Genomic DNA, 55,658 nt, shown 5'->3' on the forward strand with positions numbered 1-55,658 from the left:
GAATATTTTTGTCTTAATTACAAAACTAAGTAAACCTATAGAAACTAGAGCCAAGAGTGTACCTCCTGCGATCATTACATTGGATCGTTCAGAAGCTTGTCTGGGGTTGCTTTTTTTAGAGACAATAGCTTTTTTGGTTTCCATGGTTTGGGAACTTAAATTCTGACTAAAGAGATACCAATTCTTAGTTATGTATTAATGATTACCAGATAGCAACTCTATTTTACCCATATTTGTATTTGTAATGGCTGCGTTTCTAGAAAATCAGCCGATATGACTCTTTCTATCTTTTTATGACCACTGCTTTGCAATCGCCGCCAAGGCGTCGCATTGCCCGCCTTCAAGAAGTCAGTCTTCTTGAAGGGCCAATGCTTCTCCTCCGTAGCATTCGTGGATTTCGATCCAATCAATCCTTGATTTGGTTGGCAACAGTTCCATTGGCACTTTTAGGCTTAGGGGTTTTTGGGTTTGCTGCTCGTGCAGGCGTAGGACTATCTGATTTATCAGGCGCTCAAGCTGCGAGCTTCTTGGCAGATAACCTATGGCTTTTTATAGCAACGATCCTTGTAATTTTTATGAATGCTGGCTTCGCAATGGTTGAAGCTGGGATGTGTCGTCAAAAGAATGCAGTGAACATTTTGGCCAAAAACCTTTTTGTTTTTGCTCTTGCTGTAACTGCTTATTGGTTCATTGGTTATTCCATAATGTATGGAGGAACTCCAATTATTGGTGGAGTAATTTTTTCTAATGGCTTTTTCTTCAACCCTGATCCGTCAGATGCACTTAGTTGTGCCGCTGGATTAGGAGCTGATGGATGTAGTCAATTAGTCCCTGCAGTAGACTTCCTCTTTCAGGCTGCTTTTGCAGGTACAGCAGCAACTATTGTTTCTGGTCTTGTAGCAGAGAGAGTGAAGTTTGGAGAATTTGTTGTTTTCTCGCTAGTCCTTACTGCTTTCATATATCCAATTGCTGGTAGTTGGCAGTGGAATGGCGCAGGTTGGTTATCGCAGTTAGGTTTCATTGATTTTGCGGGCTCTTCAATTGTCCACTCAGTTGGGGGATGGGCTGGTCTTGTAGGAGCAATGCTTCTTGGACCAAGAATTGGCAAATTTGTTGATGGGAAGCCCCAAGCAATGCCAGGGCACAACATGGCAATCGCAACTCTTGGTGCTCTGATCCTTTGGATTGGTTGGTATGGCTTTAACCCAGGTTCAGAGTTGGCTATGGATGAATATGTAGCTTACGTTGCAGTTACAACAACTCTTGCAGCAGCTGGTGGAGCTATTGCAGCTACATTGCTTTCTACTCTTACTTCCGGCAAGCCAGATCTAACAATGATCATTAATGGAATATTGGCTGGTCTTGTAAGCATTACTGCTGGCTGTGGAAACATGACACTTTCTGGATCTTGGCTTGCAGGATTTGTTGGAGGCTTAATAGTTGTTTTCGCAGTTTCTGCTTTGGATTCAGCTGGAATAGATGACCCAGTTGGAGCTTTCTCAGTTCACGGTGTATGCGGCGTTTGGGGAACAGTTGTTATTGGTCTCTGGGGCGTTGATGGAATGGATCCAGGAGCAGCTGGGATTGGCTTGTTTAATGGGGGAGGACTAAACACTTTGCTTATTCAGGCACTTGGAGCAGGTGCTTATGCAATATGGACAGTAGTAACCTGTTGGCTAGCTTGGACTGTTATTGGTGGTTTCTTCGGTGGCATTCGTGTTAGTGAGGAGGAAGAGATTCAAGGTCTTGATATAGGTGAACATGGTATGGAGGCATATCCAGACTTCGCTTCATCTAATTAAGAAAAACCTTTTCTTTACAAAAAGCTTGGCGTTAAGCCAAGCTTTTTTTGCTTTTTGGGTCTTTTCTAATAGAGTCTTGTTATTAATGGCAGCTTTAATGGATACTCAAGCTTTTAAGCGATCGCTGCATCATTCTGATCGTTATAACCGTAGAGGGTTTGAATCACCTGCAAAACGTGCTCAGGCTCTTGAAAAGGCTTATCAAAGTAATTTGATAGCCTCTATTCGTGATAATGGATATTTGTTAGAGCACGGAAGGTTAAGAGTAAAGCTTGCAGAGGCATTTGGTTTTTGTTGGGGAGTAGAACGTGCGGTCGCAATGGCCTATGAAACTAGACGACATTATCCAACAGAAAGTATTTGGATTACCAATGAAATTATTCATAACCCCTCTGTTAATGATCATTTGAGGAATATGAATGTTCGTTTTATTTCGGCTGAGAAAGGTATTAAGGATTTTTCGTCAGTAGAAGAAGGGGATGTTGTGATACTGCCAGCATTTGGGGCAACAGTTCATGAGATGAAATTACTTCATGAAAGAGGGTGCCATATCATAGACACAACTTGTCCTTGGGTTTCAAAGGTTTGGCATACAGTAGAGAAACATAAGAAGCATGAATTCAGTTCAATTATTCATGGGAAAGTGAAGCATGAGGAAACATTAGCAACTAGTTCTTTCGCTGGAACATATCTTGTAGTACTAGATTTGAAGGAAGCTCAGTATGTTTCTGATTATATTCTTGGCAAGGGGAATCGAGATGATTTTCTAAGGAGATTTTCCAGGGCTTCTTCTCAAGGATTTGATCCAGATAGAGATTTAAAGAGGTTAGGAGTTGCAAATCAAACAACAATGCTTAAGAGCGAGACCGAGGAGATAGGCAGGCTTTTTGAAAAGACCATGCTTAGAAAATATGGTCCTGCTGAATTAAATGAACATTTCTTAGCTTTTAATACTATTTGCGATGCTACAGAAGAAAGACAAGATGCAATGTTTTCCTTAGTTGATGAACCTTTGGACTTGTTAGTTGTTATTGGTGGTTTTAATTCTTCTAATACAACTCATCTTCAAGAAATTGCTCTTGCTAAGGGGATACGCTCTTTTCATATAGACACCCCTGAAAGAATCGGAGAGATAGAAAATACTATTACTCATAAACCTTTAGGTGATGACTTGAGGGTAGAGTCTAATTTTTTACCAGAAGGAAAGATTAATGTAGGTATTACTTCTGGTGCTTCTACACCAGATAGAATTGTTGAACATGTAATTCAAAAACTTATAAACCTTAGTGAGAGAAAGCTAATGACTGAGAATTGATTCTTATATATCCCTCACAATATTATTAATTTTATAGATAGTTTTTAGCATCCAATACGTTGCAAAATAAGCGCAACTAACGGATTTGCAGATAAACAACTAATATATAAATCTAATGCTTATAAATGATGGCTAACTCAGGCAGGCGAAATTCTGAAGATTTGGGCGCTTCTAACAGTAATCTGCCGCAGCAGAAAGTTGAAGTGGTAGTTGCAAATCCATCAGCAGGAGAGGTGAATATTTTAGGTGAGCTTTCTATTTTTGTTCTTAGAGTTGTTTTTAGTCTCTTTATGATCCATCATGGCCTTGAAAAATTGCAGGATCCACAAGGCTTTGCAGAATTTGTCGTCGGTAAATATTTCACCTTCCTGCCTGGAGATCCCATCATATGGACCTTTGCTGCTGGTTTAACACAAATTATCTGTCCTATTGGCCTTGCTTTGGGAGTGTTGACAAGGCTTGCTGCTCTTGGCCTTCTTAATACAATGCTATTTGCTCTTTATTTTCACTTTGTTGATACAGGTTTAGAAGGCTTCCCTTTAGCAGTTGTAGAAGGCCATAACTATATATTTGAATTGTCTGCAATTTATGCTGCTATATCTTTATATTTTTTGTGTGCAGGGCCTGGAAGGTTGTCAGTTCTTAGAAAAGCAAATAAAGTCACTTATTATCCTCAAGGTAAAGAAAGCTAGGCTTTAGAATTAATCTAATTTCATATAGTAAATGAACTTCTTAGTGTAGAAAGTGTCGGCGACCTGTAAAAATCATAGATATATTTAACTCATTACAAGCTTCTATTGACAAGTTATCTTTTATGCTGCCTCCAGGTTGAATAATTGCAGTAATACCATGACTTGCTGCCATCCTAACTGTGTCATCAAAAGGGAAAAATCCATCACTTGCTAGAACAGCTTTCTTTGCTTTATCGCCAGCAGTTTCTAAAGCTATTTTTGCAGCACCAATTCTATTCATTTGACCAGCACCTATTCCAATTGTTTGGCCTGAAGATGCAATTGCAATTGCATTAGAGCGGATATGCTTAACAACTTTCCAAGCAAAAGTTAAATCTTTTTTTTCTATAGAGCTTGGCTGTTTCTTGGTAACTACTTCCCAAGACTTTTCATCTATTAATTCATCATCACTTTCTTGTATTAATAATCCTCCAAGGATACTTCTTATATTATTTCTTTCTGATTGATCTATATAGTATTTATTCATTTCTAAAAGTCTTAGATTTTTCTTCTCTGAAAGAAGTAACTTTGCATCATTCTCAAAATTAGGTGCAATAACGCATTCTAAAAATAGATTTTTTAATTCAGAGGCTGTTGCTAGATCTATAGAAGAATTTACTGCCACGATTCCACCAAATGCACTTGTTCTATCTGCATCAAGAGCTTTTTTTAGGGCCAATGAAACAGAATTTGCTGTTGCAACACCACAAGGATTTGTATGCTTAATTACTACAGCCGCCTTTTGAGAAGTTGTGGCCAGTAAATTTTCGTCATATCCAAATTCTCGAATTGTTGATAGAGCTGCCTCTAGATCTAATAGATTGTTCATGCTAAGTTCCTTCCCTTGTATTTGTTTTGCTCCTCCCCATCCTTGATCTTGGTGGCTATACCAAGAAGCTGATTGATGAGGGTTCTCTCCATATCTCAAGGTTTGTTTTAGAGGTATGGATTCAATCCATTGAGAGGATTTCTTTTCTGCATTAAGTTTCATCCAGCGACTAATAGCATTGTCATAATTAGCTGTGTGCTCAAACGCTTCTTTCGCTAGTTCTCTTCGCATCTCGTTAGATAATGTCCCTTTCTTTAAAGCCTGTAAAAAAGGTTGATATTGCTCTGGTCTAGTTAAGACAGATACTGACTCATGGTTTTTAGCTGCTGCACGAACCATTGCTGGACCCCCAATGTCTATATTTTCAATAGCTTCTTCCCAACTGATATTTGGCTTTTTAATGGTTTCTTGAAATGGATATAAATTAACAACTACTAAATCAATAGCTTTAATCTTTTGATCTTTGAGATCTTTTTGATGGAATAGATCTCCTTTCTTTGCAAGGATTCCTCCATGAACTTTAGGATGAAGAGTTTTTACTCTGCCTCCTAAGATTTCTGGAGCACCTGTGTATTCTGCTACTGGAGTAACAAGGATTCCAGCTTGCTGCAATGTTTTGGCAGTACCTCCGCTGGAAATAATTTCAAATCCATATTCGATGCTTAGTTCTTTCGCTAAAGGGATTAGCCCTTCTTTGTTTGAAACGCTTAATAATGCAATAGGTGGCATAAGAAAAAAATAATGGCATCCCAACAGCTAACTTACGCATCAGAGATGCAATTTGGTTAATGGGAAAAGAACTTTTTTCTTTTAATTCTGAAATTGCTAGTCATAGATTGATTTTGCTTCATGGCTGGGGTGCTGATGCAGAGGATTTAATCCCTTTAGGACAAATCTTGTTGAAAGAAATGGAAAAGAATATTGAATTAATTTCTCTGCGAGCGCCTTGTTTACATCCCCAAGGTGCTGGCAGGCAGTGGTATGGGCTGTTCCCTTCAAATTGGGTTGAAGCTGAACAAGCAACTCAGGATCTTCGTATCCGTTTGAATAAATTAGCTTCATCTAAAATTCCATTAGAAAAAACTGTACTTCTTGGCTTTTCGCAAGGGGGTGCAATGGCTCTAGCTGCAGGAGCGAGTTTGCCATTGGCAGGATTAGTGGGATGTAGTGCTTACCCTCATCCAGGTTTAAGAGCTAATAACAATTCACCACCTGTATTTTTAAGTCATGGAAAATTAGATGAAGTTGTTCCAGTTAATCAATCTAAGCAATTATTTAATTTATTTAATCAAAAAACAGATTTAGTAGAGCTTCATCTTTTTGATGGTGCTCATGAAATTCCAAATGAACTAATAAAAAATATTCAAATATTCTTAGATAAATGTATTAAATAACAACTCTTTATTCTAAACAAAAGCATATTCATATTCTTCAATTTCTTCCCAGTCATCAGCAGTTAATTCTAGCCCTTCAAACATATTGTGTTCGCCTACTGCCTCAACTATATGGCGTAAAGAAGGAAATAGGAAATGATTTTCTTCCGCATATTGAGCACTAAATAAACCTTTCTCACCCCAGAAAAACCTGTCGGTAGTATGCTCATTCCTGCGAACATTGACAATCGCAGGAGCATTAATAGTTGTTTCTGCGATATAGCGTCTAGCAGCCGTTACTGGCTTATAAGAACCAGTCTCGAGATGAAAAGTTGGGACATGAGCCATGACTCTTTGACCAGCTAAGCGTCTACGGCTAATCCTCTTGCGCTTTTTTGACATGAGATAATGGCCTTGGAGGAAAAAAGTGAATTAAGAGTGACCAGCAAGCACTAAATTAATAAATTCGCTGGCTAAAAAGAATTTACGAAAATTAATTGAGAATTTCTAATGAATTCTTTTGGACAACGAAAGTTGCAAAAAACTCAACTTAAATTAGCAAGACTTGACTCAGGGGACCCATCAACCTCTGATATAGCCTTATAAGCAAATTCTAGTGCGACTTTGCTTGATAGACCATGCAAGAGTCTCTTGTAAAGTCTCTAAATTGGTCTTTTGATATCTTAATACTTTTTTTTGATTTTTCAAGCAATTGACCTTTCCATTTTGTTGCAGAGGAGTGAAAATTAGATGTTATGAAGTTCTCTGATAGGTTCCTAAGTCTTGTCGATCAGCAATTGAGCAGTTTCGAGTTTGACTCTGAATTGGAAACGGTTGTTGCTTATGTGGCTCAAACAAATGTAGGCAATTCGCCGACATTAGAGGTCATAGGCCAAAGGCCAAAGCAGATTAGAAAAGTTTTAAGCCCTATAGAAAATGATCCAGACCTTAGGATCCCTTCCTTCAATCGGAGGTGGTATCCATTGCAAGAAGGATCAGTATTGTTAGGAGTAATTAGAGCAGAAAGGTTCCCTACAGAAAAACAATGGCCTGATTCTCTTGATAAGCGTTTGCAAATTAGTGCATCTGCATTGGCTAATTGTTTGAGCCTTGAACTTGATCGTGAAAAACTCCTAAATGAACTTAGTCAGCAAAAAGAGCAAATTGGAATATTGGTTCATCAGTTGAGGAACCCCTTAGCAGCTTTAAGGACATATGCTCAACTGCTTTTGAGGAAATTAGGCCCTGATAGCTCTCAGATAGATTTAGTTGAAGGATTGCTTAGCGAGCAAAAGCAAGTAGATAAATATCTTTTAGCTTTAGATGAAATTGCTCAGCCAACTCAATCAAATAAGACAATTGCTCCTGCTAGATTGCTTTTGCCTCCTTTGTTGCCATCCGAGGAACCAATAGATTTAATTGAATTATTGAAACCTCTAATTGATCGTGCTGAAGCTACTGCAAAATTGCAAGGACGTAAATGGATTGGACCTATTAATGTTCCACAGTGGATTAAAGAACCTAGGCCTGTCTCGGAGGGCTTTGTACCTGAGATAGTGGCTAATCTTTTAGAAAATGCATTTAGATATACATCTCCTGCTGCTTCAATAGGTATTTGTTTTAATGAGAATGGAATTTGTGTTTGGGATAGTGGAAAACCTATTCCTTTCTCTGAAAGGGAAAAGATATTTGAAAGTGGTTTTAGAAGCTCAGAAAGCTCATCTTATCAAGGGTCAGGACTTGGTTTGAGTCTAGGAAGGAAGTTGGCTAAACAGTTTTATGGTGAATTAAATCTAATTACAGATCCTTCAATTTTTGATAGCTCCCTCCCTATAGAAGGAAATGCATTTGTTATTAGCTTGCCGGTAAAATGATTGAAAAAATTATTAGCATACATGTTTCTACTAATACAACAGATGCTCCATAAGAATCGCCAGAATGTCCTCCAAGACGCCTTGCTAGTAAATGTGGAATAATTAGAGCAGGTAGAAAACCTACAATTATTCCAATTATTAGATTAGGTGTCGAGATGATAGAAATATCTATATTGATTAATATGAAAATTAAAAAAGACAGAAAAGCATAAGAAGGTATTGATTCTATAAGGAAACCGCGCCAATTCTTTTTGTGTAGGAATTTAGAAGATCCTTCTTTGTTCAAATATGGATAATGACTTATAGCCCATATCTGAGAATATCTACCCCAGAATGAAGCTATTGGTATTGCAAATAAAATAAGTAATCTAAGTTTAAATAAGGCTGCTATTTGTAATAAAAGATTAATAGTTAAAGCAATAATTCCACTTGCACCAATTCTACTATCTTTCATTGCTTCGATACACCTAGAAGGACCTGCAGCGATTCCATCAGCTGTATCCATAAGTCCATCTACATGTATCCCGCCGGTAATCCATAAGCCAAGAGCTATTGCAATGAAAGGCATTGATTCATTAGGCCATTGCAATTGTAAGAGCAGAATTAGAACACTTACTTGCAAAACTCCTATTAATACTCCAATAAGAGGAGAGAAACGAGCAATGCGTTCAAATCTCGGATTGATTCGAGTTAATTTGGGAAAGACTGTATAAAAAAGCCAAGCCCCAGTAAGATCTTTTAACCAGTTTGGCGAGCTCAGAATAAAACCCTTTGAGAATTTGTTAAATAACAACGTAGGTTGGAAGAGAGGTAAATGCTTAAAAAGCATTTCTTTATTTTTAATAGATCTGCAGATGTTTGATTTCAAGGTTCTTTCAAGAAGTACAAATACTGCTGGAAGAGTTGGTCGTTTATCTACGCCACATGGCATTTTATCAACCCCTCAGTTTATGCCAGTTGGAACATTAGGGACTGTTAAAGGTATTACTGCAACTCAGTTAAAAGACACTAATGCTCAAATGATTCTTGCCAATACCTTTCATTTACATTTGCAACCTGGCGAAGCAATTATAAAAGAATCAGGCGGTTTGCATTCTTTTATGAGTTGGGACCAGCCAATCCTTACTGATTCAGGGGGATATCAAGTATTTAGTTTGGGGAAGTTAAATAAAATAGATGACTTTGGTGTTTCCTTTAAAAGTCCTCGGGATGGAAGTCATATTGAATTAACACCGGAAAAGGCAATTCAAATACAAATGGACTTAGGAGCTGATGTAGTAATGGCCTTTGATCAATGTCCGCCTTATCCAGCAAGCAAAGTTGAGGTAGAAGAAGCTTGTAAACGAACTCATTTGTGGCTTGAGAGATGTGTAGCTACTCATTCAAAGGAAGATCAGGCACTCTTTGGAATTGTTCAAGGAGGATGCTTTTTAGATCTTCGTGAAGAAAGTGCTCGAAGGGTGGCAAGTTTTCATCTGCCTGGCATAGCAATTGGTGGAGTAAGCGTTGGTGAGCCAAGTGATCAAATTCATAAGATAGTTCGTCATGTAGCTCCTTTGTTGCCGAATGAAGTTCCCAGGTATTTGATGGGGATAGGAACAATTAGAGAAATGGCTGTAGCCGTAGCTAACGGAGTTGATTTTTTTGATTGTGTTTTACCTACAAGATTGGGCAGGCATGGAACTGCCTTGGTTCGAGATGAACGCTGGAATTTGAGGAATGCATGTTTTAGAAATGATTATCAGCCTTTAGACACAACTTGTGTTTGTGAAACCTGCACTAATTACAACAGAGCGTATCTTCATCACTTAATTCGAAATGATGAATTACTTGGCCTTACTTTGTTGAGCTTGCATAATCTCAGTCATTTAATCCGTTTTTCGCGTGCAATGGCAGTTGCAATTGAGGATGATTGTTTTTCAGAGGATTTCGCTCCGTGGCAGAAAAGCTCTATTGCGCATTACACGTGGTAGCGTCTCTTGCAGACGTCCATTGATTATTTAGGGATGGCCCCGCTTACCCTCGATTTGCTTGCTCAGTTACCTGAGGCTTACCAGCTTTATGCTCCAACGGTTGATGTCCTTCCGTTGATTCCACTACTATTTTTCTTGCTTGTTTTTGTATGGCAGGCTGCGGTGGGTTTTCGTTAGATTTATTCTTTAGTTGATTGAAGCAACTAAAGAATATCCTCTTTCTGACTGGTAATCAGCCTGTTGGAACTATTGCCCTATCCGTTTTCTAAGAGCCTTTTTTTAGATTGGTTTTTCTAGGGATATCTCTTTAGCTGGTTTTTCTACAGCTTTTTCAATTAAGTCTGCAAGAACTAATGCCCTAGATGCTTGCAGTCCATCAACTGCTGGCGTCTCAAGCCCTCGAACGCATTGTAAGAAATGTTCTAGTTCTGCATAAAGAGGTTCTATTGAAGTAGTGCTTACTTCTTCAACGAATCCGTCAGTTCTATAAAGCAATTCGCCATGATCAGCCGAATACCATTCATGTGCTCTTCGATGAATATGAAGTGTGTGATTTAAAAAATCTGTTTCTACAAGACTTTTTTTACAATGAGCACTGAGAGTGCGAATTTTTCTGTGGCTCATTTTGCTGGCAGTAAGACTTGCAATTACACCATTACTAAAACCAAGTGTTGCATTTACATAATCAATTGGACCATTGAAACTGCATCCTCCAACAGCGGCAAGTCTTGTTACAGGAGCATTAGCTAATTCAAGAACTAGATCCAGATCATGGATCATAAGATCTAAAACAACAGATACATCATTGGCACGATCTGGATGAGGGCTATGACGCCTAGCTTCTAGAACAACTACTTCTTCATCAGTAACAACTTTTGTAAGCTCTTTAAAGGCTGGATTGAACCGTTCAATATGGCCTACTTGCAATAACCTTTTGGCAGCGTTAGAAGCCTCGATAAGTTCAGAGGCTTCTTGCTGACTTGCTGCTATTGGTTTTTCTATTAAGACATGTTTTCCAGCTTTTAAACAATTAATGCCCACCTCGTGATGAAACAAGGTAGGAACAGCAATGCATACTGCCTCAACTTCTTCAAGCAAATCTTGGTAGTTTGCAAACCATGAACAATTGAATTGTTCTTTTGCTAGTTGCCCACGCTTGGAGTCAAGATCAGCAACCCCAATTAATTCAGCATCTTTTAGCAGACTTAGCACTCTTGCATGGTGCCAACCCATGTTACCTATACCTATTACCCCAACCTTCACCGGAATCATGGCGGGGGTCATTTGTAAAACATCGAATGATTCAATGAGGATATCCTTTATAGATCTTCTTTTGGAGCTTTTTGAGGCAAGATTACTTTTACTGTCTCAATTCTAGGACCTTTCATTGAGTTGATTTCAAAGTGAATCCCATTTTCTAAAAGAGCATCACCCTTAGAAGGAACTTGTTGGAATTTCTCTAGAAGAAAGCCTGCAAGAGTATGGTAATTATTTGCTTCAGGCAAAGCTACATTTAATTGGCGGTTGATTTCAATGATTTCAAGATCGCCTGCAGATAGCCATTTCTCAGGGTTTGATTCGATTTTTCTTAGAAAAGGTTCTTTTCTTGATTCAATTTCATCACCAACAATTTCTCCAGTTAGATCTGCCAAAGTAATCAAACCTTCTGTCCCTCCATGTTCATCTACTACTAGTAAAAAAGGGTTTCCACTTTTGATTAAAGGTAGAATCTTATCCAATGTGCAAGTTTCAAGCACTTTTGGAATAGGTTGAATATATTTCATTAAAGGAGAATTTAATTGCATTGTGCCTTTAGAGATTGGATCTGCTAATTGACGGAGATCCAATACACCAAGTACATCATCAAGAGACTTTCCAGTTACTAAAAATCGTGCATGACGACTAAGATGTACTTCTTTCATTAACTGAGAAAATTCAACATTACTTGGGAGAGTTACCATCCCTGAACGAGGGACCATTATTTCTCTAACTTGTGTATCTCTTAAGGCAAAAACACCTTCTAAAATATTTTTTTCATCAGGACGAAGGCCAGTAACTCTTCCTCTTTCTATAAGCGTTTCCAGCTCTCCTGCTGATAAGGCTGATACTAATGAATCCCAGCGAGTGTTTAATCCGACAAACTTAAGAAGAGCAGATGAAATTTTTTCTAATAAAAAAAGAAGTGGTGCAATTATTGTCATAATTGCTTCAAGAAATGGGGATAAGTTAAGAGCTGCTCGTTCTGTCCTATTTAGAACTAAAGCTTTTGGAATCAGTCCTCCAATAAGGGTTGCAAGAATTCCAAAAAAGAGAAATAAAGCTATGTTCAAAAAAGGTCTTGTTCCTTCTTGAGCAGTCCCCCAACTATTATTGGCAAAATTATTTATCAACCAACCTAACGCTACTAATGAAAGAGTTACTCCTAGTTGGGTAACAATTAGAACTCTGCGGAGCTTTCTTTGTAATCTTTGAGCAGATGATGCTCCAGATTGATTTTCTTCGATAAGAGTTTCTACTCGACTTGGACGAATTCGCAGAATAGCAAGCTCTCCTGCAGCAAAAATAGCTGGTAAGGCAATTAGTATGCCTAGTAGAAGAAATTGCATCAATGAATTTGAAATGGGGGTGGCGAGGATCGAACTCGCCTAAGGCGAATTATGAGTTCGCTGCATTCACCAGATTGCTACACCCCCTTAGGAATGGATACTTAAAATTGCCTTTGGTGAATTTGAAGGCAATTAGAGGAATAATAATTAAAAGGTATGCCAATGATGTAAGTCAATGATCCAAAGATGAAATTTTCCTAATGAATTTACCTATTAAATCTAATGCAGCTTCCAAAGAAAAGCTTTTAACTCTTCTTGCTCTTAAGGCCTATAAGAATGGCAATTTTACTCTTTCATCTGGGAACAAGAGTAATCATTACGTTAATTGCAAGCCAGTTAGCCTTAGCGGTAATGGACTTCTGTTATTAAGCAATATGATGCTTGAAAATGTTGAGCCGGATTCCCTTGCAGTAGCAGGATTGACTTTAGGAGCTGATCCATTGGTATGTGGAGTGGCTTTGGCTGCAACGTATGCGGGGAGAAAACTGGATGCATTGATTGTACGGAAAGAGCCAAAAGGATATGGGACAGCCTCTTGGCTCGAGGGCCCCCTGCCTCCAGCAGGATCTGTGATAACAGTTTTAGAAGATGTTGTTACAACAGGGAGATCATCTTTGAAGGCAGTTAATCAACTTCAGAATGCAGGGTATCGAGTTAATCGAATTATTTCGATTGTTGATAGACAAGAAGGAGGAGCATTTGAAATTAAGAAAGCAGGTTTGGACTTGGTAAGTCTTTTTGTGTTGGATGAAGTCTATGAAAAGTTTAAAAACACTTGATGTGAATTTGTTCTACAACTATTTCTGGGATGCCTCATTCCCTTTATTTTTGTTAGAGGGGGCAGATAATAAGAAATTCCTTCAAGGACAAACAACTGCTGATATTCTTGGTGTTCGAGATGGGGGATTGCTCCGTACTTGCTGGTTATCGCCAGTAGGGAGATTAAAAGCTTTATTGGAAATAAGATTAGTTGGCGAAACAATATCTTTTATTGTTCTAGGAGGAAATATTGATGAGGTTATTGATGGTTTTGATAAGGTAATATTTCCTGCCGATAAAGTTAATATTAGAGCGAGTAAAGAGATTAGAAGACTGCAGAAGATTAATTATAATGAATCTTGGAAAGTAACACCTGTTGAATGGTTGCTGCCAAGCGCTGAGTTGCCTAATGACTTTGAAAAATTAAAACCAGCTAGTAAAGAAATGACTCAGGAATGGTCTTTAATTCAGGGCCTTCCATATGATTTGTTTGAAATAGATGGAAATTCCAACCCCTTAGAATTAGGCCTTTCAGATTTAATAGACTTTGACAAAGGTTGTTACTTAGGTCAAGAAACATTAGCTAAAATAAAAAATATAGGGCGCTTAAAATGTCAATTAAGATATTTTAAATCCCAGAGAATATTGCGAAAAGGTGATTCTTTAAATATTTCTTCTATCGATATAAATGAGAAGCAAAATGTTGGAATCGTTGTTGCTTCTAAAACATTTGGATCTTCTTCAAGTATAGGACTTGCTTTAATTAAAAGAAAATATTGTATATGTGAGGAAATAGATCTTAATGATGAATTAGGTGTCTTAAAGTTAAATAAACCAATTGGATATAATGATTTAATTATATAGATAAGAAGCTAATTTATTTACTTCTTATCTATAATCCATTCGGCAATTTTCCATGTTGCAATGCAATCATCTTGGTTGTATCGCATTATCAATTCTAGCTGTTTTGGTTTTATGTTATTTTGAGAAATTGCTTTTTGGCATTGTCGCCACCAAAGTAATGCTTTTGCTCCACTAGATCCTTTTTGACTCCATTCAAATTTTAGCCACTTTGCTACTTCTTTTAAACTATAACTATTTACTGGTAAAACCCAACTACCTTTTAATCTGGAATGAATATCAATAAACTTATTTCTAATAATATTTATTTCTTTATCTTCCTCACCTTGTCTTTTAGCCATTCTACAAATTGAGAGTGATTCTGTTTCTCCATAATGAAGGACTGGCCAATTTGGATGAGACTTTAATTTCCTTTTAATATTTCCCCATGCTATTTCTTCTGTGTGGTTGCTCAAATTTAGTATTGGTTGGTATTTAACATCATCTAATAGCCATGTTCCATCTTTTCTTTTTGCTAAAGAAACAAACCCATGAAGGAAGTCATGATGTGCATCGGGATCAGATTCAATGTCATATATAAAAACACCTTCTGCAGAATTAAGCTCAGGCAAAGCCATGCTTGAACTTAATCTTTCTGGCGATAATTTTTTTTGGACTTTTGCTTGTCTAATAAGTTGCCCTGCAATCTTTTTATGAGATTCTCCATAAGGGCTTAATTTATTTGTTAGATCATCTTTATCAATTAATGCAAGCTGGCTAAGATTTTTAATTCCTATCTCTTGAAGAATAATTTTTCTTTTTGCACCAATTCCACTGATTTCACTTAAATCCTCTTCTTCATTAGCCTTTTCATCACATAGCTTCTTCCATGAGCAAAGTGTGCATTTTTTTCGATCTGCAATCAAGCCAGGAGATACATCTTTTCTGATGTCTTTATATAATCTTTTTAATGAATCAAATAATTCATTGGTTAATTTTTTTGTAATGGCAATTTCTTGGATGTCTAAACTTCCTGCATTCCTTATTGAAACTGCTAGTCCATATTTTACTTCTATTTGTTGAACTTGTTCTAATAAATAGCTCCATAGCGCAAGAGATAATCGATGCTCTCTGGTTAATCTTCGACCTTGTTGAGCCACTACTGGTATGTAAGAGAAATCTCCCCAAGGACTTCCAAGATTGATTTTTTTCAGTAATGGGGGATGAGCTTCTATTTTCAAGCCTTGAGGGCCAATACCTTTTAGGCGTAACCCAACTACTCCATTCGACCCTCTTTTTAATGCTTCTATTCCTCTATTTGGTGCTTCGGAAAGTAATGCAGAAAAACTTTTGTATTGATGATCTAGTTGAAGAGCGCGATGGGCAGACCAATCTTTGTGTTTATTCTCTTCGTACAAATCTAACCAAGCTTTTCTTCTACAGCGGATCCAGCTGATAAGGAGCCTATCCGTTATTGTTTTTTTTTCTAGTATTGTGGGAGTCATGTCCCTAGGTTAATTTGGCTGGATCAACAATTTACTTAATCAATTTTTTGGATTTTTTTAAGTTATGAAATTCCAAGCAGCTCCAATTAAATTTGGCACTGATGGGTGGAGAGGTGTTTTAGGTGTTGATATTACTATTGAAAGACTTATTAGAGTGGCAGTTGCCTCTGCTCAGGAGATGGCTTATAGGGCTAAAAATGATTCCACGAATAAGGTGGTCATTGGTTATGACCGTAGATTTTTAGCCTCTGAATTTGCTGAAGCAATTGCCGATGCAGTTCGAGGCTGTAGCTTGTATCCATTGTTAGCAGATGTTTCAGTCACTACTCCTTCATGTAGCTGGGCAGTAGTTGAAAATAATGCTCTAGGTGCATTAGTTATTACAGCTAGTCATAATCCGCCTGAATGGCTGGGATTAAAAATAAAAGGCCCTTTAGGTAGATCTGTTGAAGAGGACTTTACAAAAGCTGTTGAAGAGAGACTGCTTACAGGAGGCATCACTGCCCCAATCCTTGGCGAAACGGAAAAGTTTTCTTGTCGTCAAAATCATTTAATTGGTTTAAAAAGAAAAATGGATATTCCAGCTCTTTTAATTGGCATTCGAGCAATGGGATTAAAGGTGATTGTTGATTCAATGCATGGTTCTGCTGCAGGATGCATGACAGAGATTCTGGGAAATGAATCACACGATTTTTTAAAAGAAATAAGGACAAAACGAGATCCTTTATTTGGTGGGAATGCCCCTGAGCCTTTAGCTAAAAATCTTGATCAACTTATTGTAAATACTCAAGAATTAGCTTTGGAAGGTCATCCTGTTCTTGGGTTAGCTTTTGATGGAGATGGGGATCGAATAGCAGCTATAGATGAAACAGGAAGGTTTTGCAGTACCCAGCTATTAATACCTCTCTTCATTGAGCATATGGCGGGAGTTAGAAATTTACCTGGTTGTGTTATTAAAACTGTTAGTGGATCTGACTGTATTCGCTTAATAGCAAAAGACTTTGATAGAGAAGTTATTGAACGTCCAGTAGGCTTTAAATATATTGCTCAAGAGATGCTTTCTAGAAAAGTTTTACTTGGCGGGGAAGAGTCTGGTGGTATAGGTTTTGGAGATCATTTGCCAGAAAGAGATGCTTTGTATGCTGCATTGCTTTTACTGGAGTCAATTGTTTATAGAAGAAAGCCATTAGGAAGTCTTTTAGATAATTTACAAAAACGATTAGGTACAAGTTTTTATGATCGTTTTGACCTTCTTCTTTCTGATAATGATTCAAGACAAAGACTGGAAAAGTCTTTGAAAATAAACCCTCCTTTATTAGTTGAGGGTAAGAAAGTCAAAGAAGTAATTGAATTGGATGGATGCAAGTTAAGATTTGATGAAAGACATTGGTTAATGTTTCGTTTCTCAGGGACTGAACCTTTGCTGCGAATTTATTGCGAGGCTCCAACTTATAAAGAGGTTGAAGAAACTCTTGCTTGGGCTAAGAACTTCGCCTCTCAGATATGAGCTTTAATCTTGGGAAATCTCTTACGAAGCTTATAATTGCTAGTAACAATGATGGAAAGATTGAAGAGTTTATTCAACTTTTGTCTGGAATCCCATTAGTTGTAATGGGCCAACCAAAGCATTTAGAGGTTGAGGAAACAGGGGTTAGTTTTGCTGAAAATGCACGCATCAAGGCTATTGCTGTGGCAAAAGCTACTGGTGAAATGGCTCTTGCAGATGATTCGGGATTAAGTGTTGGATCTTTAGGAGGAGCTCCAGGGGTTTTTTCTGCAAGATATGCAAATACTGATTTGGAAAGGGTTTCTAGATTATTAAAAGAATTAGAGATGGTTGATGATAGGAGTGCTTTTTTTTCTGCAGCACTTTGCCTAGCTTCTTCAAAAGGGGAAGTATTGCTTGAGCTAGATGGCAGATGTGATGGAATTATTACTACTACGCCTAGAGGAAAATTTGGATTTGGATATGATCCAATTTTTGAAGTGAAAGGAACTGGACTAACATTTTCAGAAATGGATTCCAAGCAAAAAAGAGAACTCAGCCATCGCGGACTTGCTGTTAAAAAATTAATTCCTAGCTTAAAAAAGATATTGGACTCCTAATTTTTTAAATTAAAATAGTGGTTAAAGATTTAATGGCTTTAAGAATCTGACCAGCTTCCATGTAAGCCATAAGGAATTTTTATTGGAACTTCTAATGTTGCTTGATGACTTAAGTTATTGGCATTTAAAATAACTAATTCATTAGTTTGAAATTTTCCGTTCCATGTCATAACTAAAATCCATCCATCATCTTCATTGCCTGTGGAATCTTCAGGGACCATAAGTGGTTCACTTACAAAGCCTCTTGGTGAGCTACTCCATTCGCATGATCCTTTGTTAATTAGATTTAGTTTCTTTATTGCTTGAAGTGGACCATTGCCTATATTTTTTGCTGCAGTAGCCATCCAGCAGTATTTAGCAGAAAGGCCTTGAAAATAAGGGTTGACCATAGCAAATTCACAACATTGAGTACTTAATGTTTCTTGCTCAGTTTCATTAGTTAATAGATTAATTCGACATCTTTTTAAAATTCCTGCAGGTAGTTGATTGAAGTCAATATTTCTAAAATCTTCATTTGGACCAATAGTAGGAAAATCTTTATAAAAAATGCTTTCAATAATTACTGATTGATTTTCTTCCCAGGCATTTAGATGATGAAAAACAAAACCATCTGGTGCATCAATTATCTTTGCAGGTTGGTTCGAAAATGATCCAGAGTGTCTTGGAATCAGCCAGAACTTTCCTTTCCCATCAGATTTTGAACTCAAGCATTGGGCTGCTCCTTTCTGACCAATTATGAAAGGTAAAGGGTTGAAATCCATGGCATTTTGCAAAAAAATTGCCCAATTGGGAGTAATAGCAAAGTCGTGGAGAAATGCGAACCCATTAAAACTGTCTTTTCTATCACTAATAAGATTTCCAGCATTGCTTCCTTTGGTGGCAAATTCCATCAAACGGATTGTGCTTTTAGGACCGGTTGAAACTCCAAAAGTTACCATTCGGGGATCTTTGTGATGTCCTGGATCAAATCGTGGATGGGCGCTAAATGCTTCTTTAGGTGAAAGTGCTCCATTTAAAGAAGAAAGACCATGAGTTTCAAGTGTTTCTGGATCTAGAGCATGCGGACCAGCGGCTTCCCACAAGGCAAGAAGTTTATTCCCAAGTTTTACTACATGAGTATTGGCAATATTTTTGAGACGAACATCTCCAAAATTAGATATTGCTAAACCTGTTTTTTTTGTACCAAATACTCCTCGATAAAGAAATTTGTCTGCTTTTTCTTCTTCCTCCCAAGCTTGTGTTTTTACAAAACGATTACTAAAGGTCACTTCACCGTTATTGAATCGCATTAGGGTAATCATTCCATCTCCATCAAATGGATGATGGACCCACTGTCCATTGCGCTCTAATTTCCCCGGGCCATTTCTATAAAAACTACCCTTTAGTCTTGGAGGCACCTGTCCAGAAATCAATTTTAATTTTATGTTTGTGCATTCTTTTTCAACATTGCAGTAAGCACTAGACCAATCGGTTTGATCAAATTGTCCAGAATATCTTTCTATCTCAGGAGTTTTTTTAGAGTTGTCCACCACAATTGATTGATTAGATCAGTTAATCCTCGCGTAATTGCTTTAAAAACGCGAGAGAAGGTTATTTAGATTTTTCTGTATTATTATCTCCTGCTTGTTCCAGAACACCTTTGCTGCTAGGGATGGAACCTCCTCTTCGTGGATCAGCTTCGATAGCCATTCTTAGTGATTTTGCAAAGGCCTTAAAGCATGCTTCAACTATGTGATGCGAATTGCTTCCATTGAGTTGCCTTATATGTAGTGTTAAGCCACTGTTGTTTGCTAAGGCTACAAAAAACTCTCTAACTAATTCAGTGTCATATGTACCGATTTTTTGAGTTGGTATTTCTAATTCATAATTGATGTGAGGGCGGCCAGAACAATCAAGAATGACTTGCACAAGCGCTTCATCTAAAGGAGCAGTAAATTGACCAAATCGGTAAATACCTTTGCGATTTCCTAAAGCTTTAGAAAGAGCTTGTCCTAAAGCAATGCCAACATCTTCATTAGTGTGGTGATCATCAATGTGAGTATCACCTTTGGCGACCAGCTCTAGATCTAATAACCCATGGCTAGATAGTTGATGAAGCATGTGATCTAAAAAAGCAATCCCCGAGGAAACTTTGCATCTCCCAGATCCATCAAGGCCTAATCGAACTGATACCTCAGTTTCGTTAGTGACTCGATGAATTTCAGCTTGTCTTTGTAAATTCATATCTCTGGTTCAACTAAAGCTATGGTGACACTTAAATTACATTCCGTTAATGCAATATCCAGCATCCACGTAAATAGTTTGCCCTGATATGCCGCTTGAGAGGTCACTGAGAAGGAATGCAGCAGTATTACCTACTTCAGTTTGAGTGACTGTTCGGCGTAATGGAGCCTTCTCCTCAACATTGTGAATCATATCAAGAATTCCACCAATCGCTGAACTTGCCAAAGTTCTTATGGGACCAGCGCTTATGGCATTTACTCTTACTTGTTTACTAGGACCTAACTCTGATGAAAGATAACGTACAGATGCCTCTAATGCAGCTTTTGCTACTCCCATCACGTTGTAATTTGGGATAGCTCTTTCTGCGCCTAGATAAGTAAGTGTAACCACCCCTGCATTTTGGCTAAAGAGTGGTTTGGCATATTTACATAACGGTGCAAGAGAATATGCACTTATATCTAATGCTCGTGAAAAGCCTTCTGAAGAGGTAGCACTGTAGTCTCCGATGAGCTCTTCTTTCCCCGCAAAAGCTAAGCAATGTACAAGTCCATCTATTACACCCCATTTATCTTTTATTTCATTGAATACCTCCTCGATTTGAGAGTTATTTTGTACATTGAGTGGTAAGAAAAGGCTTGGTTCTAGTGGTGCTGTGAGTTCTCGAACTTTGGATTCAAATCTACCTTTATCATCAGGTAAGTATGTAATCCCAAGTTCAGCTCCACCTGCATGAAGCTGTTGCGCAATCCCCCAAGCAATCGAACGATTGTTAGCTATTCCTGTTACAAGAATTTTCTTGCCGCTTAGATCTAGAAGCATCTTCTGGAGTTTGAATTTAATGGTTTTAATAATTCTCTCTTACTAAGGGTGCATTCAGGGATATAAATAAGAAACTATTTTGATGTTATTGGAAGTCTATTTTAAAAACTATGGTAAAAACTTCATCCACGATGCTGCCCTTAGGCTATGCAATGCCATCTTTTGATTTGCCTTTACTACAGATTAACGACAATACTCTCTTTTCAAGTAGCAATACCGCAGCCAGATTCACTAGCAATATGCTATTGAATAAGCCAGTATTAATAATGATTCTTTGCGCACATTGCCCTTTTGTAAAAAATATAGAATCGGAATTATCTAAGTTAGATCAAGACTTTGGGGATGATATTCAATTTCTTGCTGTGGCAAGCAATTCTGTGGAAAGTCATCCTGAAGATGGCCCTGAATTTTTAGTTCAACAAATCATCAAAAATGGATGGAATTTCCCTTATCTTCTTGATCTAGAGCAAACATTTGCAAAATCTTTGAAAGCTGCATGCACGCCAGATTTCTTTCTCTTTTCATATCCAAACAAAGGATCACATCACTTGATTTACCGTGGACAATTGGATGAAAGTCGTCCAGGAAACAATATTGATCCAAATGGATTTGATTTGAGACGTGCGTTAAATGCAGTTTTAAATTCTTGTGAGGTACCTATTGATCAAAAGCCTTCAATTGGATGCAATATTAAATGGAGGGAAGGATTTGAACCTTCTTGGTTTGGTTGAATTCCTAACCAAGGGATCGAAAAGGTGGCTGGGTAAGTACAAAAAGCCTTAAGGTGCAATTTATGCAAGTCCCCCCTTTTACTCTTGAAAAACAACTGTCTGAAATAGGGCAGGATCTGGATGAAGCTGTTTCGAGGGTTGTTAAGAGTGGAATTTATATAGGAGGTTCAGAAGTACTTAAATTTGAACAATCTTTCGCAGATGCTGTTGGGGTTAGCTTTGCCATTGGTTGCAATAGTGGAACAGATGCATTGGTGCTTGCTTTACGAGCATTGAATATTGGACCAATGGATGAAGTAATTACTCCCTCTTTTAGTTTTTTTGCTACAGCTGAGGCAATAAGTAATGTTGGTGCTACACCTGTGTTTGTGGATGTTGATCCAACTAATTATTTATTAGATATTGAATTAATTGAAGCAGCTATAACCCCTTTGACAAAAGCCATTTTGCCTGTGCATCTTTTTGGCTGTCCTGTAAATATGACGAAAATAGTCTCTTTGGCTAAGAAAAATGGGATAAAAGTGATTGAAGATTGCGCACAAGCTGTTGGGACTCAATGGGATGGGAAGCCAGTGGGAAGTATTGGCGATATAGGCTGTTTTAGCTTTTTCCCTACAAAGAACTTAGGGGCAGCTGGAGACGCTGGTGCTGTAACTACTAATGATCCTGAGTTGGCAGAACGTATTAGAGAACTTGCTATACATGGAATGCCGCGTAGATATTTTCATACTGAACTGGGATATAACAGTCGATTGGATGCAGTTCAAGCAGCCATTCTAAATGTGAAGTTGCCGATACTTGATAAATGGATAACCCAAAGGAAAGAAATTGCTAAACGTTATATAAACTTATTAAAGGGGTTGTCTGACTTAGCTTTGCCAAGCTTTTGCGAAAAAAATAATGACATTCATTCATGGAATCAATTTGTAATTAGAGTTAAAGACTGCTCTAAAGAAGAAAAAGTTAAGGGAATAAAAAAAATAGAAAATATCTGCAAAGACTTACCTGAAAGTGATGCTAGAGATACCCTGAAGGATCGACTTCTACATGATGGCGTTAATACAATAATCTATTATCCAATCCCTATACATTTGCAACCTGCATATAAAAAACTTGGTTACAAAGTAAATAATTTGCCAAATACAGAAAGCCTTTGTAGCCAAGTTCTTAGTCTTCCTATTTTCCCTGAGTTGACATTAGAAGAGCAAGAATATGTCGTAAATTCAATTAAGAAGTCTTTGAAAGATTGATAATTATAGATAATATATTGGGCCTTTTATATACATCTTAAGGCTTGAGTACCTGACAGGCTCTGTGCCAAGCAGTCACACTTTTCCCGTCAAGTGCTTCATTCCCGCTTGCAATGCAATCTTCAAGCTCAGAGGTGGTCATTTCTAAGACCTCAATGTCTTCATCTTCATCTCCACTTGGTTGTTTAAGCAAAGGTTCTATTTCACGAGCTAAATAAAGATGAATAATTTCATCAGAATAACCAGGGCATGGCATAACTACTCCTAGTGAATCCCATTTAGAGGCTTTGTAACCAGATTCTTCTTGCAATTCTCTTTGGATTGTTTTTAATGGTGCCTCGTTTGGTTCAAGCGTCCCTGCAGGAAATTCAAGTATTCTTCTCGAGATTGCAAATCTATACTGTCGCAAGACTATTACGTTCCCATTCTCTTTAATTGGGACTGCTAAAGCTGCTCCGGGATGCTTTATAACTCCAAAAGTTCCTTCTACGCCAATTGGCAACTCAAACCTGTTGATTTCAAACCGGATTTTTTTTGAATCAAGCGCTTGAATATTCTCTAAAATTTTGGATGGCTCTTGTTGCGACAATGGACTCATGATTGGTTACGCCGAAAATACTTTTTATTTTAAGGATATATGTTTTGTTTTTTCTAATGCCTTTATTCTCTTTACTCGGGCCAGCCTTTTTGTGAAGGTATTTGTATCGGAGAACTTGATTTTTTTACAAGTGCTTGAGCTAAAGGGATTATTACGAAATCCCTTTCGATTAGATAAGGGTGCGGAAGGATTAAATCTGAATCATTGATTTGTAAATCTCCCCAAGCGAGAATATCAAGATCTAGTGATCTAGGTCCCCAATGTATTTTTGAGATTTCTCTATCTCTGCCGAAATGCTTTTCTAACAATAATAAATTGTTTAAAAGGTCTCTTGCTGCCTCTACTGAAGGAATTAATTGATTTAACCCCCCTTCACGAATTACTAATGCAGCATTTATAAAAGAAGGTTGAGTTTTAGGTCCTCCAAGTGGAGCTGTTCTATATAAAGGTGACCAACTAAAATCAATCGTTGAATCTTCTATAGAATTTTTTGAAGCATTTTTTAAAGATTTTTTTATCCAAGAAGTGATTGTGTTTTCTAGTAAAGGCCTTGCAGTTATGAGAGTTTTTGCTGGAGAGCCAGCTGGGCTTTCAATATTTGCTCCTAATCCGATAGCAAGAGTTTTCGATATTAAATAGTTAATAGAAGACATTGTGCTATTTAGGTAAACTGATGCGAAAATGATATGGATTTAGAGATTTGATGGTTCCCTCAGAAAAAGAGCCACAGAGTATTAGTTCAGTGCTTCCATCTTTGGAAGAAGCGAATACATCTTTCCCTCTTGCTGCTGTAACAGGCCATGGGACATTGAAATTAGCTTTAATGCTTGCAGCAGTTGATCCTGGATTAGGTGGAGTCATTATTGCAGGTGGACGTGGAACTGGAAAATCTGTTTTAGCAAGAGGTTTGCATGCACTTTTGCCTCCTATAGAAGTTCTTGACCTTCGTTTCGCAGGAGATTTGCAAGGACCTCGACCTTTTGGAAGAAACCTAGATCCAAACTTTCCTGAAGAATGGGATGATGCAACAAATGAATTAATTAAACAAAGAGAATCAAATAATTCAGCTAATGGAAAACAAGACCTACAAACAAGAGTTGTTCAAGCGCCTTTTGTTCAAGTTCCTCTAGGAATTACAGAAGATCGACTTGTAGGAGCAGTCGATGTAGCTTCGTCTTTGGATAGTGGAAGTGCTGTTTTTCAGCCAGGCCTATTAGCAGAAGCTCATAGGGGCGTCTTGTATATAGATGAACTGAATCTGCTTGATGATGGAATTGTCAACCTAATGCTTGCGGCAGTAGGTTCAGGGGAAAACCAAGTTGAACGAGAAGGGTTAAGTCTTAGTCATCCATGTCGACCTCTTTTAATAGCTACTTACAACCCTGAAGAAGGTGCTGTGCGGGATCATTTGTTGGATCGTTTTGCAATTGTTTTGTCGGCTGATCAGATTATTTCTAATGAACAGAGAGTAGAGATTACAGAGTCAGCCCTTGCTTTTGGTTTCAGCACCAAGGAGTTTTCTAAGAAGTGGGATGAAGCAACACAAGCTTTGGCTACTCAGTTGCTGTTAGCTCGACAATGGCTTTCAGATATAGCTCTTAGTCAAGAGCAAATTGAATATCTCGTTAAGGAAGCAATTCGTGGTGGCGTAGAAGGGCATAGATCAGAGCTTTATGCTGCGCGAGTAGCTAAGGCCCATGCTGCTCTTTGTGGTCGTGACAAGGTTGAGGCTGAGGATTTAAAAGTAGCAGTCCGTCTTGTGATAGCTCCTAGATCATTGCAAATTCCACCAGAGGAAGAACAAATGGAGCCCCCGCCACCTGATGAGCAACAACCACCCCCTCCTAAAGACGAATCTTTAGATGAAGATACTGAAGATGAAGATACTGAAGATGATGATATGCCAGAAGATCAATCAGCTCCGCCTATTCCAGAAGAGTTCATGCTTGATCCTGAAGCGTGTGCCATAGATCCAGATTTATTACTTTTTTCTGCTGCAAAATCAAAAAGCGGAAGTAGTGGTAGTAGATCAGCAGTATTTAGCGATAGTCGCGGTAGATATGTAAAGCCCATTCTTCCTAAAGGACCAGTGACAAGAATTGCGGTTGATGCGACTTTAAGAGCAGCAGCCCCTTATCAGAAGGCAAGAAGGGAAAGAGAGCCTGGAAGAAAAGTGATAGTACAAGAAGGAGACTTGCGAGCGAAGTTGCTTCAAAAAAAGGCAGGCTCTCTAGTAATTTTCTTGGTTGATGCAAGTGGATCAATGGCACTTAATAGAATGCAGAGCGCTAAAGGAGCTTTGATTCGCTTGTTGACCGAGGCTTATGAAAGTAGAGATGAAGTCTCTTTGATCCCATTTAGAGGAGAACAAGCTGAAGTTTTGCTCCCCCCAACCAGATCGATTACAGCAGCAAAGCGTAGGTTAGAAACTATGCCTTGTGGAGGGGGGTCACCATTGGCGCATGGTTTAACACAAGCAGCTCGAGTAGGGGCTAATGCTCTTTCTACTGGGGACTTAGGACAAGTTGTAGTTGTTGCAATTACTGATGGACGCGGGAATATCCCACTAGGAAAATCTTTAGGCCAACCAGAATTGGATGGGGATGATTCAGTTGATTTAAAGCAAGAAGTATTAGATATTGCTACTCGTTACCGTACTTTAGGGATTAAATTATTGGTAATAGATACTGAAAGAAAGTTTATTGCAAGTGGTATTGGTAAAGATTTGGCTGATGCTGCGGGAGGCAAGTATGTTCAACTCCCTAAAGCAACAGATCAGGCACTTGCTTCTATTGCAATGGATGCAATTAATACAGTTAAATAAAAAAGAGTTTATTCATATATATCGTTGAATAGTTTCCCTATACCAATAGCGGCTTCTTTGATACCATTGGTTAACTCTTCATCATTTATTATTTCATCAACTTTTCCACTTATTTTGTCGAGCTTAGCCGTGAATGATTTGATAGAACTGGAACTTGACTTTATATCACTAAGTATTTCTGGGTCATCAATAGAGCCTAATATATTATTTATATGAGCCACTGTTTTTTTTAATTCGTCGATAATTGGCCTAGCTTTAAATAATTCTAATTTTGATAATCTTATTAACTCATCTAGGTTTTCTTGAGTGCTATCAAATTGCTCTATAGAATTAACTATTTTTGAAATAATTTCTTCATTCTCAGCTTCGTTAAGGAATTTGTTGATTTCCCCAGTTAATTTAGAGAGGTTCTCAAGATCATTCCCTTTAATTGAATCTCCTGCACAAAGTATTAAATCTTTTGGGCAATTTTCTTGCTTTGGATTAGAGGATATCCCTTCAATAGGATCGCCTTGACTAATCATTGATACTTCTGCATCCCCTCCTAATAAAGAACTGGTCTCAATTTTTGCATAAACTGGCTTAAACAAAATTACATTGTTGCTATTAATTCTAATTTTTGCTCTTACATCTTTTGAGGTGAAAATTATTTTTTTAACAGATCCTATTTGAATACCTCTAAAAGTAACTGGAGTGCCCTCAGACAAACCACTTGCATCTGCAAAATTCGCAAAAACAGTCCATGTATTGGAGCTAATTTTTAATCCTTTCAGCCAAAGAGTTAGTCCTGAAAAAATTACGACCCCTCCTATAAGGGAAAATCCGACAATGGCATCACGGAAGCTGCGCCGCATGGGGTTTAAATCTCTTTAGGTTGCATTGGCCCTTCAAGGCTACCTGTTCGGAACTGTTTAATGAAAGGGTTTTGAGTGTTTTTGAAATCATCTATAGAACCATCCCATTGAAATTCTCCTCCATAAAGCATTACAACCCTTTCCGCAGAACGTTCAATTGTGCTCATGACATGACTAACTACTATTGAACAACCCATTGCAAGAGTAGTTGTTTTAACTATTAAATCTTCAATTCTTGTGCAAGCAACAGGATCTAATCCAGCAGTAGGTTCATCAAATAATAACAGTGGCATAGAGTCTGATTCTTTGTTTGGATCATTGATTAAGGCTCTTGCAAAACTTACTCGCTTTTGCATCCCGCCGCTTAGTTGCCCAGGGAATTTATCTGCAATGTTGTAAAGCCCTACTTCTTCTAAGCATGAAATAACGATTTCTCTAGCTCTTTTATCAGTAATGCTTGAGTTTTTTCTTAGAAGAAAACCTACATTTTCTTCAACTGTTAGTGAACCTATTAGAGCTGGATTTTGAAATACTAAACGAACATCAGGAGGAAAAGTTTGGTCTAATCTCAAGTAGTTTTGCATGAGTCCGAATAACTTTAAATCTCCACTAGAAGGGAGCAATAAACCCGCTAACAATCTTAAAACTGTTGATTTGCCGCATCCTGAAGGTCCAATAATGGCGATTCTTTCCCCTGGCTTCATCTTTAAACTAACTTTATTAAGAACAGAATTATCGGCCCACTTCATTGATAAACTATCCATTTCAACTACAGGATAGTTTTTTGACTCTATAGGCTTAGATGGCAGATCTTTCATTTCAACATTTACTTTCTTGGACTATAAAGTAGTTTCACTTAGAGTTATTTTAAATTCAATACAATAGATTTATTAAAATTGTTTTTTTTAATAAGCCATTGAAAGAGAAAAGTTCTCGAGGACGCAAATCTTCAAGATGGCGCAAGAATAATGCTAAGAGGACTTCTAAGTTTGATTTGCTTGGGCGAATTCAACGCGCCCTAGGTTGGCTTTTGCCTGGATTGGTAGTCAAAAGATGGATGCTTACTTCCGGCCTTGGTTTAATAGTTGCTCTTTTCGGGGCTTCGATATGGGCTGATTTGAGACCTATTTATTGGGTTATTGAAGGAATATTTTTATTAATAGGAACGATTACTAAGTTTTTGCCTAGAAGTATTACTGGACCAATTGTGTTTCTTGTTGGCATTTCCCTCTTAATTTGGGGTCAAAGTAGAAGCTTTAAATCAATTCAGAATGCCATTGCTCCTGAAAAGGATGATGTTTTAATAGATGCTTTGCGAGCTAAAAGTAAGCTTAATAGGGGGCCGAATATTGTTGCTATTGGAGGCGGTACAGGCCTCTCCGCATTGCTTCAAGGGTTGAAAAGGTATAGCAGTCGAATAACCGCTATTGTTACTGTTGCAGATGATGGCGGTAGTAGTGGCATTTTAAGAAGAGAATTAGGTGTTCAACCTCCTGGTGACATTAGAAATTGTTTAGCAGCTTTATCTACAGAAGAATCACTTTTAACTAGGCTTTTCCAATATCGATTTTCATCAGGAACAGGTCTGGTTGGGCATAGCTTCGGCAACCTTTTCTTGTCAGCTTTGACTTCCATCACAGGGAATTTAGAAACTGCAATTACTGCTTCTAGTCGTGTTCTTGCTGTACAAGGCCAAGTTGTTCCAGCTACAAATGCTGATGTTCGTTTATGGGCTGAACTTGAAAATGGTGAACGAATTGAAGGGGAGTCAGCTATAGGTAATGTAAGGTCACCAATTATTAGAATTGGCTGTTATCCAGAGCAGCCTCCAGCATTGCCAAGCGCAATAGAAGCAATCGAAAATGCCGAGTTAATTGTTCTTGGGCCTGGGAGTTTGTATACATCTCTTTTACCTAATTTACTTGTACCTGAGATTGTTGAAGCAATTCAAAGGAGTAAGGCTCCAAAGCTATATATATGTAATCTAATGACGCAACCTGGTGAGACTGATGGACTCGACTTGGCAGGGCATATCAGAGCAATTGAGGCTCAGTTAGCAAGTTTTGGTGTTACAAGGAGAATCTTTAATTCGATTCTTGCACAAAAAGAATTACCACCATCTGCTTTGCTTGAATATTATCTTTCTAGAGGAGCTGAGCCTGTTATATGTGATTGGAATAGGCTTAGATCTCAAGGTTATAGATTATTCAAAGCATCATTACAGGAATCAAAAATAATATCTAAGTCTGTTTTAAGGCATGATCCTAGGAAACTATCTTTAGCAGTGATGCGCTTTTATAAAAAGTATAAAAGAGATGCGTAATTAATATGCATCTTGCATTTCATAAAAGTCTGGTTGTATATAGTCTTTCCTTAATGGCCACCCTTTCCAATCTTCTGGCATCAATAACCTTTTAGGATGAGGATGATCAACAAAATTTACTCCAAACATGTCATAAGTTTCTCTCTCTTGCCAATCAGAACCTCGGAATATCTTATAAAGTGAAGGGACTTTTAGATCCCCATCTCTATTTAAAAATACTTTCACCCTAACCTCTCTTGGCTTATCACTATCCTTATAATTTTCTATTGCAATTAAATGGTAAAAACAGACAATGTTTAAACCTGGGCCCTCATCATATCCACCTTGACATTCTAGATAATTAAAGCCATTATTTTTTAAACTCACAATAATATCTAAAAGAAATTCGGGCTTTACACTAATGATTTCAATCCCTATATGGTCAACTTCGTTGACAGTATGTTCCAACCCTTCTTTGCACAATAATTCACTGATTGGTCCTCTTTGAGGCTCTAAGACTTCCTGATTAGTTTCTTCTGTTATTTTTTTATCTAATTCTTCATTCATAATTAATTCAACTCTTTAGTTGTGGTTTCAATTGATTCAGACTTTGTGGGAAGTGATATATCATCCCCTGCTTTTAAAGCTGCTTTTTGAGTCTTTGCATTTAAGTAAGATCCATTTACTAATGGATTAATCCTTTTCATTTTATGAGTGATTGTGAAATAACGGTGTGTTTGAGTTATTTTTTTTCTTTCAAGAAAAGATTCATTTCCTACTTTTTTACGGAGTTTGATAACTGCATCAAAAATTGCTTCTGGCCTAGGTGGACATCCAGGTAAATAAAGGTCTACTGGAATTAATTTATCAACTCCTCTAACAGCAGTAGTTGAGTCAGCACTAAACATTCCCCCTGTAATAGTGCAAGCGCCCATTGCAATAACATATTTAGGATCTGGCATTTGCTCGTAAAGCCTTACTAATGCAGGTGCCATTTTCATAGTTACAGTCCCAGCCACAATTAAAAGATCAGCTTGTCTTGGGGAACTTCTAGGGACTAATCCGAATCGATCAAAATCAAATCTAGAACCAATTAGAGCAGCAAATTCAATGAAACAACATGCAGTTCCATATAACAGAGGCCATAGGCTGCTTAACCTTGCCCAATTATGGAGATCATCCAAGCTAGTGAGAATAATATTTTCACTTAAATCGGATGTAACCGCTGGAGCAGCAACAGGACCACATGTTCCTGAACGAATGTCTTTTACAGCTTCTATTGAAGGAATGTTATTCAATGAATCAGCTCCATTCAAGTGCTCCTTTTCTCCAAGCATATGCTAGTGCAACTATCAAAATTGAAATAAAAATGAGTGCTTCTATAAATGCTAATAAGCCAAGTTTATGAAATGCAACTGCCCATGGATAAAGAAATACTGTTTCAACATCAAAAATAACGAAAACTAGGGCAAACATGTAATAGCGAATATTAAATTGAATCCAAGCCCCTCCAATGGGTTCCATCCCAGATTCATAGGTAAGTTCTCTTTCACCAGGCTGACTTTTTGGAGAAATTAGCTTGTTTGTTACTAACGCTAGAGCAGGAACAGCTGCTGATATTAAAAGGAAACCAAGAAATGCATCGTAGCCTGGGAGAGTAAACATTGGGCATTAAATACTTGATTATTAGTTTGGCACTCACTTAAGGTCACTTTCCTCGATAGAGTTGGGTTGTGTGAGACTGCAAACGGTGAGCGATGAACTAAAACCTGCATTAGATCAGACAGAAGCCAATAAAATTGGCCAAAGTCCTATTAATGCAGAGAAAACCTCAGATCATGAAGTTACTGATCTCAAAGAGGATCTTAGCCTCAATCGATTTGAATGCACAGATTGTGGGTATGTTTATGATCCTAAGGAAGGGCTGAAGAAATATAAAATTTCACCAGGCACCTCTTTCTTGGACATTGATCAGACAAAGTTTCGATGCCCAGTTTGTAGATCAAAATATTCTGCTTACAAAGATATAGGCGCTAAATTTAAACCTAGTGATGGTTTCGAAGAGAACGTTGTTTATGGCTTTGGCTTTAACACTCTTCCTCCAGGTCAAAAGAATGTCCTTATTTTTGGTGGTTTAGCTTTTGCTGCTGCTTGTTTCTTATCCCTTTATTCACTGCATTAAGGCTCCTATGAATCGTTTAATTAAATTTTCCTTTAACTTGATTCTGATTTTCGTACTTGGGCTAGGCCTAAGTGGTTGCGTAACAACAACAAGAATCCCCGTCCAATCAAGTAGTCCTTGGGAAGAGATTGAATTAGCCAATGATGACAATCCTCTTGATATTGCATTCGTGGATGACAATCATGGCTTCTTAGTTGGAGCAAACAGACTAATTCTTGAAACAACTGATGGAGGATCTACTTGGGAAGAAAGAGATTTGGATATTCCTGCTGAAGAAAATTTTAGATTGATGAGCATTGATTTTAAAGAAGATGAAGGCTGGATCGTGGGACAACCTAATTTGGTTTTACATAGTGAAGATGCTGGGAAAAATTGGACAAGGCTATCTCTAGGAAGTCAGTTGCCTGGAAATCCTTATTTGATTACTACCCTTGATACATCTTCTGCTGAATTAGCTACCACTGCTGGGGCTGTATATCGGACGACTGATGGAGGCAAGAATTGGGAAGGAAGGGTTGCCGAAGCTTCCGGAGGAGTACGTGATTTACGCCGAAAAGAAGATGGAACTTATGTCAGCGTTAGTAGCTTGGGAAATTTCTTTGTCACTTTAGATAAAACAGATCAAGCTTGGCAGTCTCATCAAAGAGCTAGTAGTAAAAGAGTTCAAACTTTAGGGTTTAAACCTGATGGTCAATTGTGGATGCTTTCTCGTGGAGCTGAGATTCGACTAAATGATGCTTCCGGAGACTATGAAAGTTGGTCTAAGCCGATTATTCCTTTAGTTAATGGGTATAACTATATGGATATGGCTTGGGATCCTGAAGGAAATATTTGGGCAGGAGGAGGAAATGGGACACTTTTAGTGAGCAAAGATGATGGAAATAGTTGGGAAAAAGATCCAATTGGTTACGCAACACCAACAAACTTTATTCGCATATTTTTCCTCAAGAATCCTAATGGCAATCCTCCTAAAGGCTTTGTATTAGGGGAAAGAGGGCATGTTTTGCGATGGGTTGGATATTCATAATTAGGTGCCCAATGCACAACGCTCTGTAACCATGCTGATACACCTGCCCTAACTTTAGATACACCCTTGTTAGTATCTAGCAGCTAATACCGCGTGAGGCTATGGCTGCCGGCTCTACCGGGGAACGCCCGTTTTTTGAGATCATCACCAGTGTTCGTTATTGGATCATCCATGCCGTAACACTGCCCGCGATTTTTATCGCTGGATTTTTATTTGTGTCTACAGGCCTTGCCTATGACGCATTTGGAACTCCTAGACCAGACACCTATTTTCAGGCTTCTGAAACTAAGGCTCCAGTAGTGTCACAACGCTTTGAATCCAAGGCTCAACTTGACCTGCGCCTGAAATAACCAATGACAAACTCTTCTTCTCCCTTACAGGCTGTCGAAGTCCGCACCTACCCCATTTTTACGGTGCGTTGGCTTGCAGTACATGCATTGGCAATCCCAACAGTATTTTTCTTGGGTGCTATTGCAGCAATGCAGTTCATCCGTCGTTGATTTACGACTTATCCATCTAGCTATGCAAGTTAATCCAAATCCAAACAAGCTTTCGGTTGAGCTGAACCGAACAAGCCTTTATTTAGGGCTTTTGCTTGTTTTTGTCCTCGGGATTTTGTTCTCAAGCTATTTCTTTAATTAAATTCTTCTTCAATCATGAGCTCTAAATTAAAGGGACCTGATGGCCGTCTCCCAGATAGACTCCCAGATGGTCGACCAGCTGTTTCGTGGGAACGTCGTTGGACTGAAGGGCAGTTACCTTTGTGGTTAGTCGCAACTGCAGGAGGTATTGCAGTTATTTTTGTTCTAGGGATCTTCTTTTATGGTTCTTATACAGGTGTAGGATCTGCCTGATCTGTTGATTCGAATCTAATTCTCTTTTATTTATTGAATTTACCCCAGTAGTTTTCAGTAAATAAGTTTATTTTTTCCCTAGTTGTCTCTGAGACTTTATCTTTAGAAGTCATAAGGCTATTTTTTAAAGCTGTATGAGCTTCACTTGGAGGCAATAATTTTGATATTCGTTTAGCAGTAGCCTCTACTATTTTGCTGGCCAATTTTGCATTGGCCGCGAGGTTTTCAATTACTAGATCTACGCTGACATTCCCAAAACCTTCATGCCAGCAGTCATAATCGGTAACCATAGATAAAGATGTATATGCAATTTCCGCTTCTCTAGCAAGTCTTGCTTCTGTGTGGTTTGTCATGCCAATAACCTTGCAACCCCAGCTTCTATAGAGTTGAGATTCAGCTCGAGTTGAAAATGCAGGACCTTCCATTGCAAGGTAAGTACCACCTTTATGGACTTGACGAGCTTCGGGCATTAGTAGTTCGCCTTCCTCTGCTAGCAATCTTGAAAGAGTTGGGCAAAAGGGGTCTGCCATCGTCACATGCGCAACTGCACCATCGCAAAAGAAGGTAAGAGGTCTTTGATGAGTTCTGTCAATAAATTGATCGGGTACAACCATATCTAGAGGTCTTACTTGTTCTTGAAGTGATCCAACTGCTGATGGTGAAAGGATCCAACGAACATTTAATGAGCGTAATGCCCATATATTTGCTCTGTAAGGAATTTCTGTAGGAGTATATATATGATGTCTTCCATGCCTAGCAAGAAAAACTACCTCCATACCTCCTAGATTGCCTATGCGCAAACTATCGGAAGGTTTACCATAGGGGGTCTCTATATCAAGCTCTTTTATATTTTCAATGCTGTCGATTGAATAAAGACCGCTTCCCCCTAAGACCCCAAGTCTTGCATTTTTTAACAAACAAGATTTGCCATCTTGTTCAATCTCTTCTGAAGAAAAATGTTTGTTGATCATCTTTTGCTTGCAGGTGGTGGTCATACTCATGCCCTTGTTTTAAAACGTTGGGCAATGAAGCCTCATTTAAAACCAAAGTGTTTAATTACTTTGGTTAATCGAGATAGCTCAACGATTTATTCAGGGATGTTTCCTGGGCTTATCTCTGGTGATTATCAATTAGATGAAGTTTCCATTGATTTGAGGCGACTTACAGATAAAGCAGGAGTTTCATTAGTTGTTGGAGAAATTCATTCACTAGACATATATGAGAATAGATTATTTCTCCATAACCGTGCTTCTATAGGCTTTTCAAGATTAAGCCTTGATGTTGGCTCAGAAACACTTGTTGATGAAGATACCTCTTATCTCAAAGATAGAAGTGATGTTTTTCCAATTAGACCATTCGAGAAATCCTTGGAATGTATTAAAGAACTTGATGTTGAGTCACAGAATGAATCGACTAAGCCTTTTACAGTAATTGGTTCTGGCCTTGCTGCATTAGAGATTGTTTTTGCTTTGAGAAAAAGATGGCCTGCTCGAGAATTGAGATTGCAAGCTTTTAGTAGAAAATTGAATTGGAGATTTAAGAAAGCTATTAATTTAGCGAAAATCGATATAATTAGTCCTAAGAGTTTAGTTGATGGCCCTGCAGTTATTTGTACAGGGAATGAAGCCCCAAAATGGCTTAAAAACAGTGGTTTGAAGGTCAATAATGCCGGTAGAATTATTACTCTTCCAACTCTTGAGATTCCAGGTCGGCCAGATATATTTGCTGTTGGTGATTGTGGAGTACTCGCAAAAAATAGTCGTCCTCCTTCAGGGGTCTGGGCGGTTCGTGCAGCTAAACCGTTAGCTAAAAATCTTGAAAGATCTTTATCGGGAAAGAGCCTTTTAGCTTGGAGACCTCAGTCAATAGCGTTGAAATTAGTTGGTGGTATATCTAAATCCAATATGTCAATAGCGTGGTCTCTTTGGGGCTTTGTGGTGATTGGTCCTAATCGTTTGATTTGGAAACTTAAGCAAAGCATTGATAGAGGTTTTGTAAAAGGTTTCGAGGAGCTTTCAATGGTTGAGTATGAGGAAAAAATAATTGCTTGTAGAGGCTGTGCTTCAAAAGTTGCGGCGCAGCCTCTCAAATCAGCTTTGAAATCAGCTGAACTTGACAACTTAATTAATTATCCAGAAGATGCTGCATTGGTTGCTTCTTCTTTAGATAAAGGCCTTTGGCTGCAAAGTGTTGATGGCTTTCCTGCTCTTTCAAATGATCCTTGGCTTAATGCTCGCCTAACTACTTTGCATGCATGCTCAGATTTATGGGCAAGAGGAGCTTCTGTTACTTCTGCACAAGCTGTAATAACTCTCCCAACCATTCATCAGAAATTACAGCAAGAGCTTTTGATTCAATGCCTTTCAGGAATTAAATCAGCATTAATGCCTCAAGGTGCCGAGCTAATTGGTGGACATACTTATGAATCTAGGACTGAATTGTCAGGAAATATTTCTATGGATATAGAAATTTCTCTTTCTATTAATGGATTGGTTGTCCCAAATATTCGTCCTTGGAGTAAAGGAGGCCTTCAGATTGGAGATGAAATCCTCATAAGCAGAGGAATTGGTACTGGAGTGATCTTCTCTGCAGCAATGAAGGGAGCAGTACCTGCTAAACATGTTGATGCCGCATTATTTCAGTTATCTCAAAGTCAACATGTTTTTGTGGAAGGTCTTAGAAAACAATCTTTAGAAACTAATGATTCATTTTTGATTCATGCTTGTACTGATATCACCGGATTTGGATTGCTTGGACATTTAGGCGAAATGATTCAAGCTACTAATATTAAAAGATTAAAAGCTTCTCTCCCTCTTGTAAAAATCAATCTTTTTGCTAATTCAATTCCAGTGTTAGATGGAGTGAAAAACTTGTTCAAATTAGGTTATGAAAGTACTCTTGCACCTTCAAATAGATGCTTTTTAGAATTATTAAATTTAAAAAATAAAACTGTTCCATTCATAGAACTAATAATGGAGGATATTTCATCAGAAATGCAAGAAGTTCATTTAATCAAAGAATTATTAGTTGATCCTCAAACTTGTGGACCATTAGTTATATCTTGTGAATCAAAAATTGCTAACAGTTTAATAGATAATTATTATTGGCATAGAATTGGTTTTGTTGATACTCTTTAGGCCTTGAAAAATAAATTTATTCTGATTACTTTTTTTTAAGTTCGATATATCTAAGCCTTTTAAGTTCTAAACCTAATTCTGGACCAGACTTCCATCCAGTCTGAAGTAGATCTTTAGCTGTTATTTTTGATTTCACGAGCCGCCACTTTTCCCACCATCTTAATAAGAAGCTCCAGAATGATGGCATTAAGCAGATTGTAATTGCTATAGATTCAGGCTTCCAATTTGTTGATTCAATTTCTTCGCACCATCTTGAGGGATCCCAAACCTCAATATTTTCTGACAAACTAATAGAACAAAAATGGTCCATTATTTCTTTGCTTTCAATTAAAAGTTGTTGTTCTTTTTTTGGTATTTGTAATCGCATGCCAAGGCAATATGGATTTGACGACCCTGCAATAAAAGCAGTCAATGGACTTACACCTAACTTGAATGCCCAGCTAATTCTTTGTTCCCAATGTTTGTTGTTTTGAAGCTCTTGGTCGAGCAAAATCAATGCTCCCAATTCTTGAAGCTGTTGAAGTGCTCCTCTCCATTGCTCTGTTCCATCAAATAAAAGTTCTAGTTCCATACGCAGTCTCGTGGCTAGAGCAGCAGGAGCATTTTCAGGAGGCATTTGTGTAGTCCAATGCCAAGGCCATGTTTTTATTGTTGAGCGTATTTGTTTGATTGCTAAAGGAGTTAAGTTGAAACCTAGTCTTGCTGAATAACGAGAGGCTCGAAAGACTCTGGTTGGATCTTCTGAGACGCTTTTGTCATGTATAAATTCGATTTTTTTTTCTGATATTGAATTTATACCCTCGTAAGGATCTATCAGCTCTTTGGATTTCAAGTCAAATGCAATGGAATTAATTGTGAAATCTCGCCTAAATAAGTCTTTATTTATTTCACTGGGTGCAATCTTCGGGTTTTCAGCTAGGTTTTCATATCTTTCTATTCTTGCTCTTGCAACATCTATAGCAACATCATTTATTTTTAATTCAATTGTTAGATAGGAAGGATTTAGACGATTAATTATGACGTTTGATTTTCCAAGGTTTTTTTGTAGCTGCATCGCAAAGTCTTTTACCGAACCTTCGATAACAAGATCTATGTCACGAAAGTTATGTTTTGATTCATTGTGAATCAGATGGCTTAATTCATCGCGCACAAACCCTCCAACTATTGCAATTCTTTTAACAGCAGCTTGATCTGCCGCTAAAGTCAAGTTCTTACAAAGACCTTGAGGCAAGTTTGGGAATTCATCTGTAAACTTGGCTTTAGGAAGGCCTTTCATGGCCTTAGAAAGATAGGTTGTTCTTCGATCATTTTAAAAAGTAATTTCCTCAACAGTTTGACTTTTAAAGTTCGTCAATTGGCTTAATTGGAGCTAAGCGCGGGTCAAGAATCTTTGGACTCATGCCAATAAATTTAATGGCTATTGAAATTTTTTCTCCGCTTCCAAAAACATGTGTTATCTCACCTCGACCAAAACGGGAATGAATTACGACATCCCCTATGGACCATTTTTTGCCTGGGGCTGGACCGGAACTATACCTTCTTACTGCGTTGCTAGGAGCATCATGGGATTTCTTCGAAACATCTGATGGTGAGCCTCTATCAACACGAGTCAAGCGTTCAAGCCGGTTATCTCTTCTTAAAACTGTTCCCCCTGATAGCGGGATGTCACCTTCTATTAGCTCTGAAGGAATTTCCGAAAGAAATATTGATGAAACTGCAGGTTCACGCATGCCTCCCCACAACCTTCTTTCATTTGCATGAAATAGACATAATTTTTCTTTAGCCCTTGTTAGGCCGACATAGCAAAGTCTGCGTTCTTCTTCTAGAGAAGCTGGATCATCAAGTGAACGATAACTAGGGAATAGACCTTGCTCCATTCCTACAAGACAAACTATTGGGAATTCCAAGCCTTTACTGCTATGCAAAGTCATTAGAGTTACTCGGTTAAGCGAACTGTCTTTATTGTCTGCATCACTTGCAAGAGCTGCTGTTGCCAAGAACCCTTCAAGATCTCCTGCTTCATTTTCCTCTTGATATTGAAGAGCAGCATTTACAAGTTCTTCTAGATTTCTTCGCCGTTCTTCGGCTTCATCTGTTGCAATCGAAATAAGCTCTTTTATGTAGCCGCTTTTTTCTAATGCTAATCGAATAATTTCAGCAGGACCGGAGCTATTTAAATGAGACTGTAATTCTTGAATAATCTCTCTGAATTCTAATAATCCTTTTGATGATCTACCCCCTAATGAACGAATTGCTTCAGGGTCAGTAACGATGTCCCATACAGTTACACCTAATTGACTAGCTGCGTCTGTAAATTTTTGAATAGTTGTTTTGCCAATTCCTCTTTTAGGAACATTTAAAACTCTTAATAGGCTTACGCTATCAGATGGGTTAATTAATAGTTTTAAGTAGGCTAAAATATCCTTAACTTCTCTTCTATCATAGAAACGCAGGCTGCCAACAACAATGTAAGGTATGTTCCAACGTACAAGTGATTCTTCTATAACTCTAGATTGAGCATTAGTTCTATATAAAATTGCAACATCACTCCAGTTTAAATTATTATTAGCTGCATCAATAAGCCTTATTCTATGGACAACAGCTTCGGCTTCTGCAATTTCATCATCACACCTTGTGAGCTTTATTAAATCACCACTACTTCTAGTTGCTTTTAAAACTTTATCTATCCTTTCTTTGTTGTTAGAAATCAATGAATTAGCTGCTTCTAAAATATTGGAAGTTGACCTATAGTTTTCTTCCAGCTTAACAACATTTGAATCATAATTGCCTTTACTATTTGCACCAAAGTCCTGTTCAAAACCCATTAATATCCTAAAATCTGCTGCTCTAAAGCTATATATACTTTGATCAGCATCTCCAACAACAAATACTGATCTACCTTCCCATGCCTTGAACGATGAAGGTGGCTCTCCATTGGTGACTAAGAGCTTTATCAACTCATACTGAGTCCAATTCGTATCTTGATATTCATCTACTAGCAAATGTTTAAATCTTTTGTGCCAGTAGTCTCTAGTCTCTTTGCTCTGTTGTAATAATTGTACTGGAAGAAGAAGTAGATCATCAAAGTCCAGAGCATTATTAGCAGCAAGCGCTTTTCTATAAACTCTATAAGCCTTAGCAGTTAATCTGCTTCTTAATCCTTCTGCACTTTCTTCTAAAATATCTGGTAAAATCCCTTTATTCTTTGCATTACTGATTGCCCAACGAATTTTTTTTGGTTCAAACCTTTTAGGATCGAGCTGTAAATCTTCTGTGACTATTTCTTTGATCAAGCTTAACGCATCTTTCTCATCATAAATAGAGAAATGTCGTGTCCATTTCAAGCCTTCTTTATCAACATACTTTTCAATATCAAAACGTAGTAATCTTGCAAATAGAGCATGAAAAGTACCTATCCAGATTTCTTTTATGACTTCTCGATATATTCTGGTACGCAGTTCACTTTGTATAGATATTTTTAAAGTCGAAAATGGCTGTCCAAATTCAATTTTTGCTAGTTTTTGAGCTAAAAGAATTTCCAATCTATCTTTCATCTCTCTTGCCGCCTTGTTTGTAAAGGTCACTGCAAGGATTTCTGAAGGCTCAACCTTATATTCTGATATTAGATGTGCTATACGATGTGTTAAAGCTCTGGTTTTACCACTCCCTGCGCCAGCAACAACTAGTAAAGGTCCTTCATAATGATCTACAGCTTTTGATTGCTCTTTATTAAGTCCATCTAGGAATGTAATTTGATTATCCATCTTGCAATTGTTTAAATAAATATAAAAATAAGGATTTAGATTTTACTTGCTTTTTTATACATCTGAGTTCAAAAAATTTAACTATTTTGGTTGCTTTGAGCTGTTAGTGCTTTTAATGTGGTTTCTATTTGTTTTAGTTCAGAATTTTCTTCTAAAATAGACTGAATTTTGACTTGGGACATGCGCAGCTTTTGAGACATATTAATAATTTCAGTCTGAAGTCTATCTCTGTAGTTTCTCAACGCATCTATTGAGGCATTGATTTCTTTTTGAGTTGCTTGCAAAATGACAGCTCTAAACTCTTAAAAGGCTAGCTCAAAAGCTTGAAAAGTTATTGATTAAGTGACTTCTCAATAACTTATTTGAGGCATTTTGTATAAATCCCCCTTTAGTTCAGTTAAGAAGCATTGCAGAGTACCATTTCTGCTCTTCTAGAAGAGGCATTAGAGTTAGGTTGGACAGCGGTGCTTTTCAATACCAGTAAGAGGCACTTAAATCACATAATTTCTGGTTTTTAGGTATCCAGATGCTTGATGCATTCTCAAGAGCAGTTGTAAGTGCTGATTCGAAAGGTGCCACTATTGGTAGTGCAGAGTTATCTTCTCTTAGGAAATATGTAGCAGATGCAAATAAACGTATAGATGCAACTCTTGCAATTACTCAAAATGTTTCTTGTATAGCTGCAGATGCTATATCAGGAATGGTTTGTGAGAATACAGGCTTAACTCAACCAGGAGGTCATTGCTATCCCACTAGAAGGATGGCAGCTTGTTTAAGAGATGGTGAAATTATTTTGAGGTATGTAAGTTATGCATTGCTCGCAGGTGACCCATCTGTATTAGACGATAGATGTATTAATGGATTAAAAGAAACTTATATTGCCTTAGGTGTTCCTTTGTCTAATGCAATTCGTGCTATAGAGATCATGAAAATTGCAACGGTTGCAATTATGACTGAAACTAATTCTGGTAGAAAAATGTTTGAAGGTATCAATTCAGGGTCAGGAGCTGAGTGTAAAGATATTGCTTCAGAGGCTGCCTCTTATTTTGACAGAGTAATTGATGCTTTAAATTGATGGCCATTTCAATGAATTATTTTATTCCTTCCCTAGAAATAAGCTGCAAATGAAATCAACAGTCACCACAGTTATAGCTTCAGCCGACGCTGCTGGCAGATTTCCTACAATTAGTGATATTGAATCTGTCAAGGGGTCTTTTGATAGGGCTAAAGATCGATTGGAAGCAGCAGAAAAGCTTTCTATTCATATAGATAGATTTACTTCACAGGCATTAGATTACGTATATGGCACTGAGAACTATGAGCAGGCTAATAAGGACAAGTGCTCTAGGGATATCCATCATTATTTGCGTTTGATAAACTATTGCCTGGTTACTGGAGGCACTGGGCCATTAGATGAATGGGGCATTGCTGGAATGCGAGAAGTGATTCGAATTCAACTCTTGCCTACAGCAGCTTATATAGAAGCATTTACCTATATTCGAGATAATTTAGATATACCTAATGATATGGGTCAGCAAGCTGGCGCTGAGTTTAAGAATCTTCTTGATTACCTTATTAATGCCTTGGCTTGATCAAAACCTTCTAAGAACTTGAGAATAAACTAATAGATATATATTCTATGAAAAGAAGAGAGGAAGTTCCTAGCCTGGATAGTATTTTTGCCGATCTAGATCACCCGAACCCAAATATTAACCAAAAAGCATGTTTAGATATGAAACATTTTTGGCCTAAGGAATCTATTGCACGTTTAATTAATAATTTGGACCATGATAATGTTGAGCTTAGAAGAAAATCAGTAAAGGCACTTGCTTGTTTTGAAACAGATGTATTGAGGGAAGTAATACATTTATTTATTAGTACTAAAGATAATCTACTTAGAATAAGCTATTTAAAGGTATTAGTATTAATAGCATCTAAATGTAGCCTTACTAATTTTACTGAAGATGTACAGAAACTATTAAAATCAGCGCTTGTTGATGAATCTACTGAGATAGTCTTAATGTCTATTTCTTTTTTAAGACAAATTGGGAATGAATCAATTCCATACCTTAAAAAACTTTGCAGAGATAAAAATGTTCTACGAGCGAAATCAGCAGTTTCTGCATTAATAGAGATTCCCGATTCTTCTCTTCAGCAATTTCTTATCACAATAGCGCAAGATTCTTCATTAGATGATCTTATTAGGGATGCTGCAATACAAGCCATGGAAACTAATATCCTTGATTAGTCTCTATGTATTCCTTTTGATTACTTTTATACTTAATTCAAGAATATTAATAACTTCGGCATCATCTTCATTTAATAGAGAGTTCCTTAATCTTTCTATTTGATTGCTTGCTTTTAGTCGCATTAAAGATAATGCTGTCTGCTTTCTTACCTGTGGGTTTATATGACTTAATTTTGAGGCTAATAGGTCTAGGTCCCAATCTTCTTCGTTAAGTGCTCCTATTAATCTAATGGCTTCAATTTGCACCTCAATTGAAACGTCATTTAGAGCATTAGTAATAATATTTTTTGCCTGTAAGTCACACAATGTTTGCGTTTGTTCCCCTAGAGCGGCAATGCAGGATGCTCGAACTTTTGGATTTTTTGATAATGCTGCTTCTTTTAGAGAGTTGGCCCCTTTTGCTCCTATAAAAGAAAGGCCCCATCGTGCTAGACCACATTGCATCTCCGAGCTATTTGGCCTCTCTAGAACCCTAACAAAATATTCAATCGCATGTTCGCCAAATATTGCAATCGCACCCGCAGAAGAGCCTTGAACAACGGGATCTTTATCATTGATCAGGGCTTCTAAAAGATCAGGTAAAGCAGATGGGTCTCCGACAAGTTTTAATGTTTTTGCAGCAGCTCTTCTTGTGGTGACATTTGGACTTTTTAAGAGTGCCTCGCGTAATTCAGGTATAGATGCTGGCCCAATTGCGCCTAGACTTTCTGAAAAAGTCCTTCTTAGCATTCCTCTATTATCTCCAAGTCCAGCAATAAGTTTTTTAATTAGCTTTTCATCTTTTTCTGGTCTAAAACCTTCTTTTAGAGTTTGTTTTAGTTCCTCAGCTAAATTTGAAGCCTCTTCTTGACTTAGAATAGTCTTGTCATTCAATGAGTTTTGCTTAGAGTCTTCTTTCAATTGTTTTTATAAGTAGTGATCTTTTAGAAAAGTTTGATTTAATCATATATTTAAAATCGGCTTGCTTTAAGTAACTGATGAGTTTCGGTGCTTTTGATACTCTCCCTAAATTAAGTCAGAAAGATGCTTTGCATATTTTAAAAACTCCTATAGATGAATTAAAGCTCTCTAGCGATTATTACAAGGCAGTTTTTCATCTTGCTAAATACCCTTCTCGAGAAACCGAAGAAGCCCTGATGGATTTACTTATTTCGGAATCTATGGATAACTCTATTTTGATAGCCAAGAGAAAGGCTATAGAGGTCCTGGGAAGACTTGGCTGTAAAAAAGCAATCACAATTATAGGAAATAATCTTAAAAGCAAAGACCCTTATCTTGTTGAAAACGCAGCTTGGGCTTTGCAAGAGCTGTCATGTGCAGATGCAAAGTTGCATAATTTGATTGGCTGTTTATTAGAACAGTCTCATCAAAATCAAAGAGTACTCATACAGAGTTTAGCTAAAATGGGAGCAATCTCAGAATTGCCAAAAATAAAACAGTTGCTTGTTAAGGATGAGATATCTTCAGGAGTTAAAGGAGCTGCTATAGCGGCGATTTCAAGATTAACAGGTGAATCTAATAATCTAGATATTTTAAGAAGTAACCTAGATTTAGATAATCAGAATGATAGACAATCTGCAGTTCAGGATATTATTGATGCAAAAGAATATTCATTATTAGAATTAGTACTTCAAACTCCAGTATCGCCATACTTTAGGATTAGATCTATTGAACTATTATGGGATAAGACTGTAGATCACTTGTTTGAATTTAATCTCACTAAATCACTAGATTTGCTTTTATTAGATGACCCAAAAAATATAAGAATTCTAAATCATTATCAATCAAAAACTAACTCTAATTTCTTAGTGAAAGAATTATTTTCTACAGACTTTAGGAAGTGCTATCTAGCATTAAGCTCACTTCTGAAGATCCCTAAGGAAGAAATTTGGACGACTATAAAGGATTATTTGCAAGAGTTTAAGAAAGATTACGGAGCACTTTACTTCCTTATGATCATTCTTCGTAAAATTAATGATTCTGGGGATAAAAATAATAAAATATCTATTGAACTTCTGAATCATTGCTTAGATGATAGTTGGCCTAAATTTATGAAATTCAAGGCGCAAGCAATTTTAGCATCGGTAGATATTGATAAGAATATTTTCTATGATAATTATGAAAATTGGTTGAATGAAGAAAAGACACCTTATTGGGTATGTAGATACGCCACTTTAATGTGTATTCAAAGATTAATTGATAAGGAGAATCAAATTAAATTTAAAGATGCTTTATTAAGAATTAAGGTTGATAGTAATAAATTTGTTAGATTAAAAGTCAATGATTTATTGATATAATTATTTTATACTAATACATTATTTGGCTTCTTCGAATATTTTCTTAAACTTTAAAGGTCCATTTTTGGCTCCCCATACTATTGAGTCTGTTTGGATATCTAGTCCTTGGTCAGTACTATTGAAATTATATTTATTAAATTCAACGTTGCTAACAAGATAAGTTTGTATCCCTCCTCTTTCAATTAAAAATTTTTCATCTTTCTTCAGACTGCCTCTATAATTTCCTTCTTCAGTTTTCTGGAAATGCATTTCACAACTTTTTCTTATAGATAGATTTTCTTTTTTGATTTCATCTAATAGCTTTAAATTAAAGCCAGCTCCAGCAATTCTTATTGCATTTATTATTTTATAGTTCTCTAGTATAAAGTAATTTTCTTTAACTATTAATCTATGTACCGCTTGCCTGTATGGTGACCAAGGTGAATAATCATAGCTTTGTTCAGAATAAATACCTATTCCTCTAAATAAATTCCAGGGTAAAGGCCTAAAGTATATATTCATATAGGCATATAATTTTGGCTGATGATATGCCTGATCCTTATTACTATATTTTCCACATAATATTTTGGCAAAAAGTACTTTTGATTGACTTTCTTTAAAGCTCATTCTCTATAGGGTTTATGCACTCTTTTTATTTCCGATGCAAATGATGTTTGCAAAATTGCCTTGGATTCTAACGAAAGGATTACGGAAGATCTACATCTTACATTTTCACTAATAAACCAAATTCGTTCTTCAGCAACTGTTTGTTCGTAGACAGTAGATAAAACAATGGTTCCATCTGATATAAAATGATAGTTAGAGATTGCATCTATTTTTTCTGTATAGCCCATACTCCTTAAAATAATTCCTTCTTGTTTTGAACTTGGTATAGGGATTAAGAGACTACAGCCACTTAGATCATTTGACGAATCTGAACCTTTCCAGTTTGACTCCCCAGACCATTCTATTTTGAATGGAGATATGATTTGGGGCTTTGAGTATTCACTTTCCTTTAAATAATCTTTTATTTGAGTGTCATCTGGTTGAAGTAAAGTTATAGAAATATGGCTTAAAACTTCTTCGAATTGTTTGAATGCGAGTGAATGCCCGCTTCTCATTGAATTCCATTCGCCTTCACTTTTGTTGACAAACTCCTCAATCCCCATTTTTGCTATTTAATGATTCTTTTGAATCTAAATCCTCTAGATTATTGCTCCCCTTTTGAATCATTCTTACCATTGAATCGACCATCATTGACATGGCCATAGGTACTTTCTTACCTGAAGGGGTCTGAGAAGATTGATCACCTGGGCTTTCGTTAGAAGGAGGCCTTTTTATAGTCATAATAGACAAGCTCTACTTATAAATTACGTTATCACTGGAAGCAAAACCTTTTCTGAATAAAGCTGTCTTTATAAAGCTTGATGTTGTACTGCCACAGGGTGAATTCCAGTGCCTTTGAAATGGCACTATGTCTTCTCCAAAGTGTTCTTCATACTCTAAAGAATTCATTAAGGAATCAATATGAGATTCAAAGCCTTTTTCTCTTATAAAATTTATATTATTGATTAGTTCTGACTCATCCTTAAGTGGTCGCCCTAATAGATGCATAAATCTAAGCTCGACAGATCTTATTTGACTTACTCTTTCAATAAAATGACGACTATAAAATTCTGACTTAGCAAGTGATCGAATAAATTCTCTAATTGGGATGTCCCCATTTCTTAATCTTCTTTCTAATTCTTTAGGACGTTCGCTTTCCATTGGATTTAAGTTGCCAAAGATTTGTTTATATGCTGCTACAACAGCAATCTCAAGTGCTTCATCACTGATAGGGGCAAACCTCTTATAAGTAAATGCATCTTGAGATCTATGAATTGTTTTGGAGCCAATAGGTTGCTTTGAGTTTATATAATTCTTTCGCTTATAAATATTTCTTAGCTGAATCATTTCTTTGTCGATTACTTGATTAGGGTTTGCAGGATAATTGCTGGTAAAAAGTTTTTCCTGGCCGGGCATATAAACGCTTCTAGAGTGCATTATATAAGTTGTTTGCTTGCTACCAGAAACGCGTGTTTTGCCGTAGCTAAATGATTCTCTTTTCGATATATCAGAAAGTTTAACTTCTAGGGAATGTCTAGAAATAAAGTCTGCTTTGCTAGTCTTCATTTTAAAAGATTATCAATTGTCTAGGTCAGACATTAGGATCTCGCTCATTTTAGCAGATGTTTCATTCTTGAATTTACTTATACTCACTTTATTAAGTATAAATATAGAGATTATAATTATGATTATTTCTATTGAGAATACAAAAGAAAATGCAAATAGAGAGTTATCGTTCCCCCCTATAATTCTTCCTAAGTCTAACAATCCACCACCAATTAATTTACCCATTGCTCTTGACAAAGCTTGAGCTAGCCCCCATACCCCTACGAAAGTTCCAGCAACTTCAGGAAGTGTAAGATCAAGCATTAATGATAAGGCACTATTGGTAGCTATCCCTGCAGCAACGCCAAATATAAATAGAACGAGAAAAAGTAAATTGCTATTTTCCAATGCTCCACTAATGACTAATAGTCCAAGCGAAATTGCTATTAGCCAACAACCAAGTTTTGCGGCAGAAAATTTTCCTATACTTGGAATAATTAACAGACCGCCTATTAATAACCCAATCAATGTTCCTATGCCCCAAAAAGCATTAAGTAAGGTTGTTTGTGAAATGGGTAAGTTAAATACTTCCCCTCCAAAACTTTCCAAAATAGGATCTTGAAGGAAAAGGCCTAAAGTATAAAAAATAAGAAAAGCAAAGAAAATAAAAATTTGCTTGCTAGATCTAATCAAGGACCATGCTGACTTTAAACCAATCTCTTGCCGATGTTTATTGCTGCCTTTAGTTAGGGATTTGCTTTTTGGTTCTATTCCCCAACAAGAAATTATCGAAATTATAAAAATTATTGTACTAACTCTAAGCATGAACTGTTGAAGTGTTGGTTGGAGTAATGCAGGGTCAGTTATGCCATCTAAGCTTTTAGTTGTAATTGAAATTGCGATAGCCCCAACAATAATACCGATAGTTAGCATGCACCAAATAATGCCGACGGCTTTAGGCCTTTCTTTCTCATCTGTAAGATCAATAACTAATGCTAAATAAGGCGTAGTTGACATTGATATGGCCAAGCCGTAAAGGGCAAATAATGAACATAAGCAAATCACACTTGCTGATATTGCAGCGAAAGATCCTTGTGCTAAAGCCTTCTCAGTTAAGAAAATTATTGGTATTGATAAAACAGCTAAGAAACAAAAGGCTGCAGAACCTAGATATATATAAGGGGTTCTTTTTCTACCTTTAATTGGCCAACTATCAGAGATATTGCCAAAGAGCACTCTTGAGGGTGCAACTAATTGTTCAAAAGCAAGCCCTCCTCCAACAAGTATTGCTGGGAAAGCAAGTTCTGTGATCATTATTCTATTAAGCATGCCAGCAAAAATCACTGCCAGGCAGCCTAAGCATCCCTGAAATAGGCTAAGCCTTAGGAGATTTAGGGGTTTTAAATGTTGTGCTTTTTTCAAAGTGATCTGAGTCTAAGTAAATCATCTCATCTATAGAGCTTTATTCTTTAAAATAAAAAACATAGCATTTTACTATTCTAGTTGTAGTAGCCGTAATCGAAATTTTGCAACACTGATCGCTTTGGCTGGAGAAGACTTTATAAATGGGTGGTCTTTATTTTGTTCGATTATTGTTTCTATTTTTTGATCAATTGTTAACTTGTCATCGTTCTTGAATTGCTTTTCTTTCCAAGCTTCATCAAAAACCATTGCAAAACTATCAGCATTATCGTAGAAATTATTGTGTTCTTTCATCTTATTCATTGTTGTTTGAATGATCTTAATAGATTATCAAAGATCACCTTGTTCAAAAGCTTTAGAAAAGTACTTTTCAAGAAAGCTGTTATACCAACACTTTATCAGTCACTGTAAATATGCCTAAGACTATGAAAATTATTTGATTAAAAGATTAATGGAACAGATTTAAAAAAATAATATAGTTAATGCTTTAAATGAATTCCGCTTATATTTTTTATTTTGATTAAATCAGTATTTTTAGAGTATGTCATGCAAATAATGGTGCCAGGACGCAGATTTGAACTGCGGACACGGCGATTTTCAGTCGCCTGCTCTACCAACTGAGCTATCCCGGCTTGGCGCTAACTATATAGAACCATTATTTATCTTATATCAACGCTAACGCTAATTTCCATTAGAAGAATTCTTTGATTTATGAATGCGCAGAAATGAATCGGTATTGCTATGGGAATAATCATCCTTAGGGATTTCGGCGCATCGCTTTTAAGGCAAGAAGCGCAACTCCTTCTGCAGGTGTTCTTGAGCAGGTTTTAATTGGGATGCCAATTATTCTTTCTCTAATTCTTCTCCATTGTGGATTTCTTGCACCACCTCCAATGGTAATGATTTTTTCTGGCGGATCTCTGAACTCTAGATTTGCGAGTTTTTGCCATCCCATAGCTTCTATTCGAGAAAGACCTTCTAGCAGAGCTTGAAGATAAAGTGAATCACTGACTGGTCTGGGTTCAAGAATGGGATTTAAGTTGGAATCATTTACTGGGAATCGTTCTCCTTTAAAAGGTAAAGGAAGAAGTTCTAGTCCGCTATTTGTTTCAGGATCAATTTGTCTACTTAATTCAGCTAAATCTTTATCACTAAAGAATCTTTTAAGAACAGTGCAACCAGCATTAGAGGCTCCTCCCGTCAACCATTTTCCATATAAGCGATGATTTGAAATGCCAACACCCTCTAGAGGCTTCTGTGTAAAACGTTTGATGACGATGGTGCTTCCTAGAACACTAATGCCTTCTTCATACGAGGCTTCTGTGGCTAATACGGCAGCATTTGAATCAGTTGTTCCAGCAATTATCTTAAGTTTTTTGGGAAGGCATAATTCCTTTGCTCTTGTTGGGGAAATCTTTCCTAAAACACTTCCACTGCTTACAATTTTCGGTAAAGCATTAAACCAAGAAATATCCTTTAATTGTTTTGGCCATGAATTATCTAATTGGTTCCAGCCAAGTCGAAGATTGTTTCCTTCTTCTCCCCACGTCCAATTATCTAATAGCCATCCATTTATCCAGTCTGCTTGATGCCTTAATAAAATTTCTTTACCATGCTTTTTGATTAGATGTAATGCTCTGCCAATACTGGTGTGCTGAGGGTCGAATGTATTTTTTAGCTTCTCGTTAAATTGCACAAAATAAGGCAATGCTTCCCCTAGAGGCTCCCCGCTGTAATTGCATCCCATTAAAGTGCCTGAAGTTCCATCTACAGCACATGCAATTAGATTATCTTTGATTTCAACAGGGATCTTTTCAATAAGATTTTTGCAACATTGTTGCCAGTCTTTGCAAAGTCTTAAATCCTCAAAGTATTCGCAGGAAGCTAAGTGAATAAGCTTATTATTTTGATTAACTACAGCAATACGTACACCACTTGTGCCAAGGTCGATCCCTAGCACTAATGATGATTTTATTGTCATTGTGATTTCAGATTACTTTTGAGATTCAATTAATTCTTTTGCTTTGTCTTGAACATCTTCCCAAGGAAGATTAAGGTCGGGCCTGCCGAAATGACCGTAAGCAGCTACATCCCTATAAAAACGTCCTTGCCTTTGATTGGGTAATGATCTAAGCCCAAATTGTTCAATAATTGCACCAGGACGTAGATCGAAATTTTCGGTAACCAATTCTGTAAGTGCTTCGTTTGACATTTTCCCACTTCCAAAAGCTTCGACCAAAATAGAAACTGGATTGGCTACTCCTATTGCATAACTAAGCTGAACTTCAACACGACTAGCTAAGCCTGCAGCTACAAGACTTTTTGCTACAAATCTTGCAGCATATGCTGCAGACCTATCTACTTTTGTCGGATCTTTTCCAGAAAAAGCTCCACCACCATGTCTTGCATAACCGCCGTAAGTGTCAACAATTATCTTTCGCCCAGTTAGCCCTGCATCTCCTTGTGGCCCGCCAACAACAAATTTTCCAGTTGGGTTAACTAAAAAGCGTGTTTTTTCTTGTATTGGTTTAATAGGAAGGTCTTCGGTTGCTGGTTTGACTACTAATTCCCACAAGTCCTTACTAATTTGTTCTCTTATTCCTTTTTCTGAGGTAATGCCTTCTACTTCTGCTGTGTGTTGAGTGGATATTAATATCGTATCAATGGCAGTTGGCTTATTGTTCTCATATAAGACACTGACTTGAGTTTTCCCATCTGGTAGAAGATATTTCAGAGTGCCATCATGCCTAACTTTTGCGAGTCTTCTAGAGAGTCTATGAGCCAAGCTTATTGGCAATGGCATTAATTCTGGAGTTTCATCACAGGCGAATCCAAACATTATGCCCTGATCGCCAGCCCCCACTTGGTCAAACGGATTTCCGCTGTGATCATCAGCTTCATCAACACCTTGAGCAATATCTGGAGATTGTTGATCTAAAGCTACAAGAACTGAACAGCTATTTGAATCAAATCCCCCAGCTTTTGCTCCAAAGTATCCAATTTCTTTAATTACTTCCCTTACTAGATTTATGAAATCAACTTTTGCTTTGGAAGTCACTTCCCCAGTAATTAGACATAGCCCCGTATTTACAACAGTCTCACATGCAACTCTGCTGTTTGGGTCTTGATCTAAGAGAGCATCTAAGATTGCATCACTAACTTGGTCGCAAATTTTGTCAGGGTGACCTTCTGTAACAGATTCAGAAGTGAAAACAAAGCTAGGCACTTTTATTGAAGATAGTTGCTTATTTGACAGTTTATTTTATAGGTTTATTGGAAACTTAACTCATCCCAATGATTTAGTAGATGATGATGTTCATATAATAAAGGTGGATTCTTCCATCCAGCAGTGTAGCCAAGAGCTAATGAAGTTCCACTGCTGCGAGCCATCTTTAGGTCGGTATCAGCATCTCCAATGAGGATACATTCGGAAACTTTTAAGTTCATTAACTTACATAGGTTTTTCACTGAAGTTGGGTTGGGCTTTGGTGGGTAATCTTCAGAACTCCAAAAATAAGGAATTTTTTTTTCAAGATTATTGTTCCGCAGGAATTGCTTAATACCATCTTTAGTATCATTACTAATAACCCCTAACTTTATTCCTTTCTTATTGCATTCTTTAAGAAGGTTTTGGACTCCAGGGAGAAGATTATCTTTTGACTCATTGTTATTAGATTCAGTGTCTTTAACAGTTGCTTTTTGAAAAATATCATGTGAAATTTGTAATGAATTTGACCAGCTCATTCCAAGAATAGAAAAAATAGTAGCTGTTGATATTAGATTGTCTTTTTTAGATGCTATTGCCATAGATCCATTGGGATTAATTCCATTTGCAGTTATCCCATATGCTTTGGATAATAAATACTCAATATCATTTTTGGATTTAGTATATTTTGCATATGCTTTTATAGCTTCTTTAATTCTTGATTTTGCTAGCTTTAATAAACGCTCTTCACTGCTAATTAATGTACCATCCTTATCAAATAATATGCCATTAACTCTGCTGATTGGTTCCCCTCTAAGAAGGAGTTGATGCATTTAATTTAATTAATTAAACCTCCATTGAGGTTATTGGATTTTCACCTTCTTCAGCTTGTTCTAAAAGCATCTCCTTATACTTTGCAGCCATTTCTTCTGCTTTATCAAAGACTTTTTGAGGATCTGTCAGCATGTCTCCAGGCTCTGGTTCTAATGCTTTTGTTGAAAGGGAAATGCGACCTCTTTCTGCATCTAAGTCAATGATCATCACTTTCATTTGATCATTCACGTTTAGTACAGAGTGTGGTGTTTCAATATGTTCATGACTGATTTCTGAGATATGAAGTAATCCGCTTACCCCTCCAATGTCAATAAATGCTCCATATGGCTTAATTCCACGAACTGCACCTACTACAACTTCACCTACTTCTAGGCGGTTCATTTTCCTTTCAACAAGAGCTCTTCTATGGCTAAGAACTAGTCTGTTTCTTTCTTCATCGACTTCAAGAAATTTTAGAGGTAAATATTCTGCAACAAGTTCTTCTTTTGCTTTGCGAGTACTGATATGAGAACCAGGTATAAAACCCCTTAACCCTTCAACTCTAACAAGAGCACCACCTCTATTCGTTGCAAAAACCTCAGAATAAATAGTCGCATCTTCTTTTTGAAGTTGGCGAACTCTTTCCCATGCTCTTTGATATTCAATTCTTCGAATTGATAATGATAATTGACCATCTTCATTCTCTTCACTCATTATGAAAAATTGCCTTATCTCTGATGGCTGCAGTACATCACTAAGTCCTTCCACTCTATTAATTGAAACCTCTTGCATTGGCATAAAGGCTGCTGTTTTTGCCCCTATATCAATCATTGCTCCTTTTGTTTCAAGAGCGAAGACTGTTCCATTTACAATGTCTCCTGGCTTGAAGTTGTAATCATATTTCCCTAACAAAGAGTCAAACTCTTCTAGAGAAAAGCCAGCACCATCAAAGTCATACTTTTTAACTCTGCTACTTGGATCATCCGCTGAAGGTATCTCTTCAGTATTAAAAGACTCTTCATGAGTTGCGGCTTGATCTGCTAAATCAGCATTCTGCTCGTTCTCTGGCGAAGTAATCTGACTATCCGCGTTACTTTCTTCTAATTCAGTAACAGGTGCAGAGGAGTTTTCAGACATGGTTTGCGGGCAGTATGCCTTGAGGCAATGCGTACATTTGCCCTTTAGGCCTGCCAACCTAAAGGAACAGATAACTCACTCTACACCTCAGCTATTACGATATTGCCGCAAATTTATTAGAAGGTTTAAAACTTTCCAAAGTATCAATGAAATCTTCTATACCGTTGAACTGACGATAGACAGAAGCGAAACGTATATAGGCAACTTCATTAACTGATTTTAAATGAAGCAAAATCATTTCTCCTAAATCAACACTGCTAATTTCTTTGAGATTACTTTGCTGGAGATGGGTTTCAATTTCATCAACAATCGCTTCGATTTTTTGATTATTAATAGAAGTTTTCTCACAAGCTCTTGTAAGGCCATTGAGTAACTTGCTTCTACAAAAGATTTCTTTTGCGTTACTTCTTTTAATGACAGTGACAGGTATAGTCTCTACCCTTTCATAGGTAGTAAATCGGAAGTCACAGTTTAGACATTCCCTGCGTCGTCTCACACATTTTCCTGCATCTGCAGAACGTGATTCTAAGACGCGACTATCTGTGTTTTGGCAAGAGGGGCATTGCATACTCTGCCCTAATTATTTAGGTTTAATTTAAATGTATACATGGTTTTGTCTAATGAGAAGGGCTAATGCTCTTAAATCTTTGAATACTATTTCTATTTTCCTTTGATTCATTAAAGTTTGAACCAAAAAGAAATTAAATTTTTAATAGATCATTAAGGCATAAAAAAGCCCCGCTTTAATTAAGCGGGGCTTTTTTAGTTATTTGTCAAACTTCGGTGGATCGCGAAATGCGACAGCGAAGAAGAGAGTAACAACTCCCAAAGTCATAAGGAGTGTGTAAGTGAAAGCTTCCATGGGTTAGATAATGGCTAAAGATTGCTTGTGTTTAAGCACGCCCAGGGACGCGGCGAGTGGTTTCATCTCCAAGTTTCTTGAAGAGACCAAACTCAACCTGATCACCGATGTCTGGATCAACACCAGTAAAGGTATCGCGGTAAAGAGTCCTTGCAGCATGCCACCAGTGCCCAAATAGGTAGAGCAATCCAAAGCATGCATGAGCATATGTGAACCAAGCTCTTGGTGAACTTCTAAATACACCATCGGACTTGTAACGCTCACGATCAAACTTGAAGGACTCACCAAGTTGAGCCTTACGTGCTAGACGCTTGACAACAACTGGGTCAGAGAAAGTCTGTCCACTTAACTCACCACCATAAACCGTTGCAGTAATACCAGTTTGCTCAAACGAGTATTTGGCTTCTGCGCGGCGGAAAGGAATGTCAGCACGAACATTGCCATCTTTGTCTTCAAGGATTACAGGGAAGTTCTCGAAGAAGTTAGGCATTCTTCTTACTTCAAGGTCATTTCCTTCTTTATCTTTGAAGGAAACATGCCCTTGCCAGCCAGTGGGGACACCGTCGCCATTAACTAAGGCACCTGCTCTGAACAGACCTCCTTTTGCAGGGCTATTACCTACATAGTCATAGAAGGCTAGCTTTTCTGGAATAGCTGAATAAGCTTCTTCCTTGCTTGCACCATCTGCTATAGAAGCTTCAACTCTTCTATTGATTTCATTTTGGAAGTAATTGGAATCCCATTGATATCGGGTTGGACCAAACAACTCAATTGGAGTTGTTGCTGATCCATACCACATAGTTCCTGAGACTACAAAAGATACAAAGAGAACTGCTGCTAAAGCACTAGCAAGTACACCTTCAAGACTTCCCATCCTGAGGTTCCTATAAAGCCTTTCTCCAGGCCTATTGGTGATATGGAAAATTCCACCAATTATTCCTATAAGACCTGCCCCAATATGGTTGGCGACTATGCCGCCTGCACTAAAGGGATTAAATCCTGATGCGCCCCAAACCGGGCTTACTTTCTCGACATGTCCAGTAAGACCGTACGGGTCAGAGACCCACATTCCTACTGAAGAAAGTGATACACCAAAACCAAAACAAGCAAGTCCTGCAAGTAATAGGTGGATTCCAAAAATTCTTGGAAGGTCTAAAGCTGGTTCCCCAGTTCTAGAGTCTTCCCAGAGTTCAAGATCCCAGTAGGTCCAATGCCAGATAGCTGCCAGCATTAACAGACCACTGAAGATGATATGACCTGCTGCGA

Annotated in this window: 61 protein-coding genes and 2 tRNA genes (2 of these 63 only partly in view); 26 read left to right on the forward strand and 37 right to left on the reverse strand. The window is 37.5% G+C overall.

Annotated elements, in window-relative coordinates:
- Positions 1-144, reverse strand: partial view of a hypothetical protein gene (locus PRO_RS01485; protein ID WP_164923200.1) — the 5' portion only. It extends 3 nt beyond the left edge of the window; only the first 144 of its 147 coding nucleotides appear in the window; it begins with the start codon at positions 142-144; its stop codon lies beyond the left edge, outside the window.
- Between the two features lie 149 nt (positions 145-293).
- Here PRO_RS01485 and PRO_RS01490 point away from each other — a divergent pair, with 149 nt between their 5' ends.
- From PRO_RS01490 to PRO_RS01500, 3 genes are all read left to right on the forward strand, one after another.
- Positions 294-1,802, forward strand: coding sequence for an ammonium transporter (locus PRO_RS01490; RefSeq protein WP_011124450.1), 1,509 nt, complete (start codon positions 294-296; stop codon positions 1,800-1,802).
- 97 nt (positions 1,803-1,899) lie between these two features.
- On the forward strand, positions 1,900-3,117 hold the full coding sequence (locus PRO_RS01495) for a 4-hydroxy-3-methylbut-2-enyl diphosphate reductase (RefSeq protein ID WP_011124451.1): 1,218 nt from the start codon (positions 1,900-1,902) through the stop codon (positions 3,115-3,117).
- A gap of 128 nt (positions 3,118-3,245) precedes the next feature.
- Positions 3,246-3,809 carry a DoxX family protein gene (locus PRO_RS01500; protein WP_011124452.1) on the forward strand — a complete coding sequence of 188 codons (564 nt, stop codon included), beginning with the start codon at positions 3,246-3,248 and terminating at the stop codon, positions 3,807-3,809.
- 40 nt (positions 3,810-3,849) lie between these two features.
- Here PRO_RS01500 and purH read toward each other — a convergent pair whose 3' ends face one another.
- Positions 3,850-5,406 (reverse strand): bifunctional phosphoribosylaminoimidazolecarboxamide formyltransferase/IMP cyclohydrolase, encoded by a 1,557-nt coding sequence (gene purH, locus PRO_RS01505; RefSeq protein WP_011124453.1) that lies wholly within the window; start codon positions 5,404-5,406, stop codon positions 3,850-3,852.
- Positions 5,407-5,465: 59 nt separating this feature from the next.
- On the opposite strand from purH, the gene PRO_RS01510 reads away from it, so the two are divergent.
- Complete coding sequence (locus PRO_RS01510; RefSeq protein WP_011124454.1) at positions 5,466-6,071, forward strand: alpha/beta hydrolase; 606 nt, start codon at positions 5,466-5,468, stop codon at positions 6,069-6,071.
- Positions 6,072-6,083: 12 nt separating this feature from the next.
- Here the strand turns inward: PRO_RS01510 and PRO_RS01515 are convergent, their stop codons facing one another.
- On the reverse strand, positions 6,084-6,452 hold the full coding sequence (locus PRO_RS01515) for a DUF3155 domain-containing protein (RefSeq protein WP_011124455.1): 369 nt from the start codon (positions 6,450-6,452) through the stop codon (positions 6,084-6,086).
- A gap of 353 nt (positions 6,453-6,805) precedes the next feature.
- Here PRO_RS01515 and PRO_RS01520 point away from each other — a divergent pair, with 353 nt between their 5' ends.
- On the forward strand, positions 6,806-7,924 hold the full coding sequence (locus PRO_RS01520; protein ID WP_011124456.1) for a sensor histidine kinase: 1,119 nt from the start codon (positions 6,806-6,808) through the stop codon (positions 7,922-7,924).
- Here PRO_RS01520 and cobS read toward each other — a convergent pair.
- On the reverse strand, positions 7,905-8,792 hold the full coding sequence (gene cobS, locus PRO_RS01525; RefSeq protein WP_225866397.1) for an adenosylcobinamide-GDP ribazoletransferase: 888 nt from the start codon (positions 8,790-8,792) through the stop codon (positions 7,905-7,907). The genes PRO_RS01520 and cobS overlap by 20 nt on opposite strands.
- On the opposite strand from cobS, the gene tgt reads away from it, so the two are divergent.
- On the forward strand, positions 8,779-9,897 hold the full coding sequence (tgt, locus tag PRO_RS01530; RefSeq protein WP_011124458.1) for a tRNA guanosine(34) transglycosylase Tgt: 1,119 nt from the start codon (positions 8,779-8,781) through the stop codon (positions 9,895-9,897). The genes cobS and tgt overlap by 14 nt on opposite strands.
- Positions 9,898-9,930: 33 nt before the next feature.
- Entirely contained in the window at positions 9,931-10,074 is a 144-nt protein-coding gene (locus tag PRO_RS01535) for a photosystem II reaction center protein K (protein ID WP_011124459.1), read from the forward strand.
- Between the two features lie 102 nt (positions 10,075-10,176).
- Here PRO_RS01535 and PRO_RS01540 read toward each other — a convergent pair whose 3' ends face one another.
- The 3 genes from PRO_RS01540 to PRO_RS01550 form a co-directional block, all read right to left on the reverse strand.
- Positions 10,177-11,181, reverse strand: a complete 1,005-nt coding sequence (locus PRO_RS01540; protein WP_011124460.1) for a Gfo/Idh/MocA family protein — start codon at positions 11,179-11,181, stop codon at positions 10,177-10,179.
- Positions 11,182-11,216: 35 nt separating this feature from the next.
- On the reverse strand, positions 11,217-12,503 hold the full coding sequence (locus PRO_RS01545) for a hemolysin family protein (RefSeq protein ID WP_011124461.1): 1,287 nt from the start codon (positions 12,501-12,503) through the stop codon (positions 11,217-11,219).
- Positions 12,504-12,517: 14 nt separating this feature from the next.
- Positions 12,518-12,590 (reverse strand) — tRNA-Ile (locus PRO_RS01550).
- Between the two features lie 113 nt (positions 12,591-12,703).
- On the opposite strand from PRO_RS01550, the gene pyrE reads away from it, so the two are divergent.
- Positions 12,704-13,282, forward strand: coding sequence for an orotate phosphoribosyltransferase (pyrE, locus tag PRO_RS01555; protein WP_011124462.1), 579 nt, complete (start codon positions 12,704-12,706; stop codon positions 13,280-13,282).
- Complete coding sequence (locus PRO_RS01560) at positions 13,260-14,126, forward strand: YgfZ/GcvT domain-containing protein (RefSeq protein ID WP_052040456.1); 867 nt, start codon at positions 13,260-13,262, stop codon at positions 14,124-14,126. The genes pyrE and PRO_RS01560 overlap by 23 nt, the downstream gene beginning before the upstream one ends.
- Before the next feature lie 17 nt (positions 14,127-14,143).
- Here PRO_RS01560 and PRO_RS01565 read toward each other — a convergent pair whose 3' ends face one another.
- Positions 14,144-15,607, reverse strand: coding sequence for a TM0106 family RecB-like putative nuclease (locus PRO_RS01565; RefSeq protein ID WP_011124464.1), 1,464 nt, complete (start codon positions 15,605-15,607; stop codon positions 14,144-14,146).
- Between the two features lie 64 nt (positions 15,608-15,671).
- Between PRO_RS01565 and PRO_RS01570 the strand changes: the two genes are divergently transcribed.
- Positions 15,672-17,114 carry a phosphoglucomutase/phosphomannomutase family protein gene (locus tag PRO_RS01570; RefSeq protein ID WP_011124465.1) on the forward strand — a complete coding sequence of 481 codons (1,443 nt, stop codon included), beginning with the start codon at positions 15,672-15,674 and terminating at the stop codon, positions 17,112-17,114.
- A complete protein-coding gene (rdgB, locus tag PRO_RS01575; protein ID WP_011124466.1) occupies positions 17,111-17,713 on the forward strand; it encodes an RdgB/HAM1 family non-canonical purine NTP pyrophosphatase in 603 nt (200 codons plus the stop codon). Before PRO_RS01570 ends, rdgB begins: the two co-directional genes overlap by 4 nt.
- A 38-nt stretch (positions 17,714-17,751) precedes the next feature.
- Here rdgB and PRO_RS01580 read toward each other — a convergent pair whose 3' ends face one another.
- From PRO_RS01580 to fabI, 3 genes are all read right to left on the reverse strand, one after another.
- Entirely contained in the window at positions 17,752-19,242 is a 1,491-nt protein-coding gene (locus tag PRO_RS01580; protein ID WP_011124467.1) for a carotenoid oxygenase family protein, read from the reverse strand.
- 61 nt (positions 19,243-19,303) lie between these two features.
- Entirely contained in the window at positions 19,304-19,936 is a 633-nt protein-coding gene (hisB, locus tag PRO_RS01585; RefSeq protein ID WP_011124468.1) for an imidazoleglycerol-phosphate dehydratase HisB, read from the reverse strand.
- A gap of 36 nt (positions 19,937-19,972) precedes the next feature.
- A complete protein-coding gene (fabI, locus tag PRO_RS01590; protein WP_011124469.1) occupies positions 19,973-20,755 on the reverse strand; it encodes an enoyl-ACP reductase FabI in 783 nt (260 codons plus the stop codon).
- 110 nt (positions 20,756-20,865) lie between these two features.
- Here fabI and PRO_RS01595 point away from each other — a divergent pair, with 110 nt between their 5' ends.
- Complete coding sequence (locus PRO_RS01595) at positions 20,866-21,486, forward strand: thioredoxin family protein (protein ID WP_011124470.1); 621 nt, start codon at positions 20,866-20,868, stop codon at positions 21,484-21,486.
- A 62-nt stretch (positions 21,487-21,548) separates the two neighbouring features.
- On the forward strand, positions 21,549-22,736 hold the full coding sequence (locus PRO_RS01600; protein ID WP_011124471.1) for a DegT/DnrJ/EryC1/StrS family aminotransferase: 1,188 nt from the start codon (positions 21,549-21,551) through the stop codon (positions 22,734-22,736).
- A 37-nt stretch (positions 22,737-22,773) separates the two neighbouring features.
- Here the strand turns inward: PRO_RS01600 and PRO_RS01605 are convergent, their stop codons facing one another.
- Complete coding sequence (locus tag PRO_RS01605; protein ID WP_011124472.1) at positions 22,774-23,334, reverse strand: NUDIX hydrolase; 561 nt, start codon at positions 23,332-23,334, stop codon at positions 22,774-22,776.
- A 71-nt stretch (positions 23,335-23,405) separates the two neighbouring features.
- Complete coding sequence (gene folK, locus PRO_RS01610) at positions 23,406-23,987, reverse strand: 2-amino-4-hydroxy-6-hydroxymethyldihydropteridine diphosphokinase (protein WP_011124473.1); 582 nt, start codon at positions 23,985-23,987, stop codon at positions 23,406-23,408.
- A 50-nt stretch (positions 23,988-24,037) separates the two neighbouring features.
- On the opposite strand from folK, the gene bchD reads away from it, so the two are divergent.
- Entirely contained in the window at positions 24,038-26,158 is a 2,121-nt protein-coding gene (bchD, locus tag PRO_RS01615; protein ID WP_036891654.1) for a magnesium chelatase ATPase subunit D, read from the forward strand.
- Positions 26,159-26,166: 8 nt separating this feature from the next.
- Here bchD and PRO_RS01620 read toward each other — a convergent pair whose 3' ends face one another.
- Positions 26,167-27,012 (reverse strand): MlaD family protein, encoded by an 846-nt coding sequence (locus tag PRO_RS01620; protein ID WP_011124475.1) that lies wholly within the window; start codon positions 27,010-27,012, stop codon positions 26,167-26,169.
- Positions 27,013-27,017: 5 nt separating this feature from the next.
- Positions 27,018-27,830 carry an ABC transporter ATP-binding protein gene (locus PRO_RS01625; protein ID WP_011124476.1) on the reverse strand — a complete coding sequence of 271 codons (813 nt, stop codon included), beginning with the start codon at positions 27,828-27,830 and terminating at the stop codon, positions 27,018-27,020.
- 239 nt (positions 27,831-28,069) lie between these two features.
- Between PRO_RS01625 and PRO_RS01630 the strand changes: the two genes are divergently transcribed.
- The gene (locus PRO_RS01630) at positions 28,070-29,335 is read left to right on the forward strand and encodes a gluconeogenesis factor YvcK family protein (protein ID WP_164923259.1); all 1,266 of its coding nucleotides are present in this window, start codon (positions 28,070-28,072) and stop codon (positions 29,333-29,335) included.
- On the opposite strand, the gene PRO_RS01635 is transcribed toward PRO_RS01630, so the two are convergent.
- From PRO_RS01635 to PRO_RS01645, 3 genes are read right to left on the reverse strand one after another with little or no spacing between them, the layout of a single operon-like run.
- Positions 29,336-29,881, reverse strand: a complete 546-nt coding sequence (locus tag PRO_RS01635; RefSeq protein ID WP_011124478.1) for an NAD(P)H-quinone oxidoreductase subunit J — start codon at positions 29,879-29,881, stop codon at positions 29,336-29,338.
- Positions 29,882-29,883: 2 nt separating this feature from the next.
- Positions 29,884-30,612, reverse strand: a complete 729-nt coding sequence (gene nuoB / locus PRO_RS01640) for an NADH-quinone oxidoreductase subunit NuoB (RefSeq protein WP_011124479.1) — start codon at positions 30,610-30,612, stop codon at positions 29,884-29,886.
- A 4-nt stretch (positions 30,613-30,616) separates the two neighbouring features.
- A complete protein-coding gene (locus PRO_RS01645; protein ID WP_011124480.1) occupies positions 30,617-30,979 on the reverse strand; it encodes an NAD(P)H-quinone oxidoreductase subunit 3 in 363 nt (120 codons plus the stop codon).
- An 85-nt stretch (positions 30,980-31,064) separates the two neighbouring features.
- Between PRO_RS01645 and PRO_RS01650 the strand changes: the two genes are divergently transcribed.
- From PRO_RS01650 to PRO_RS01675, 6 genes are all read left to right on the forward strand, one after another.
- Positions 31,065-31,496: a rubredoxin gene (locus tag PRO_RS01650; RefSeq protein ID WP_011124481.1), complete on the forward strand. Its 432-nt coding sequence runs from the start codon at positions 31,065-31,067 to the stop codon at positions 31,494-31,496.
- A gap of 7 nt (positions 31,497-31,503) precedes the next feature.
- A complete protein-coding gene (locus PRO_RS01655; RefSeq protein WP_011124482.1) occupies positions 31,504-32,523 on the forward strand; it encodes a photosynthesis system II assembly factor Ycf48 in 1,020 nt (339 codons plus the stop codon).
- A 101-nt stretch (positions 32,524-32,624) separates the two neighbouring features.
- Entirely contained in the window at positions 32,625-32,873 is a 249-nt protein-coding gene (psbE, locus tag PRO_RS01660) for a cytochrome b559 subunit alpha (protein WP_011124483.1), read from the forward strand.
- Between the two features lie 3 nt (positions 32,874-32,876).
- A complete protein-coding gene (gene psbF / locus PRO_RS01665) occupies positions 32,877-33,023 on the forward strand; it encodes a cytochrome b559 subunit beta (protein ID WP_011124484.1) in 147 nt (48 codons plus the stop codon).
- 22 nt (positions 33,024-33,045) lie between these two features.
- Positions 33,046-33,165, forward strand: coding sequence for a photosystem II reaction center protein L (locus PRO_RS01670; protein WP_011124485.1), 120 nt, complete (start codon positions 33,046-33,048; stop codon positions 33,163-33,165).
- Between the two features lie 14 nt (positions 33,166-33,179).
- Complete coding sequence (locus PRO_RS01675; RefSeq protein ID WP_011124486.1) at positions 33,180-33,377, forward strand: photosystem II reaction center protein J; 198 nt, start codon at positions 33,180-33,182, stop codon at positions 33,375-33,377.
- A gap of 26 nt (positions 33,378-33,403) precedes the next feature.
- On the opposite strand, the gene mtnP is transcribed toward PRO_RS01675, so the two are convergent.
- Positions 33,404-34,348: an S-methyl-5'-thioadenosine phosphorylase gene (mtnP, locus tag PRO_RS01680; RefSeq protein ID WP_011124487.1), complete on the reverse strand. Its 945-nt coding sequence runs from the start codon at positions 34,346-34,348 to the stop codon at positions 33,404-33,406.
- On the opposite strand from mtnP, the gene selD reads away from it, so the two are divergent.
- The gene (selD, locus tag PRO_RS01685) at positions 34,334-36,514 is read left to right on the forward strand and encodes a selenide, water dikinase SelD (RefSeq protein ID WP_036891662.1); all 2,181 of its coding nucleotides are present in this window, start codon (positions 34,334-34,336) and stop codon (positions 36,512-36,514) included. The two genes, mtnP and selD, sit on opposite strands and share 15 nt — an antisense overlap.
- Positions 36,515-36,539: 25 nt before the next feature.
- On the opposite strand, the gene PRO_RS01690 is transcribed toward selD, so the two are convergent.
- The 3 genes from PRO_RS01690 to PRO_RS01700 form a co-directional block, all read right to left on the reverse strand.
- Positions 36,540-37,790 (reverse strand): CCA tRNA nucleotidyltransferase, encoded by a 1,251-nt coding sequence (locus PRO_RS01690; RefSeq protein ID WP_011124489.1) that lies wholly within the window; start codon positions 37,788-37,790, stop codon positions 36,540-36,542.
- 64 nt (positions 37,791-37,854) lie between these two features.
- Positions 37,855-40,278 carry an ATP-dependent helicase gene (locus tag PRO_RS01695; RefSeq protein WP_011124490.1) on the reverse strand — a complete coding sequence of 808 codons (2,424 nt, stop codon included), beginning with the start codon at positions 40,276-40,278 and terminating at the stop codon, positions 37,855-37,857.
- A 77-nt stretch (positions 40,279-40,355) separates the two neighbouring features.
- On the reverse strand, positions 40,356-40,562 hold the full coding sequence (locus tag PRO_RS01700) for a hypothetical protein (protein ID WP_011124491.1): 207 nt from the start codon (positions 40,560-40,562) through the stop codon (positions 40,356-40,358).
- Positions 40,563-40,804: 242 nt separating this feature from the next.
- Here PRO_RS01700 and PRO_RS01705 point away from each other — a divergent pair, with 242 nt between their 5' ends.
- From PRO_RS01705 to PRO_RS01715, 3 genes are read left to right on the forward strand one after another with little or no spacing between them, the layout of a single operon-like run.
- A complete protein-coding gene (locus PRO_RS01705; RefSeq protein ID WP_011124492.1) occupies positions 40,805-41,353 on the forward strand; it encodes an R-phycoerythrin subunit beta in 549 nt (182 codons plus the stop codon).
- A gap of 49 nt (positions 41,354-41,402) precedes the next feature.
- Positions 41,403-41,870 (forward strand): bleomycin hydrolase, encoded by a 468-nt coding sequence (locus tag PRO_RS01710; protein WP_011124493.1) that lies wholly within the window; start codon positions 41,403-41,405, stop codon positions 41,868-41,870.
- A 47-nt stretch (positions 41,871-41,917) separates the two neighbouring features.
- On the forward strand, positions 41,918-42,526 hold the full coding sequence (locus PRO_RS01715) for a HEAT repeat domain-containing protein (protein ID WP_011124494.1): 609 nt from the start codon (positions 41,918-41,920) through the stop codon (positions 42,524-42,526).
- Between the two features lie 3 nt (positions 42,527-42,529).
- On the opposite strand, the gene PRO_RS01720 is transcribed toward PRO_RS01715, so the two are convergent.
- Positions 42,530-43,426, reverse strand: coding sequence for a HEAT repeat domain-containing protein (locus tag PRO_RS01720; RefSeq protein WP_011124495.1), 897 nt, complete (start codon positions 43,424-43,426; stop codon positions 42,530-42,532).
- 77 nt (positions 43,427-43,503) lie between these two features.
- Here PRO_RS01720 and PRO_RS01725 point away from each other — a divergent pair, with 77 nt between their 5' ends.
- Entirely contained in the window at positions 43,504-44,823 is a 1,320-nt protein-coding gene (locus PRO_RS01725) for a HEAT repeat domain-containing protein (protein WP_011124496.1), read from the forward strand.
- 18 nt (positions 44,824-44,841) lie between these two features.
- On the opposite strand, the gene PRO_RS01730 is transcribed toward PRO_RS01725, so the two are convergent.
- From PRO_RS01730 to psbB, 14 genes are all read right to left on the reverse strand, one after another.
- Positions 44,842-45,429 carry a chromophore lyase CpcT/CpeT gene (locus tag PRO_RS01730; RefSeq protein ID WP_011124497.1) on the reverse strand — a complete coding sequence of 196 codons (588 nt, stop codon included), beginning with the start codon at positions 45,427-45,429 and terminating at the stop codon, positions 44,842-44,844.
- Complete coding sequence (locus PRO_RS01735) at positions 45,426-45,971, reverse strand: phycobiliprotein lyase (protein ID WP_011124498.1); 546 nt, start codon at positions 45,969-45,971, stop codon at positions 45,426-45,428. The genes PRO_RS01730 and PRO_RS01735 overlap by 4 nt, the downstream gene beginning before the upstream one ends.
- Entirely contained in the window at positions 45,961-46,149 is a 189-nt protein-coding gene (locus PRO_RS01740; RefSeq protein WP_011124499.1) for a hypothetical protein, read from the reverse strand. The genes PRO_RS01735 and PRO_RS01740 overlap by 11 nt, the downstream gene beginning before the upstream one ends.
- Before the next feature lie 12 nt (positions 46,150-46,161).
- Positions 46,162-46,974 (reverse strand): phycobilisome rod-core linker polypeptide, encoded by an 813-nt coding sequence (locus PRO_RS01745; protein ID WP_011124500.1) that lies wholly within the window; start codon positions 46,972-46,974, stop codon positions 46,162-46,164.
- Positions 46,975-46,986: 12 nt separating this feature from the next.
- Positions 46,987-48,282 (reverse strand): PucC family protein, encoded by a 1,296-nt coding sequence (locus PRO_RS01750; protein WP_011124501.1) that lies wholly within the window; start codon positions 48,280-48,282, stop codon positions 46,987-46,989.
- A 165-nt stretch (positions 48,283-48,447) separates the two neighbouring features.
- Positions 48,448-48,678 (reverse strand): hypothetical protein, encoded by a 231-nt coding sequence (locus PRO_RS01755; protein ID WP_011124502.1) that lies wholly within the window; start codon positions 48,676-48,678, stop codon positions 48,448-48,450.
- A gap of 253 nt (positions 48,679-48,931) precedes the next feature.
- A tRNA-Phe gene (locus PRO_RS01760) sits at positions 48,932-49,007 on the reverse strand.
- Positions 49,008-49,132: 125 nt separating this feature from the next.
- Positions 49,133-50,356, reverse strand: a complete 1,224-nt coding sequence (locus PRO_RS01765; RefSeq protein ID WP_011124503.1) for an FGGY-family carbohydrate kinase — start codon at positions 50,354-50,356, stop codon at positions 49,133-49,135.
- Between the two features lie 12 nt (positions 50,357-50,368).
- Complete coding sequence (gene metK, locus PRO_RS01770; protein WP_011124504.1) at positions 50,369-51,601, reverse strand: methionine adenosyltransferase; 1,233 nt, start codon at positions 51,599-51,601, stop codon at positions 50,369-50,371.
- Between the two features lie 44 nt (positions 51,602-51,645).
- The gene (locus PRO_RS01775) at positions 51,646-52,413 is read right to left on the reverse strand and encodes an HAD family hydrolase (protein WP_011124505.1); all 768 of its coding nucleotides are present in this window, start codon (positions 52,411-52,413) and stop codon (positions 51,646-51,648) included.
- Between the two features lie 13 nt (positions 52,414-52,426).
- Entirely contained in the window at positions 52,427-53,530 is a 1,104-nt protein-coding gene (locus tag PRO_RS01780; RefSeq protein ID WP_011124506.1) for a 30S ribosomal protein S1, read from the reverse strand.
- Between the two features lie 94 nt (positions 53,531-53,624).
- Positions 53,625-54,098: a transcriptional regulator NrdR gene (nrdR, locus tag PRO_RS01785; RefSeq protein WP_011124507.1), complete on the reverse strand. Its 474-nt coding sequence runs from the start codon at positions 54,096-54,098 to the stop codon at positions 53,625-53,627.
- Between the two features lie 198 nt (positions 54,099-54,296).
- A complete protein-coding gene (locus PRO_RS01790) occupies positions 54,297-54,392 on the reverse strand; it encodes a photosystem II reaction center protein T (RefSeq protein ID WP_011124508.1) in 96 nt (31 codons plus the stop codon).
- A gap of 31 nt (positions 54,393-54,423) precedes the next feature.
- Positions 54,424-55,658, reverse strand: the 3' portion of a protein-coding gene (psbB, locus tag PRO_RS01795; RefSeq protein WP_011124509.1) for a photosystem II chlorophyll-binding protein CP47. It continues 319 nt past the right edge of the window; only the last 1,235 of its 1,554 coding nucleotides appear in the window; its start codon lies off the right edge, out of view; the stop codon is at positions 54,424-54,426.

Source organism: Prochlorococcus marinus subsp. marinus str. CCMP1375, from assembly GCF_000007925.1.
GTDB lineage: Bacteria > Cyanobacteriota > Cyanobacteriia > PCC-6307 > Cyanobiaceae > Prochlorococcus_E > Prochlorococcus_E marinus.

Excerpts from the sequence above, each read along its gene's own strand:
- PRO_RS01490 (WP_011124450.1), top strand. The coding sequence starts at position 294 with ATGACCACTGCTTTGCAATCGCCGCCAAGGCGTCGCATTGCCCGCCTT.
- PRO_RS01495 (WP_011124451.1), top strand. The coding sequence starts at position 1,900 with ATGGATACTCAAGCTTTTAAGCGATCGCTGCATCATTCTGATCGTTAT.
- PRO_RS01500 (WP_011124452.1), top strand. The coding sequence starts at position 3,246 with ATGGCTAACTCAGGCAGGCGAAATTCTGAAGATTTGGGCGCTTCTAAC.
- purH (WP_011124453.1), bottom strand. The coding sequence starts at position 5,406 with ATGCCACCTATTGCATTATTAAGCGTTTCAAACAAAGAAGGGCTAATC.
- PRO_RS01510 (WP_011124454.1), top strand. The coding sequence starts at position 5,466 with ATGGGAAAAGAACTTTTTTCTTTTAATTCTGAAATTGCTAGTCATAGA.
- PRO_RS01515 (WP_011124455.1), bottom strand. The coding sequence starts at position 6,452 with ATGTCAAAAAAGCGCAAGAGGATTAGCCGTAGACGCTTAGCTGGTCAA.
- PRO_RS01520 (WP_011124456.1), top strand. The coding sequence starts at position 6,806 with ATGAAGTTCTCTGATAGGTTCCTAAGTCTTGTCGATCAGCAATTGAGC.
- tgt (WP_011124458.1), top strand. The coding sequence starts at position 8,779 with ATGTTTGATTTCAAGGTTCTTTCAAGAAGTACAAATACTGCTGGAAGA.
- PRO_RS01535 (WP_011124459.1), top strand. The coding sequence starts at position 9,931 with ATGGCCCCGCTTACCCTCGATTTGCTTGCTCAGTTACCTGAGGCTTAC.
- PRO_RS01540 (WP_011124460.1), bottom strand. The coding sequence starts at position 11,181 with ATGACCCCCGCCATGATTCCGGTGAAGGTTGGGGTAATAGGTATAGGT.
- PRO_RS01545 (WP_011124461.1), bottom strand. The coding sequence starts at position 12,503 with ATGCAATTTCTTCTACTAGGCATACTAATTGCCTTACCAGCTATTTTT.
- pyrE (WP_011124462.1), top strand. The coding sequence starts at position 12,704 with ATGAATTTACCTATTAAATCTAATGCAGCTTCCAAAGAAAAGCTTTTA.
- PRO_RS01560 (WP_052040456.1), top strand. The coding sequence starts at position 13,260 with ATGAAAAGTTTAAAAACACTTGATGTGAATTTGTTCTACAACTATTTC.
- PRO_RS01565 (WP_011124464.1), bottom strand. The coding sequence starts at position 15,607 with ATGACTCCCACAATACTAGAAAAAAAAACAATAACGGATAGGCTCCTT.
- PRO_RS01570 (WP_011124465.1), top strand. The coding sequence starts at position 15,672 with ATGAAATTCCAAGCAGCTCCAATTAAATTTGGCACTGATGGGTGGAGA.
- rdgB (WP_011124466.1), top strand. The coding sequence starts at position 17,111 with ATGAGCTTTAATCTTGGGAAATCTCTTACGAAGCTTATAATTGCTAGT.
- hisB (WP_011124468.1), bottom strand. The coding sequence starts at position 19,936 with ATGAATTTACAAAGACAAGCTGAAATTCATCGAGTCACTAACGAAACT.
- fabI (WP_011124469.1), bottom strand. The coding sequence starts at position 20,755 with ATGCTTCTAGATCTAAGCGGCAAGAAAATTCTTGTAACAGGAATAGCT.
- PRO_RS01595 (WP_011124470.1), top strand. The coding sequence starts at position 20,866 with ATGGTAAAAACTTCATCCACGATGCTGCCCTTAGGCTATGCAATGCCA.
- PRO_RS01600 (WP_011124471.1), top strand. The coding sequence starts at position 21,549 with ATGCAAGTCCCCCCTTTTACTCTTGAAAAACAACTGTCTGAAATAGGG.
- PRO_RS01605 (WP_011124472.1), bottom strand. The coding sequence starts at position 23,334 with ATGAGTCCATTGTCGCAACAAGAGCCATCCAAAATTTTAGAGAATATT.
- folK (WP_011124473.1), bottom strand. The coding sequence starts at position 23,987 with ATGTCTTCTATTAACTATTTAATATCGAAAACTCTTGCTATCGGATTA.
- bchD (WP_036891654.1), top strand. The coding sequence starts at position 24,038 with ATGGTTCCCTCAGAAAAAGAGCCACAGAGTATTAGTTCAGTGCTTCCA.
- PRO_RS01620 (WP_011124475.1), bottom strand. The coding sequence starts at position 27,012 with ATGCGGCGCAGCTTCCGTGATGCCATTGTCGGATTTTCCCTTATAGGA.
- PRO_RS01625 (WP_011124476.1), bottom strand. The coding sequence starts at position 27,830 with ATGAAAGATCTGCCATCTAAGCCTATAGAGTCAAAAAACTATCCTGTA.
- PRO_RS01630 (WP_164923259.1), top strand. The coding sequence starts at position 28,070 with ATGCTTACTTCCGGCCTTGGTTTAATAGTTGCTCTTTTCGGGGCTTCG.
- PRO_RS01635 (WP_011124478.1), bottom strand. The coding sequence starts at position 29,881 with ATGAATGAAGAATTAGATAAAAAAATAACAGAAGAAACTAATCAGGAA.
- PRO_RS01645 (WP_011124480.1), bottom strand. The coding sequence starts at position 30,979 with ATGTTTACTCTCCCAGGCTACGATGCATTTCTTGGTTTCCTTTTAATA.
- PRO_RS01655 (WP_011124482.1), top strand. The coding sequence starts at position 31,504 with ATGAATCGTTTAATTAAATTTTCCTTTAACTTGATTCTGATTTTCGTA.
- psbE (WP_011124483.1), top strand. The coding sequence starts at position 32,625 with ATGGCTGCCGGCTCTACCGGGGAACGCCCGTTTTTTGAGATCATCACC.
- psbF (WP_011124484.1), top strand. The coding sequence starts at position 32,877 with ATGACAAACTCTTCTTCTCCCTTACAGGCTGTCGAAGTCCGCACCTAC.
- PRO_RS01670 (WP_011124485.1), top strand. The coding sequence starts at position 33,046 with ATGCAAGTTAATCCAAATCCAAACAAGCTTTCGGTTGAGCTGAACCGA.
- PRO_RS01675 (WP_011124486.1), top strand. The coding sequence starts at position 33,180 with ATGAGCTCTAAATTAAAGGGACCTGATGGCCGTCTCCCAGATAGACTC.
- selD (WP_036891662.1), top strand. The coding sequence starts at position 34,334 with ATGTTTGTTGATCATCTTTTGCTTGCAGGTGGTGGTCATACTCATGCC.
- mtnP (WP_011124487.1), bottom strand. The coding sequence starts at position 34,348 with ATGATCAACAAACATTTTTCTTCAGAAGAGATTGAACAAGATGGCAAA.
- PRO_RS01690 (WP_011124489.1), bottom strand. The coding sequence starts at position 37,790 with ATGAAAGGCCTTCCTAAAGCCAAGTTTACAGATGAATTCCCAAACTTG.
- PRO_RS01695 (WP_011124490.1), bottom strand. The coding sequence starts at position 40,278 with ATGGATAATCAAATTACATTCCTAGATGGACTTAATAAAGAGCAATCA.
- PRO_RS01705 (WP_011124492.1), top strand. The coding sequence starts at position 40,805 with ATGCTTGATGCATTCTCAAGAGCAGTTGTAAGTGCTGATTCGAAAGGT.
- PRO_RS01710 (WP_011124493.1), top strand. The coding sequence starts at position 41,403 with ATGAAATCAACAGTCACCACAGTTATAGCTTCAGCCGACGCTGCTGGC.
- PRO_RS01715 (WP_011124494.1), top strand. The coding sequence starts at position 41,918 with ATGAAAAGAAGAGAGGAAGTTCCTAGCCTGGATAGTATTTTTGCCGAT.
- PRO_RS01725 (WP_011124496.1), top strand. The coding sequence starts at position 43,504 with ATGAGTTTCGGTGCTTTTGATACTCTCCCTAAATTAAGTCAGAAAGAT.
- PRO_RS01730 (WP_011124497.1), bottom strand. The coding sequence starts at position 45,429 with ATGAGCTTTAAAGAAAGTCAATCAAAAGTACTTTTTGCCAAAATATTA.
- PRO_RS01735 (WP_011124498.1), bottom strand. The coding sequence starts at position 45,971 with ATGGGGATTGAGGAGTTTGTCAACAAAAGTGAAGGCGAATGGAATTCA.
- PRO_RS01740 (WP_011124499.1), bottom strand. The coding sequence starts at position 46,149 with ATGACTATAAAAAGGCCTCCTTCTAACGAAAGCCCAGGTGATCAATCT.
- PRO_RS01745 (WP_011124500.1), bottom strand. The coding sequence starts at position 46,974 with ATGAAGACTAGCAAAGCAGACTTTATTTCTAGACATTCCCTAGAAGTT.
- PRO_RS01750 (WP_011124501.1), bottom strand. The coding sequence starts at position 48,282 with ATGCTTAATAGAATAATGATCACAGAACTTGCTTTCCCAGCAATACTT.
- PRO_RS01755 (WP_011124502.1), bottom strand. The coding sequence starts at position 48,678 with ATGAATAAGATGAAAGAACACAATAATTTCTACGATAATGCTGATAGT.
- PRO_RS01765 (WP_011124503.1), bottom strand. The coding sequence starts at position 50,356 with ATGACAATAAAATCATCATTAGTGCTAGGGATCGACCTTGGCACAAGT.
- PRO_RS01775 (WP_011124505.1), bottom strand. The coding sequence starts at position 52,413 with ATGCATCAACTCCTTCTTAGAGGGGAACCAATCAGCAGAGTTAATGGC.
- PRO_RS01780 (WP_011124506.1), bottom strand. The coding sequence starts at position 53,530 with ATGTCTGAAAACTCCTCTGCACCTGTTACTGAATTAGAAGAAAGTAAC.
- nrdR (WP_011124507.1), bottom strand. The coding sequence starts at position 54,098 with ATGCAATGCCCCTCTTGCCAAAACACAGATAGTCGCGTCTTAGAATCA.
- PRO_RS01790 (WP_011124508.1), bottom strand. The coding sequence starts at position 54,392 with ATGGAAGCTTTCACTTACACACTCCTTATGACTTTGGGAGTTGTTACT.